We start from the raw sequence: 44,013 nt of genomic DNA, 5'->3' as shown, positions 1-44,013 counted from the left end.
CGCCACCCCCGGCCAAACACATCCACCCACCCGGGCAGTTGCTTGGCCGGGCCGCCGGTTCTCGGGGCGGTCGGCCTGCGTTCAGGACCTCCACCCACTGGGGCAGTTGGCTCGCCGGGCCGGCGGGTTTCGGGGTGGTCGGCCGGTCAAGCACCTCCACCCACCCGGGATTTGCTCGCTGGGCCGGCGGTTTTCGGGGCGGTCGGTTGTTGTTGCTGCGCCGGTAGGGTTTCGGGGGCTGGTGGTTTTGCGGACGGGCCCTGGGGGGTGGCTCAGACCTCGACGCCGGTCCACTCCAGGCAGTGCCAGCCCTCGTCGCGGGCTTCCAGGAGGACGTGGCCGGTGTTGGCCAGCAGGTGGGTGCCCGCCAGTTCCGGGGTGACGTTGTCGGCGAGCCATTCGGCGGCCAGGCGGATGACGCCGCCGTGGCTGACCGCGACGACCAGGCCGTCCTCGTGGCGGTGGCGGGCGGCGATGTCGTCGACGGCGGCCAGGTAGCGCGTTCGGATGAAGGCGCCGGTTTCGCCGCCGGGCATCAGGGTGTCCAGGTCGCCGGCCACCCAGCTCAGGTAGACCTGCCCGAAGGCGAGGATCGCCTCCTGGTCGCCCCGGCCCTCCAGGTCGCCGCACTGGAGTTCGTGCAGGCCCTCGACGACCCGGACGGTGTGGCCGTGCGACTTGGCGACCGGTTCCGCGGTCTCCTGCGCGCGGGTGGCCGTGCTGGCGTAGACGGCGAGCACCGGTTCGTCGGTGAGGCGTTCGGCCAGTGCGGCGGCCTGCTGCCTGCCCAGCTCGGTGAGGCTGGGGCCGGGTGGGCGCGAGTCGAGCAGGTGCAGCACGTTCGACGGCGTCTCGCCGTGCCGGACGAGCATCAGGCGCAGGCTCACGCGTGCTCCCCCTTCCGCAGACCGGCCAGCCAGCCGGTGGATTCCGCGTAGTCGGCGTCGGTGTTGGCGGCGGGGACCGCCGCGGCGGTGGACCGGTCGGCCTTCGGGTAGGAGCCGAGGAACCGCACCAACTGGCTGCGCCGGTGCAGCGCGGCCAGCGCGTCGCCCACCCGCTGCTCGGCGACGTGCCCGTCGAAGTCCAGGTAGAAGCGGTACTCGCCGAACCGGTTGCGCAGCGGCCGGGACTCGATGCGCGACAGGTTGACCCCGCGCAGCGACAGCTCGGACAGCATCGCGGCCAGCTCCCCCGGCCGGTGCGAGACCACCGCGAACACCGACGTGCGGTCGGCGCCGGTCGGCTCGGGCAGCGTCCCGGGGCGGGCCAGCAGCAGGAACCGGGTGACCGCGTCGGGTTCGTCGGCGACGTCCTCGGCCAGCGCGGCCAGCGGGTAGTGGTCGGCGGCCACCGGGGCGGTCACGGCGGCGTCGAAGCGGCCCTCGCCGACCCCGACCGCGGCGGCGGCGGTGGAGGTGGCGGCCACCTGGGTGGCGCCGGGCAGGGTGGCCGCCAGCCAGGCGCGGACCTGGGCCAGCGCGTGCGGGTGGCTGGCCACGGTGCGCACGTCGGCGGCGGTGGTGCCGGGGCGGGTCAGCACGGAGAAGCGGATGGGCAGCACGTGCTCGGCGACCGCGACCACCGGTTCGCCGACGGCCAACGCGTCCATCGTGGCCGACACCGCGCCCTCGACCGAGTTCTCCACCGGCACGCAGGCCAGGTCGGCCCCGCCCGCGCGCAGCGCGTCCACCGCGTCGGGGATCGTGGTGTGGGGGACCAGCTCGGCACGCGCGTCGAAGGTGCGGGCCGCCTGCTCGGTGAACGTCCCCCGGGGCCCGAAGTAGGCGATGATCGGCACGCGGTTCACCCTACGCAGGGTGCCCCCGACCACCGGTGGCCACCACCGGTTGTGGTGCTGGTTACCGAACGGCGGTTACACGGCGGCGGTCGGGAGTGCCATGCTGGGACCCGTGACCGCGGATTCGGAGACCGGGACGGCGTCCCCGCACGGCCACCTCGCCAGCGGACCGCAGCTCGTGCTCTGCGCGGTGCACGCGGACCTCGCCGAGGCGTGGGACTCCGCCGCCGCGGGCAGGCCGGAGATCCGGGTGCACCGCGGTTCCCTGCTGGAGGTCGACGCGGACGCGGTCGTCTCCCCCGCCAACTCCTTCGGGTGGATGCGCGGCGGCATCGACGCGGTCTACACCGCCGCCTTCCCCACGGTCGAGCAGTCGGTGCGCAGCGCGGTGCTGGCCTACCACGGTGGCGAGCTGCCGGTCGGCGAGGCGCTGATCGTGCCCACCGACGCGGTGCGCCCGGCGTGGCTGATCACCGCCCCCACCATGCGCGAACCCGGGGTGCTGCTCCCGCCGGACACCGTGCACCCCTACCTGGCGGCCCGCGCGGTCTTCCGGCTCTGGCGCGACGGCGCGCTCGACGACGGCACCCCGGTCCGCGAGGTCGTCCGCACCATCGCGGTGCCGGGCCTGGGCACCGGGGTCGGCCGGGTGCCGCCCGCCGTGTGCGCCCGCCAGCTCGCCGCGGCGTGGGACGAGGTCTTCGCGGGCGTCTGAGCCCGATCCCCGCAGGTGCGCACGGGTACCCGGGTGATCGCACTCACCGGGATGAGTGAAATCGGCGCCACGTCATGTGCGCCACACCAAACCGTCGCCCGATCGGTGTAATCGGTCACAGCGCAAACACCCGGTGAACACCTACGTTGGCGGCGTACGCACCACCCAACTCGGCGAGGAGTCGGTCATGACCCGGGTGCGCGAGCTGAGCCCGTACGTGGAGCTCCGCCGGGAGCAGTGGCGGCAACTGCGCCGGTCGACGCCCCTCCCGCTGACCCTCGACGAACTGGTCGCCCTGCGCGGCCTGCGCGACCCGGTCGACCTGGAAGAGGTCGTCGACGTCTACCTGCCGCTGTCGCGGCTGATCTCGTTGCAGGTGGCGGCCCGGCAGCGGCTGTACCAGTCGACCAGGGAGTTCCTCGGCGAGGACCCCAAGGTGGGCGACAAGGTGCCGTTCGTCATCGGCATCGCGGGCAGCGTCGCGGTCGGCAAGTCGACAACGGCCCGGCTGCTGCGCACCCTGCTGGCCCGCTGGCCCGACCACCCGCACGTCGACCTGATCACCACCGACGGCTTCCTGTTCCCCAAGGCCGAGCTGCTGCGCCGGGACCTGATGAGCCGCAAGGGCTTCCCGGAGAGCTACGACCGCCGCGCCCTGCTGCGGTTCGTCTCCGAGGTGAAGGCGGGGGCGGCGGAGGTGCGCGCCCCGGTCTACTCGCACCTGGCCTACGACATCGTCCCCGGCGAGGAGCAGGTGGTGCGCCGCCCGGACATCCTCATCGTCGAGGGCCTCAACGTCCTGCAACCGGGCGCCCGGCTCGCCGTGTCCGACCTGTTCGACTTCTCCGTCTACGTCGACGCCCACACCGACGACATCGAGCGCTGGTACATCGACCGGTTCCTGGCCCTGCGCAGCACCGCGTTCGCCGACCCCGCCTCGCACTTCCACCACTACGCCTCCCTGACCGACGAGCAGGCTTCGGCGGAGGCGGCGAAGCTGTGGAAGCAGACCAACGAACCCAACCTGGTCAACAACATCCTCCCCACCCGCCCCCGCGCCACCCTGGTCCTGCGCAAGGGATCGGACCACCGCACCACCAGGGTCCGACTCCGTAAGCTCTGAACCGTGATCCGGGTGCTGCTGGTCGACGACCACGAGGTGGTCCGCCGCGGCCTGCGCGACCTCCTCGACGGCGAACCCGACATCGAGGTCGTCGCCCAGGCGGGCGGGGTGGCCGAGGCCCTGGTGCGCGCCACGGCGTCGACCCCGGACGTGGCGGTGGTGGACGTGCGCCTGCCGGACGGGGACGGGGTGGGGCTGTGCAGGCGGCTCGGCGAACTCGACCCGGCACCGCACTGCCTGGTGCTCACCGCGTTCGACGACGAGCAGGCGCTGGTCGAGGCGATCATGGCGGGGGCCGCGGGGTACCTGTTGAAGCAGGTGCGGGGGCAGGACCTGGTGACGGCGGTGCGCGAGGTGGCCGCCGGGCGGTCGCTGCTGGACCCGGTGACGACGGCCCGGGTGCTGGAGCGGATGCGGCGCAGCGCCGAGGCCGACGAGCTGGCGGGGCTCACCGAGCGGGAGCGGGCGGTGCTGGAGCTGATCGGCGAGGGGATGTCGAACCGGGAGATCGCCGAGCGGCTGTTCCTGGCGGAGAAGACGGTGAAGAACTACGTGACGTCGGTCCTGGCGAAGCTGGGGATGGAGCGGCGGACGCAGGCGGTGGCGTGGATCGCCCGGCGGGAGAAGCGCTGAGGCGGACCTAGTCCACTACTTCACTAGTGAAAGGTGTTACCTTGACGTCGGTCGACGACGGAGAGGGGGACGGCCGTGAACTCGCGAGAAGCGCTTCCGGTCAGTGCCGGAGGACTGGGCAGGGAGTACCGCAGGGGGTGGGCGCTGCGGGAGGTGTCCCTGGAGGTCCCCGAGAACCGGATCGTGGCCCTGGTCGGCCCGAACGGCGCGGGCAAGAGCACGCTGATGGGGCTGATCACCGGTCTGCTGCGCCCGACGACCGGGTCGATCACCGTCTTCGGCGACCGCCCCACGGGCCGGGGGCTGCACCCCGCGGTGTCCTACCTGGCCCAGCAGAAGCCGCTGTACCAGGAGTTCACCGTGGCCGAGACGCTGGCGTTCGGAGCGCGGACCAACCCGACCTGGGACCAGCACCACGCCGAGCACCTGGTCGAGCAGGCGGCGGTGCCGATGGGTGCGGCGGTGGGCACCCTGTCCGGCGGGCAGCGCACCCGCGTCGCCCTGGCCCTAGCGCCCGAGGCTGCTGCTGCTCGACGAGCCGCTGGCCGACCTGGACCCGCTGGCCCGCGAGACCGTGCTGCGCGCGCTGATCACCGAGGCGCGGACCCACGGCATCACCGTGGTGCTGTCCTCGCACGTGCTGGCCGAACTCGAAGGCGTGTGCGACCACCTCGTGCTGCTGCACGGGGGCCGCGTCCTGCTGGCGGGCGACGTCGACCGGCTCGGCGCCGACGGCACCCCGCTCGGCGAACTGGTACTGGACCACATGCGCAGGGCGGCCCGGGGGGAAGCGGCATGATCTGGGTCTCCTGGCGGCGACAACGCCCGCAACTGATCACCCTGCTCGCCGTGCTGGTCGTCGGCGCGGGTGCCGTCGTCCTGCTGCGGTCGAACATGGTCGACACCATCAACTCGTTGCAGCTCAACGGATGCGTGACGCGGGTGGGCCCGGAGTGCCTGGAGGGCAGTCGGGCGGGCGACTTCCGGGGTGCGTGGACCACCGAGCTCAACCTGGGGCAAGCCGCGATCCTCGCCCTGCCCGCCCTGATCGGCGTGTTCATCGGCGCACCCCTGTTCGCCAGGGAACTGGAACAGGGCACGCACGTCCTGGCCTTCACCCAGTCGGTGAGCCGCACCCGGTGGATGTCCAGCAAGCTGGTCGTCGCGCTGGCACCGGCGTTGGTCGTGCTGATCGCGCTGCAATCCCTGGTCTCGTGGTGGCTGTCCGCGGCCGGGCTGCTGGGTCCGCGGAGCAGCGGGTCGTTCCACTTCCTCAACTTCGGGATCGAGCACGCCTCGCCGGTCGCCCACGCGCTGTTCGCCTTCGCGCTCGGCACCTTCGTCGGCGTGGTGTCCCGCCGCACCCTGGTGGCGATGACCGTGACGCTCAGCGCGTTCACCGTCGTGCGCTTCGCCCTGTCCGACGTGGTGGGCCGCCTGGTTCCCACCCAGCGGCTGGAAGTCGCGGCGGGCGAGAGCCTGGCCGAGAGCCGGGGCGGCAACCTGGCGGTCGAGAGCGGCTGGCTCGACGCGGCCGGGCAGCGGGTCTCCACCGACAGGGCTGATGCCCTGGCCCAAGCCTGCAAGACGACGGCGGCCGGGGTGCGCAGGACCCAGGAGGAGTGGCTGGCGTGCCTGCCGCGGTCCGGTCTCGCCAAGCAGTACGCGACCTTCGTCCCGGAGGGCCACGCCTGGCAGGTGCACCTGGTCGACGCCTCGATCTTCGGCGGGCTCGCGGTCCTGCTGCTGGCGGGCACCGCCTGGGTGCTGCGACGGCAGAGCTGAGCGCGGTGGGGACCCGGGAGCACCTATGCTGACCGGTGTGATCGAGTTCCGGATCGACCGGCGCTCCGGGGTCTCCACCTACGTGCAGATCGTCCAGCAGGTCAGGCAGGCCATGCGACTGGGGCTGCTGAACCCCGGCGACCGGCTGCCCTCGGCGCGGGAGGTGGTGGAGGCGACCACCGTCAACCCCAACACCGTGCTCAAGGCGTACCGCGAGCTGGAACGGGAAGGGCTGGTGGAGGCCCGCCGCGGCCTGGGCACCTTCGTCACCACGTCGCTGTCCTCCGAGGCCACCACCGGCGACGACGCGCCGCTGCGGCGGGAACTGGCGGGCTGGATGGGCCGCGCCCGGGAGGGCGGCCTCGTCGTCGAGGACGTCGACGCCCTGTACTCCGCGGTCCGCGACGAGCACTACCCCGCTGAGGAACGACCATGAACCCCCTGTCCGCCACCGCCGTGGGCAAGCGCTACCGCACCCGCTGGGCGCTGCGCGAGTGCAGCTTCGCCGTCCCCGAGGGCAAGGTCGTCGCCCTGGTCGGCCCGAACGGCGCGGGCAAGAGCACCCTGCTGCGCATGGCCGCGGGCCTCGTCCGCCCGACGACCGGCGAGCTGAGGACCTTCGACACCCCCACCGACGGCCGCACCCACCCGGACGTCTCGTTCCTGGCGCAGGACCGACCGCTCTACCGCGACCTCACGGTGCGCGAGCTGACCCGCGCCTGCGCGGCCATGAATGACCGCTGGTCCGCCGACCGGGTCCGCGAGGTGCTCGGGCTGCTGGCGGGTGTGGACCGCGACGCGAAGGTCGACACCCTGTCCGCGGGCGCCCGGACCCAGGTGGCCATCGCGATGGCGCTGGGGCGCCTCCCCCGGCTGCTGCTCCTGGACGAACCGCTGTCCGACCTGGACCCGCTGGCCCGCGACGAGACGCTGCGGATCATCATGACCGAGGTCGCCGACCGCGGGACCACGGTGGTGGTGTCCTCGCACCTGCTCAGCGACCTGCGCGAGGTGTGCGACCACCTCCTGCTGGTCGACGGGGGCCGGGTCCAGGTCGACGGCGACATCGAGGAAGTCCTCGCCGAGCACCGCGTCCTGGTCGGCCCGGTGGCCGACGAGTCCGCCGTGGGGGGAACGCTGATCAGCGCGACCCGCACCGGGCGCCAGTCCACCCTGCTGCTGCGGGGGGCCGGGCGGGCACCCGAGGGGTGGGCGGGCACCGAACCCGACCTGGAGTCGCTGGTCATGGGATACCTGCGCGCCTCACGCGAACGGCGCCTCCGCTGAGGACCAGCGCGGGTGGTGGAGCGGCGCGGTCGCACGGTGATCGGTGGCGGGAAGGGTTGACCTTGCCCCTGCGTCAGGGTCGGAGCATTGCCGGGTGACGAACAGCAGCACTCCCCCGGCCCGGCTCACCCCGCCGGTCGGGGGTTTCCAGGAGATCAGCGGTCGACGGGTCTTCGCGCACCGGTCGGGCGGCGGCGGACCGGCCGTCGTGTTCCTGGCGGGCGCGGGGGCGGTCGGCCTGGACTACTTCGGGGTCCAGCAGGAGGTTTCCCGGTTCACCACCGCGGTGGTGTACGACCGGGGCGGCACCGGCTACAGCGATCCCCTCCCACTGCCACGGACCGCGGGCGCGGTCGCGGTGGAACTGCGCGAACTGTTGCGCGCCATGGACATCGCCGCCCCGTACGTGCTCGTGCCGCACTCCCTCGGCGGCCTGCACGCGCACCGGTTCACGCAGTTGTACCCCCGGGACGTGGCCGGGCTGGTCTGGCTGGACGGCCTGCACCGCGACTGGGACGAGTTCATGCCGCCCGCGGTGCGGCTCGCCGAGACCGAACGGGGAGCGCCCGGCCCGGAGCAACTGGAACGGATGCGCCCGGCCCTGCGCGAGATGCGTGCCGAACTGCTGGCGGACTACCCGGACCACGTGCGGCAACCGCTGATCGACGCCCACGACAGCGACGGGTGGATTCGGGTCGGCAGCGCCGAGCGCGGCGCGCTGGTCGAACTCGCCGCCGAACTGCGGGCCGGTCCAGACCTCCCCGACGTACCGGTGATCGCGCTCAGCGTCCTGGCCCAGGACGAGACGCGGGACGGCCGCAGGAGGATGGACGCGGCCCTGGTGGGCGCGGTCACGCACGGGGAGCAGCGCACCCTGTCCGACACCCTCCACCACCGGCTCTGCTTCGACCGCCCCGACGCCGTGGTCCAGGCGATCCGCGACGTCGTCGACCGGGTGGCCCGCCCCAGGACCCGGCACGACCACGTTCCCCGGACCGAAGGCGGACGGTGCTGACGATCGGTCAACTCGCGGCGACCGCGGGCGTGACCGTGCGCACCGTCCGCCACTACCACCACGTCGGCCTGCTGCCCGAACCCGAGCGCGACGCCTCCGGCTACCGCCGCTACAGCGCGCAGGCGGCGGTGGACCTCATCCGCATCAGGACCCTCGCCGACGCAGGCGTTCCCCTCGCCCGCGTCGACGCGTTGCTGCACGCCCAGCCCACCGAGTTCGCGTCGGCCATCGCCGACATCGACGCCGAGTTGCGGCGCAGGGTCGACCGGATCACCGAGTCCCGCCGCCGGATCGCCGACTTGACCAGCGGCGAACGGCTCGTCCTGCCCCCCGAGGTGGTCGCCACCCTGGACCGGATGCGCGACCTCGGGATCAGCGAACAGCGGGTGCGCCTCGAACGCGACTCGTGGATCTTGATGCGGGCCCTGGACCCGGGCGCCGTACCCCAGCGCCTACGGGACAAGAACGCGGACTTCGACGACCCCGAGACGATGCGCCTGTACCGCGCCTGCGACGAATCGGTCGACTGGGACCCGAGCGACCCGCGCCTGGACCGGCTCATCGACGACCTGGACGCGTGGGAGGTCGCCCACGAACGGGACAGCAGACCGGGCAGCCTGCGGCTGATCTCCTCCCGGATCGCCGAGGCGTCACCGGCCTGGCGACGCATCCTCGAAGCCCTCGCCCACCGCGCCGAGCGGCGCCGAACCGCCGATCACGACCTCAGCGCGGGTCCCGCCGCCGGAACCGACGGTTCATCCACGAGTCGAACGGCCGGCTGAGACCGGCCCAGCCTGGGTGGACCGGGGAATGAGCAGCAGTGCGCCGGGATGGCCGGGGCCACTCACCGGGTTCGCGGCCCGGTCCGGCTGCCGCACCACCTCGGGCACACCTCCCCCATCGCGCCCAGGCCGCCGTGACCGCGCCGCGGGGGTTGGACGTTGCGGTGAGCACGAGCGTTGGGCTGGTGTTCAGGCGAGGGGGACTTCCCAGGTGACGGTGGTGCCGCTGCGGGGGCTGGAGCGGACTTCGCAGTGGCCGCCCGCGCTCTCGGCGCGTTCGCGGATGTTCTGCAACCCGCGCTTGGTGATGCCCCGGGGGATGCCGCAGCCGTCGTCGGCGACGGTGAGGCGGAGGGTGGTGGGGGTGCGGCGGAGGTGGACCGCGACGCGCATGGCGCCCGCGTGGCGGACGACGTTGGAGAGGGCTTCGCGGAGGGCGGCCCTGGCGTTGTCGGCGACCGGCACCGGGACGCCGCGGATGTCGCCGGTCAGGTCGAAGGACGGGGTGAAGCCGAGGAGTTCGCGGGCGGTGTCGACCTCGGCCTGGGCTGATTCGGCCAGGTCGGTGGCGGGTTCGTCGGGTTCGGGGTTGCGCAGGGTGCGGACGACCGCGCGGACGTCGGCGATGGCGGTGTCGAGTTGGTCGACGGCTTCGGCGAGGCGGGTGGCGTCGGCCCGGGGGAGTTTGCGGGTGGGGCGGCGGGCGAGGAGGTCCAGTTGCATGCCCGCGGCGTAGAGGCGCTGGATGATCACGTCGTGCAGGTCGCGGGCGATGCGTTCGCGTTCCTCGTAGAGGTCGACGCGGTTGCGGGCGGTGGCGCCCTCGGCGAGGACGAGGACGAGGCCCGCTTGGGCGGCGAACGCGGTCAACATGTCGACTGTGTCGCGTTGGAACGGTTCGGCGCGGCGCTTGCGGTAGACGGTGAGCGCGCCCAGCCTGCTCTCCCTGGTGCCGAAGGGGGCGGCGGCGAAGGGGCCGTAGACGCTCAACTCCCTGGGGACGTAGGGGGCGGTGCGGGGGTCGGTCGTGACGTCGTCGGCCACGATCGGGACGCCGCCGCGGGCGACTCGGGCCGCCGAGGAGCGGGGGGACAGGACGACGCCGACCGGGTCGGGGTCGCGGGCGCCCGCCGCCGCCTCCACGGTCAGCGAGCCGTCCGGGTTGCCCGCCATGACCAGGCCGAGGTCGGCCTCGGCCAGTTCGGCCGCCGCCCGGACGACGCGGTCCAGCACCGCGGCGGGGTCATCGCCCGCGAGCGCCGCGGTGGCGATCTCGGTTGACGCGGTCAGGGTCCGCGCGGCCAGGGTCGGGTCCATGAGCTTCATCAGGTTAGGCGCTCACCGGGTCCACGACGCGCACCCGACCGTGTGAGACAGCCAGCACCACGTCGGCGGCGGCGGCCTCCTCGGGGTGGTGGGTGATGTGCACGACGGTGCCGGGGTGGGCGGCGACGGCGGCGCGGACGTGCTCGGCGTTCTCCGGGTCCAGGTGGGCGGTGGGCTCGTCGAGCAGCAGCAGGTCCGCCCCGGTGAGCAGGGCGCGGGCCAGGGCGACGCGCTGCGCCTCGCCGCCGGAGAGGGTGGTGGCGGTGGTGTCGAGCGGCAGGTGCAGCCGGACCTTCGCCAGCGCGGCCCGCAGTTGCGCGTCGGTGGCCCCCGGGTCGGCGAGGCGGAGGTTTTCGCGCAGGGTCGTCGAGACCAGCATGGGTTCCTGCGGGCACCACGCCACCGCGTCCGGCCTGCTCACCGTTCCCCGCTCCGCGTCGAGGAACCCGAGCAGCAGCGCCACCAGCGTCGACTTGCCCGCCCCGGACGGTCCGACGACGGCCACCCGCTGCCCCGCGCGTATCGCCAAGTCGACATTTTCCAGCGCGGGTTCGGCCGCTCCCGGCCACCGGGCGGTCACGCCGTCCAAGCGGATGCCGGGGCCGGGGGTCACCGACCGGTCGGCGGGTTCGGGTGTGGGCAGCGCGGTCCGGGCGTGGGCCGCGCGGAGCGGGGCGAGGTTCACCGCCGCCGTGGTCAGCGGGACCAGGGCTTCGGCGAGCGCCAGCGGGATCAGCCCCACGATCGGCACCAGCACCGGGTCGATCCCGGACGTCGCCGCCAGCGCGACCCCGACGACGGTTGCCGCCCCCAGGGCGAGCGTGATCACCGCCTGCCCCGCACCCGCCCCGAACGCCTGGCGCCGGGCGGCGGCGACCAGTGCCCGGTCGGCCACCGCGATCGCGGCCCGCCGCTGCTGCGCCTCGCCGAACGCGAGCAGTTCGGCCGCGGCGGTGAACAGCGTCTGCGTGCCCACCGCGATCCGCCGCTTCCCCGCCGCGAGCGCCCGGCTGGCCCGCCGTTCGGCGAGCACGGCCACCGCGGGTCCGGCGAGCGCGGCCACCGCGACGGCCAGCGCCAGGGCCAGCCCGGCGCCGGGCAGCACCGCCGCCTGCACCGCGACCGCCGCCACCGCGACGCAGGCCGCCACGATCGGCGGCACGAGCACCCGCAGGCCCAGGTCGCGCACGGCGTCGACGTCGTCCACCAGCCGCCGCACCCCTTCGCCGCGGCGCAGGCCGAGCGTGCGGGCGGGGCCGAGCCGCACCAGGTCGGTCCACAGCCGCACCCGCAGGCCGGTGGCGATCCGGAACGCCGCGTCGTGGCTGACCAGGCGTTCCAGGTAGCGCAACCCGGCCCTGGCGAGCCCGAAGAAGCGCACGCCGACGACCGCGACCGACAGCACCAGGATCGGCGGTTGCTGCGACGCCCGCGCGATCAGCCACCCCGACAGCGCCGTCAGCGCCACCCCGCACACCAGCGCCGCCGCCCCCAGCAGCGCCCCGCCGACGAGCCTGCGCGTCACCAGCGACCGCAGCGGCAGCCGGTCCGCCGCCGACTCGACGGCGGGCGCGACCGCCGCCCCCGGCTCCGCGGCGGCCTCCCCGTCCGCCACCCGGTGCGTCGCCAGCAGCACCGCCACCCCACGTTCAGCAGCCCGCCGCACCGCCCCCATCACGTACGCCGCCGCAGCCGCGTCCAGGTGCGCCGTGGGTTCGTCGAGCACCAGCAGCCGCACCCCCGGCCGGGCCAGCGCCCGCGCCACCGCCACCCGTTGACGCTCCCCTGTGGACAGTTCGGCGACCGGCCTGCCCAGGGCGTGCGCGATCCCCACCTCGCGCGCCCACTCCGCGGGCACGTCCACCACGTCCGAGGCGAACACCGGCCGCTGCGGCACCCACCCCACCAGCCGCCGCCACGCCTCGACGTCCAGCTCCCCCAGCGGGACCCCGTCCACCTCGACGGAACCGCCCGTGGGCGCGACGAACCCCAGCAGCACCCCGAACAGCGTCGACTTCCCGCTGCCGCTCGGTGAGTCCAGCCGCACGACCTCTCCCGGCCGCACGGTCAACGTCACCCCGTCCGGCGCGAAGCCCTCCCGCCGCCGCACCCGCAGCCCGGTGACCCGCAGCTCGGCGAAGTCCGCCACGGCGACCCCACCCGCGCGCGGCACCTCGGGCACGGCCGCGATCCGGCGGACCGCCTCCAGCCCGTCCTCGCTGGCGTGGTGCGCCGCGCCCGCCGCCCGCAGCGGCAGGTAGCACTCCGGCACCACGACCAGCACGAACAGCCCCACGGCCAGCGAGAGGTCCCCCGCGACCAGCCGCAGGCCGATCACCACGGCGACCAGCGCGACCGACAGCGTGGCCACCAGTTCCAGGGCGAACGCCGAGGAGAACGCCACCCGCAGCACGCCGAGGCTGCGCTTGCGGTGCGCCTCGGACACCTCCCGCACGGTCCGCGCCTGCGCTTCCGCGCGCCGGAACGCCGCGAGCACCGGCAGTGCCCCGACCAGCTCCACCAGGTACCCCGACAGCCGTTCCAGCGCCGCCGCGGCGGGTCCGACGCGGTCCTCGGTGTAGCGGCCGATGACGATGGCGAACAGCGGGATCAGCGGCACGGTCAGCGCGACCACCACCGCCGAGGGCCAGTCCACGAACAGGATCACCGCGCCGACGCCCAGCGGCGCCGCGACGGCGGTGACCAGGGCGGGCAGGTACACCGCGAAGTAGTCGTCGAGCGCGTCGAGCCCGCGCGTGGCGAGCGCGGTCAGCTCACCCGCGCCCCGCTCGGCGATCCACTCCGGACCCGCGGCCAGCGCCCGGTCGAGCACCAGGGCGCGCAGTTCGGCCTTGGCCCCGGCCGCCGCGCGCACGGCCACGACCTGCGTCGCCCAGGACAGCAGGGCCCGCGCGACCACCGCGCCCGCCAGCACGGGCAGCGCCCACGGCGGGAGCCCGGAACCGGTGACGACCCCGGCCACCGCCGCCGCGAGCGCCCACGCCTGCACGAGCACGGCCACCGCCGCCAGCACGGACAGGGCGCCGCACCCCTGAAGCGCCCGCCGTGCCGACGGCGACAGCCCTGGCAGGGCCCCGAGGGGCCCTCGGCGGGCGGCCGGGGGTGGTCCCGACCGCCCACCTCCCCCGGTGTGCCGACTGGCGGGACGGCCGTCACCGGGGGTGCTCATGGCACGTGCACGGGCGGGATGTGCGCCGTGCTCACGCGCTTGCGGAAGACCCAGTACGTCCAGGCCTGGTAGACCAGCACGGCGGGTGTGCCGAACAGGGCGACCCAGCTAATGACCTGGAGGGTGTAGGGGCTCGACGCGGTGTCGGCGACGGTCAGCGACCAGGCCGGGTCCAGGGTGGAGGGCAGGACGTTCGGGTAGAGCGCGCCGAACAGCGCCACCACCGCGGCGGCGATGACGACCCCCAGCGCGGCGAACGCCTGCCCCTCCCGTCCCCGGCCCAGGCGGTCGAACGCGACCACCCCGGCCGCCGCGGCCACCCCGACCGCGAGCCAGCTCCACCCTGCCCCCGCCTCGAGCTGCGCCAGCACGAGCAGTGCACCCAGCGGCGCCAGCGCCAGCGGCCCGAACCGCAGCGCCAGGTTCCGCGCCCGGTGCCGGATGTCCCCGTCGGTCTTGAGCGACAGGAACACCGCCCCGTGCACCAGGGCGAAGCCGACCAGCGCGACCGCGCCGAGCACCGTCTCCGGCCGCACCGAGGCGAACACCGAGCCCACCCGGTTGCCGTCGGCGTCGAGCGGGAGCCCGAACACGGTCGTCGAGATCAGCAGGCCGACCCCCAGCGCCGGGACCAGCGACCCGGTGAAGATCACCCGGTCCCAGGTGCGCCGCCAGCGGTCGGAGTCGACCTTGCCGCGGTACTCGAACGCCACCCCGCGCCCGATCAGGCCGAGCAGGACCAGCAGCACCGGCAGGTAGGTGGCGCTGAGCAGCGAGGCGTACCAGCCGGGGAAGGCGGCGAAGGTGGCGCCGACGGCCACGATCAGCCACACCTCGTTGCCGTCCCACACCGGTCCGATGGTGTTGACCATGACCCGGCGCTCGGTGTTGTCCTCGGCCAGCACCGGCAGCAGCATCCCGACGCCGAAGTCGAAGCCCTCCAGGAACAGGTAGCCCAGCCAGAGCAGGGCGATGACGCAGAACCAGACGACCGCGAGTTCCATGTCCCCTCCTCAGTAGGCGAACGCGAGCTTGTCGCCCGGCTCGGTGTCGTCGGTGTCCTTCGGCGGCATCACGCCCGCCACGCCCGCCCGGGCGTACCGCCTGATCAGGTAGAACTCCACCCCGGCGAGGACCGCGTAGACGGTGGTCAGCGCGATGAGCGAGGTCAGCACCTCGCCGACGGTCACCCCGGAGACGCCGCGCGCGGTGAACAGCCACACACCGTCCACACCGGACGGGTTGGGCGCGACCACGAACGGCTGCCTGCCCATCTCGGTGAAGATCCAGCCGAAGCTGTTGCCCACGAACGGTGTCGCGATGCCCGCCAGGGCCAGCCGGGGCAGCCACTTCGAGCGCGGGACCCGGCCCTTGCGGGTGAACCACAGCACGGCCGCCCCGGTCAGCGCCGACAGCGCACCGAAGCCGATCATGAACCGGAAGGCCCAGTAGGTGACCGGCAGGTTCGGCACGTAGTCGATCGGCTTGCCCGACAGCTCACCGAGCCGGTCGTCGACCGGGTAGTTGGTGCCGTACGCCTGCCGGTACTCGGCCACGAGCTGGTCGATGCCGCGCACCTCGGTGGTGAAGTCGTTGTGCGCCAGGAAGGACAGCAGCGCGGGCACGGTGATGGACTTGACGCTCTCGCAGTCCGGCCGCGACACGTCGCCCACGGCGAAGATCGAGAAGCTGGCTGGCTGCTCGGTGTGGCACAGCGCCTCGGCGGCGGCCATCTTCATCGGCTGCTGCTCGAACATCAGCTTGCCCTGCGCGTCCCCGCTGACCGCCAGCGCCGCGAACGCGACCAGCCCCACCACCCCGCCGAGCTTCACCGACGCCCGCCACACGGGCTGGTCCTCGGACTCGCGGCGGCACAGGTGCCAGGTGCCGATGCCGACCAGGAACGCCCCGGCCACCGCGAAGCAGCCCGCGATCGCGTGCGGCACGGCGGTCAGCGCGGTGTTGTTGCCCAGCACCGCCCAGATCGAGGTCAGCCGGGGCCGCCCGTCGACCAGTTCCACCCCCACCGGGTGCTGCATCCACGAGTTCGCCGCCAGGATGAAGTACGCCGAGGCGACCGTGGCCAGTGAGAACGCCCACGCGCAGGCCAGGTGCACCCGCTTCGGCAACCGGTCCCAGCCGAAGATCCACAGCCCCAGGAACGTGGACTCGACGAAGAACGCGACCAGCCCCTCCATCGCCAGCGGCGCCCCGAACACGTCGCCGACGAACCGGGAGTACTCGCTCCAGGACATCCCGAACTGGAACTCCTGCACGATGCCGGTGACCACGCCCATGGCGAAGTTGACCAGCATCAACTTGCCCCAGAACTTGGTCATCCGCAGGTACTTCACGTCGCCGGTGCGCACCCACGCCGTCTGCACGCCCGCGACCAGCACCGCCAGACCGATGGTCAGCGGCACCATCAGGAAGTGGTAGACGGTGGTGATGCCGAACTGCCACCGCGCCAGGTCGAGTACGTCCACACCACACAGGGTCCGCCGGTCCCGGCCCCGATCCCAGGTCTGCGGGTCCCCCTCGACCGGGACGTAGGTCCCGTGAGCGGGACCACCTGGTGCGGGCGCCCCGATCGGCTATGCTGGCGCCCGGTAGAAGGGGAGTAGCCCCCAACGACCCGATCGACATACTGACCCGGCTCGCCGGGTCCGGTCGGGCGGCCCCGGGAGATCCGAGGCGGGCGAGACCTTCGATCCAGGCACAGCCATGTGCCGGATCGAGGTCGCGCGCGTCCGAGGTCCGGCCTGAAATCAGGTCAGGGGTAAGCGCACCGATGGACGCGGTCGTCGTCAGCACTCTCGTGTCGTTCTGGGTCATCTTCGTCGCCGAACTCGGCGACAAGTCCCAGTTGATGGCACTGACCTTCGCCACCCGGTACCGGGTGTGGCCGGTCCTCGTCGGCATCACCGCCGCCACCGCCGTCGTGCACCTGGCCTCGGTCGCCATCGGTCACGGCCTGGGCTCGGCGCTGCCCACCGGGTGGATCAACCTGGCCGCCGCGCTGGCCTTCCTCGCCTTCGGCCTGTGGACGCTGCGCGGCGACGAACTGACCGAGGACGAGAAGGCCAAGGCGAGCCGGGTCACCAAGTCGGTGGTGATCGCCGTGGGCACCGCGTTCTTCCTGTCCGAACTGGGCGACAAGACCATGCTCGCCACCATCACCCTGGCCACGGACTACGGCTGGTTCGGCGTGTGGCTGGGCTCCACGGTCGGCATGGTCGCCGCCGACGCGCTGGCGATCGTGATCGGCCGGGCCCTGGGCCGCAACCTCCCGGAGAAGGCCATCCGCTACGGCGCGTCGGCCCTGTTCTTCCTCTTCGGCGCCTGGCTGCTGGTGGAGGCGATCACCGAACTCACCTGAGCCCGAGGATGCGGCGGGTGGTCTCGTCGGTCTCGGCCACCCCGCGCCGGATGCCCTCAAGCTGCTCGGCCAGGTCGGTGACCGGGTTGGCCTCGGGGAACGCGGGCGGCGAGGTCGCCAGCTCCACCGCGCGGGCCACCAGACCCGCCAGGCCGATAGCCCCGGACTCAAGCTGGGCCAGCAGCCGGTCGCGGGCGGCGGTGAGCCTGCCGTGCACCTCCCGCTGGTCGCGCACCGAGGCCAGGGACTTGTCCAGCTCGGCGCGCACGTCGTCGGCGCGGGCGTTGGTCTTGGCCGCCCGCAGCCTGCGGTCGTCGGCGGCGAGGGTGCCCAGGTCGACGCGGGCCAGCGCCCGGTGCGTGGCGGTCACCCGGCCCGCGAGGCGGTGCAGGGTGTCGACAGTGCCGTTGACGGTCGCGGTCATGCCCGCGACCTGCTCGGCCAACGGCCCCGGCGGCAGCGACCCGGCGACGTCGGCGAACTCCCGCTCGGCGTCGACGGCGCGGCGCAACCAGCCCGCCTCGTCGCTGAACTGCGCCACCTCCACCACCGGCCGCTGCCGCTCCTCGGGTTCCCGCTCGCGCTTGGAGCGCCCGAACAGCACGACCTTGAGCAGCAGCACCCCCGCGCCGATCCCGGCGGCTGTGGGCGCGGGCAGGTGGGCGGCCCAGGCGGCGCCGCCCGCGACGGTGGCCGCGAGCAGGCCCCAGGGCTCGACCAGGTGCTTCGCGTACCCCATGTCGGCCCCCCGGGAAGTCGCGGGTCCGGGACCCGCGGTGCGGAACCCGACCGATGGTGCCAGCTCGGAGCACCACCGGGGGCGAGATCAGCGGACGACACGTGCTCCCGGCCGCGGTGGCGGGCAGGACCGGTCCCCGGTGATCGCGCGGTGCCGCGACCACCGCCGATCGGGTTACCGTGGTCGGTGGCCTCCGCTCTGTTGCACCGCGCTCTCACCGACCCCGGCATCCCACCGCTGCGAACGCTGCCCGAACGCGCCGCCGCGCTCCTGGAGGAGCTGGACGCCCCGCCCCGGCTCGCCGCCCACCTGCGCGCGGTCCACGACGTGGCCCACCAGCTCACCGGCTGGGTCCAGCGGAACCACCCCGGCCTGCCGTTCGACCGCGAGGCGACCCTCTTCGGCGCGGCCGTGCACGACATCGGCAAGACCCTGCACCCCGCCGAGCTGTCCGGCCCCGGCTCCGCGCACGAGGAAGCGGGCTACCGGCTCCTCCTGACCCACGGCGTCCCGGCGGACCTGGCCCGCTTCGCCCGCACCCACGCGACGTGGGCACCGGCCGACACCGGCACCGAGGACCTGCTGGTCAGCCTGGCCGACAAGGTCTGGAAGGCCAAGCGCCTCCCCGACCTGGAGCAACTGGTCGTCGACCGGCTGGCCGCCGCGAGCGGCCAGCAGCCGTGGGAGGCCTTCCTGGCCCTCGACGACCACCTCGAAGCCCTCGCCGCGGACGCCGACCACCGCCTGGCGTTCCAGGCGGCCCACCCCATCGCCGCCTGACGAGCGCCCCCTAGTCCCAGTCCGGGCCCCGGCGGGCCCACGACCAGGCGTAGCGGGGGTCCTCGTGGGTGGTCTCCGGGTCGGCCAGGTCGAGGGGGCGGAAGGTGTCGACCATGACCGCGGTCTCGTCGAAGCGCTCGGCGCCCAGGGATGCCTCGGCGGCGCCGGGCTGCGGGCCGTGAGTGAAGCCTGCCGGGTGCAGCGACAGGGAGCCGATGCCGATGCCGGAGCCCTTGCGCGCCTCGTAGTCGCCGCCGACGTAGAACATCAGCTCGTCGGAGTCGACGTTGGCGTGGTTGTAGGGGACCGGGACCGCGTCCGGGTGGTAGTCGACCTTGCGCGGGACGAACGAGCAGACCACGAAGTTCGGTCCCTCGAACGTCTGGTGCACCGGTGGCGGCTGGTGGATGCGGCCGGTGATCGGCTCGAAGTCGCCGATGTGGAACGCCCACGGGTACAGGCAGCCGTCCCAGCCGACCACGTCGAACGGGTGTTGGGCGTAGGTGTAGCGGGTCAGGCCGGAGCGGTGGCGCACCAGCACGTCGACGTCGGTGCCCTCGACCAGCAGGGGCTCGGTGGGGCCGCGCTGGTCGCGCTCGCAGTACGGGGAGTGCTCCAGGAACTGGCCCCGGGTGGACAGGTAGCGCTTGGGCGGGCCGATGTGGCCGGTCGCCTCCACGGTGTAGAGCCGCAGGTCGCCCTCGGGCAGCACGCGGTAGGTGGTGGAGGTGGGGATCACCACGTAGTCGCCGTCGGTGACCGCCAGGGCGCCGTAGATGGTCTCGATGGTGGCGGCGCCGCCTTGGACGTAGAGCAGTTCGTCGCCGACCGCGTTGCGGTAGAGCGGGCTCGGGGCGGCGGCCACGACGAAGGAGATCGTCACGTCCGCGTTGCCCAGCAGGGTGCGCCGCCCGGTGACCGCGTCGGTGCCCTCGGCCCACTGCATCTCCTGGGTGCGCAGGTGCCTCGGCTTGAGGGGGCGGTTGGGCGCCAGCGGGGTCCGGAAGTCGTCGACGGCGACCGCGTCGACGATCGCGGTGGGCGGGTACCGGTGGTACAGCAGCGCGGAATCCGACGAGAAGCCCTCGACGCCCATCAGCTCTTCGGCGTAGAGGGAACCGTCCGGTGAACGGAAGGTTGTGTGCCTCTTGCTGGGGATCTGCCCGACTCGGCGGTAGTAAGGCATGGCTCCTCCGGTGTCCGTTAGTCGGACATCTTTGTTCAGTTGCCGGTACGCCACTAGCGTGTCAGCCGTGTCAAGCGCCGTTCCCCTGCCTCCGCCCGGCCCTCGCGGCATTCCGCCCCTGTTCGCGCGGCTTGTCGACGACGCCGCCCTGTTCCCCCCGGGGAACGCCGCCATGCCCGACGCGGTGCGCCTGCACCTCGCCGGGCGGGCGGGCGAGCGCGCGGGCCTGATGGGCCTGTTCCTGTGCCAGGCGTCCCGCCTGCCCGAGCTGATCACCGAGTTGGTGAAGGCGAAACCGGCGAAACCGGTCGCGCTCTCGCTGGTGATCGACACCGGGCTGGGCGGGGTGCCGAAGGCGCTGTCGATCGTCGAGTCGCGAGCCGAGCTGCTCGCGCTGCGGATGGTCGAGATGCCCGCCCCTGCCGACATCGACGACGTCTGGCTGGAGCGGGTCAACGAGTTCGTCCCCGAGGACGTCATCCGGGTCGTGGAGCCCCGCCGCGGCGGGGTCGAGTGGCTGGAGGGCATCCGCCGGGTCGTCGAGCACGGGAGCTGGCCCAAGATCCGCACCGGCGGGCTGAGCCACGAGGCCTTCCCCAGCGTTGACGAGGTCGCCGACTTCCTGTCGGTGATCAGCGCGGGCGAGGCGTCGTTCAAGGCCACCGCGGGCCTGCACAACGCCGTCCGGCACACCGACGGGACCACCGGCTTCACCCACCACGGGTTCCTCAACCTGCTGGTCGCCACGGCCCGGCTGCTCTCCGGCGGCGACGTCCGCGCGGCGCTGTCGGAGACCGACGGCAAGCTGCTCGCCGAGGAGGCGGGCGGGCTCAGCGACCAGGCCGCGCACGCGGTGCGCGCGGTCTTCGGCTCCTACGGCTCCTGCTCGCTGACCGACCCCGCGACCGACCTGGAAGGGCTGGGCCTGCTGTGACGGCCTGCTGGATCGACGACCCGGCGTTCACCGCTTCCTCCCCGTTCGGACCGCAGACGCTGCCCTACGGGGTCGTGGAGACCCCGGACGGGCCCTCGGTGGCCGTGCGGGTGGGCGACCACGCGCTGCCGCTGCGCCCGATCGCGGCCGAGTTCACCCCCGACCTGCGCGAGCTGGTCACCGCGGCATCGCTCGACCCGCTGCTGGCGGCGGGCAGGCCCGCGTGGTCGGTCCTGCGCGCCCGGCTGCGCGAGCTGGTGACGGCCCCCGCCGCCCCGGCGGGCGCGGTCCTGCTGCCGCTCGCGGAGACGACCACGCGGTTGCCGTTCACCGTGGGCGACTACGTGGACTTCTACTCGTCGCGGGACCACGCGGAGAACGTCGGCCGCATCTTCCGCCCGGACGCGGAGCCGCTGCTGCCGAACTGGACGCACCTGCCGGTCGGCTACCACGGCCGGGCGGGCACGGTCGTGGTGTCGGGCACCGACGTGGTCCGCCCGCACGGGCAGCGCCGGGGGGCGGAGGGCCCGGAGTTCGGCCCGAGCACCCGGCTCGACATCGAGGCCGAGATCGGCTTCGTCTGCGGCGGCCCGGTGGCGGGCCGGGTGTCGACCTCGTCGGCCCCGGACCACGTCTTCGGCGTGGCCGTGGTCAACGACTGGTCCGCCCGCGACATCCAGGCCTGGGAGTACGTGCCGCTGGGCCCGTTCCTCGGCAAGTCCTTCGCCACCTCCATCAGCGCCTGGATCACCCCGCTGGAGGCCTTCGCCGCGGCGCGAGTGAAGGTGCCCGACCCCGGCCACCCCCGGCTGGACTACCTGGTCGAGGACCAGAACTGGGGTCTGGACCTGCACCTGGAGGTGGTCTGGAACGGCACCGTCGTCTCCCGCCCGGACTTCGCGGGCATGGCCTACTCGTGCGCCCAGCAGCTCGCGCACATGACGGTCAACGGCGCCACCGTCCGCCCCGGCGACCTGTTCGCCTCCGGCACCGTCTCCGGCCCGGAGAAGCGCCAGCGCGGCTCGTTCCTGGAGCTGAGCTGGAGCGGCGCGGAGCCGATCACCCTCGAAGACGGCAGCACCCGCACCTTCCTGGAGGACGGCGACACGGTGACGATCACCGCCACCGCCCCCGGCCCGGACGGTTCGGTCGTCGGCCTCGCCGAGGTCACCGGCACCGTGGTGGCAGCACCCTGATGCCCGGCATCCGGTCCACCGGCCCCGCGCCGCGCCCGACCCCGGCGGCGGGGAAGGAGAGCTCGCTGACCCTGGACCGGGGCCTGGCCCTGCTGCAGGCGGTGGCGGACGCGGACACCGAGGCGCCCACCATCAGCGACCTCGCCGTGGCCATCGGCGCCAGCCGGGCCGCGGTCTACCGGCTCCTGGTGCCGTTGCAGGCCCGCGGCCTGGTCCGGCGCGAGGGGTCGAAGGTGCGCCTGGGCCTGGGCCTGCTGCAACTGGCGGCGAAGGTCGCGCCCCAGTTGCGGGTGGCCGCCCTGCCCGCCCTGCGGGAGCTGGCCGAGGCCGTGGGCGCCACCGCGCACCTGACCGTCGCCGACGGGGACGAGGCGCAGGCCGTGGCGGTCGTCGAACCGTCGTGGACGACCTACCACGTGGCCTACCGGGTGGGCACCCGCCACGCGCTGCACCGGGGCGCGGCCGGGCGGGCGATCGGCCTGCGCGCCGAGGAGGCCCCGTGGACGGGGAGCACCGGCGAGCTGCAACCGGGCGCCCACGGCGTCGCGGCCCCGGTGCGCGGCGTCCTGGGCCTGCGGGCCAGCGTGGGCGTGGTCAGCCTCGATCCGATGGACGCCGAGGCGGTCGGCCCCGCCGTGGTGGAGGCGGCCCGGCTCATCGCCGAGGCACTGCGCTGAAGAAATCCGCGCTGAGGAAATCCGCGCTGAGGAATCTGCGCTGAGCGACCCCCCACCGGGCAACAGGTCCGGTCACGACCCGAACCGGGCGAGGTTCAGGTACGGGTACCCGGGCAGCCCGGCGACGGCCTCCGCCCCGGGCGCGGGCACCCCCGCCACCCACAGCTTGCCGGTCCCGGCCACGTTCGCCCGCAGCGCCTGACTGGCCCGCGGCAGCGTCACCGGCACGGTCCGCCCGGCCACGACGGCCTGCGCGGTCACCGTCCGCGGCCCACCGTCGACCGCGGACTCCGCCAGCGTCGCGGGGACCGGGGTCCACCCGCCGACGCCGAGCATCCGGTCCACCTTGGCCCAGTAGCGGACCTTCCGGACCCGCCACGCCAGCAGCCCGGCGAGCAGCAGCGTCGCCAGCAGCACGAGCAATGTCAGCTCCAGCAGTTCCCCGGCGAAGTCCCGCCCGAGCAGGTCCGCGATGACCACCCCGGCGAACACCAGCAGGACGGTCGGGGCGATCAGCTCGGTGCGCGAGCGCCGCCGCGGCCCCGCGATCAGCCGCGACACCACCGCGTCCGCCGCGGCGACCGGTGCCCGCACCGGGGCGGGCTGCGCCACCTCGACCTCGTACCCCAAGGCGACGTCCGCCGCCGTCACCCGAGCCGCGCCCAGCGGCAGCGCCAGCCCCGAGGACCGCAGCGCGACCCAGCCGCCCGCGTCCGGTCCCACCAGCCACACGCGACCCGTGCGGGCGAAGACCTGCCGCACCGCCCAGGGCAGCGCGGCGGCCACCAGCGCGTGCCGCGTGCCGTCCGGTTCGGTCACCAGCAGCGGCGTCCTCCCCCGGGCGGGTCGGAACACGGTGACCGCCGCCCGCCGCCACGGCTGCGCCGCGAGCAGCCGGGCCGCGGGCCGCAACCACGTCCCGTACAGGTGGGCGGTGAGCAGGAAGGCGATCACGAACGCCAGTGCCGCGATGGTCAGCACGGCCACGACCAGCCAGGACGCCCCCGCTGCGGCCAGCCAGGCGGCGGGGGCGCCGAAGACCAGGGCGGTGGCGGGCAGGGCGAACAGCGGCAGCCGCAACGCCCGCAGCGCCCGCCCGGTGACCCCATCGGACAGTGCCGGGACGTCCGTGGGCGGTTCGACCGCGGGCGCCTCCCGTTGCGTCGCGCTCATCAAACCTCCACCCTGGTGCGATGTCTCGGCAGCGTAACCAGTTGGTGGGATGTGCGGACACCGCCTTTCGCGGGGGCACCCCGGCAAGTTAGGGTTACCTAACCCAGGAGGTGTGCCAGTGAGCAGAGCAGACGCCCCGCGGCCCCCGGCACCACAACCCCCCGAGCGCGCCAGGACCATGGCCGCCCTCGGTGGTCGGGCCACCCTCGTCCCCGCGGGGGACCCCACCCGCACCGACCGCTTCACCCCGCTGGTCCACCACGTGCACGCCGACGCCTCGGTCAGCGTCCTGCTGCCCGACGACCACGAGCTGGTCGCCACCGCCTGGCAGGCGCCGCGCGGGGAACTGGCCACCATGGTGGAACTGGCCGACCCGGCGCCGGTCCCGCTGCGCGAGTCCATCCGCGGTCTGCTGTGGATCACCGGCTGGCTGCGCGCCCTGTCCGACGACGAGGCCCGCGCCTTGGCCGTGGAGGTGGCCGCCGACCGGCCGGACCCGCGGCTGCTGGACCTCGGCCACGGCGCCGCCCTGCTCAAGCTCGTCCCGGCCTCCCTGGTCCTGGCCGACGGGGAGGGCACCCACCCGGTGCCGCTCGACGCCTTCGCCGCCGCCGAGCCCGACCCGTTCGCCGCCCAGGAAGCGGGCTGGCTGCGGCACCTGGAGGTCTCCCACACCGACGTGGTGGCCGCCCTGGTGCGGCACCTGCCGGAGGAGCTGCGCGGGGGCCACGTCCGGCCGCTGGGCCTGGACCGCTTCGGCCTGCGGCTGCGGGTGGAGGCGACCGACGCCGACCACGACGTCCGGCTCGCCTTCTCCCGCCCGGTCGGCACCCCCGCCGAGCTGAGCACCGAGCTGCGCAGGCTGGTCGGCTGCCCCTTCCTGGCCGCGCAGCGCACCTGACCCGACCGCCGGGTAGCTTCGCCGGGTGCGAGCCTGGTTCTTCCCCCCGCGCCCAGACCGGTGGCTGGTCGACGACCCGCGAGAACGGCGCCTCATCCGCGTCGAACTGCTGATCGTCTTCGCCATCACCCTGGGTCTCACCGGCCTGAGCAGCCTGCTGTCCCTGGTCGACTCGCTCTTGCAGCCGGTGGCGTTGAGCAGGCAGACCGTGGCGATCAACGTCCCGCAGGCCGACCTGGGTGTGCTGGACCTGCTCAAGCAACTGGTCGGCGTCATCCGGCTGACGGCGTGGGGCGCGCTGGGCGTGTACCTGCTGCACCGGGCGGGCTTCGCGCTCGCGGCAATCGGGTTGGACGCGTCCCGCAAGAAGCGGGACGCCTTGGGCGGCCTGGGCCTCGCCGCCCTCATCGGCATCCCCGGCCTGGGGTTCTACCTGCTCGCCTACGGCCTGGGCATCAACCTCGCCGTGGCGCCCACGACCCTCAACGACGCCTGGTGGCGCCCGGTCGTGCTGATCCTGCTCGCCATCGGCAACGCCTGGGCCGAGGAGGCGCTGGTCGTCGGCTACCTGATCACCCGGCTGCGGCAGCTCGGCCAGAGCGAGAACCGCTCCCTGGTCGTGGCGGCGGTCCTGCGCGGCTCCTACCACCTCTACCAGGGCTTCGGCGGGTTCCTGGGCAACGTGGTGATGGGTCTGGTCTTCGGCCGCGCCTGGCAGCGGACGAACCGCCTCTGGCCCCTGGTGATCGCGCACGCCCTGATCGACGTGGTCGCCTTCGTCGGCTACGCCGCGCTGCGCGACAAGGTCTCCTGGCTCCCCTGATCCAGCGGAACAGCCCCGGTCGAGGTAGTAAGGGCACATGGCAGGCCTCGGCGAGTACCGCAGGAAGCGGAACCCCGGCCGCACCCCGGAGCCCGTCCCCGCCGACGGCCCGCTGCCCGCAGGCAACGACGACACCTTCGTCATCCAGGAACACCACGCGACCCGCCTGCACTGGGACGTCCGCCTGGAACGCGGCGGCGTGCTGGTGAGCTGGGCCGTGCCCAAGGGCCTGCCGGAGGACAAGGGCGACATCCGCCTGGCCGTGCACACCGAAGACCACCCGGTGGAGTACGCCGCCTTCGAGGGCAGCATCCCCAGGGGCGAGTACGGCGGCGGCAGGATGTTCATCTGGGACCGGGGCACCTACGAGACCGTCAAGTGGGACGACCGCGAGGTGGCGGTCGTGTTCAACGGCAGCCGGGTGCGGGGCAAGTACACCTTCTTCAAGGGCCGCTCGGAGAAGGACTGGATGGTCCGCCGCTCCGACCCGCCGCAGCACCCGGACCGGACCCCGCTGCCCGACCTCCTGGAGCCGATGCTGGCCACCCTCGGTGCCCTCCCGCCCGCCGACGAGGACGACCTGTGGGCGTACGAGTTCAAGTGGGACGGCGTCCGCGCCCTGGCCAGGGTCGAGGGCGGGCGGCTGCGGCTGTTCTCCCGCAAGGGCGCCGACATCACCGCCACCTACCCGGAACTGCGCGCGCTCGGCGAGGACCTGGGCAGCACGCGGGTCTGGCTGGACGGCGAGGTGATCGCGTTCACCGGCGGCACACCGTCGTTCGCCGCGCTGCAACAGCGGATGCACGTCGACGACGAGCGGCTGGCCCGCAGGCTCGCGGCCGACTTCCCGGTGACCTACGTGGTGTTCGACCTGCTGCACCTCGACGGCAGCCCCTGCCTGGACCTGCCCCACGAGCGCCGCCGCGCGCTGCTGGAGGACCTGGACCTGCGCGGCCCCCACTGGAACCTCTCCCCCAGCTTCCCCGGCGAGGGCCCGGCGGTCCTCGCCACCGCCCGCGAGCAGCGGTTGGAGGGGGTGATCGCCAAGCGGCTGGAATCGCGCTACCTGCCGGGGCGGCGCTCGGCGGACTGGGTGAAGATCACCGATCTGCGCACGGCGGAGGTGGTCATCGGCGGGTGGCGGCCGGGTGAGGGCAGGCGCCGGGGCGTGTTCGGCTCGCTCATGCTCGGCGTGCCGACGGACGCGGGTCTGCACTACGTCGGCCAGGTCGGCACCGGGTTCACCGACGAGGTGCTGCACGACCTGATGGGCCGGTTGCGCCCGCTGGAGCGCAAGACCCCGCCGTTCCACAACGAGGTGCCGCGCGCGCGGGCGCGGGGCGGGCACTGGGTGCGGCCGACCCTGGTCGGGGAGGTCGTGTTCCGGAACTGGACGACCGACGGGCGGCTGCGCGCGCCGTCCTGGCGGGGGTTGCGGCCGGACAAGGGGCCGGAGGACGTCAACGGCGCGGAGGGGTGGCCCGGTGGCCGGTGAGGTGCTCGTCGACGTGGCCGGTCAGCGGCTCCAACTGTCCAACTTGGACAAAGTGCTTTACCCGGGGGACGGCTTCACCAAGGGCGACGTGATCGACTACTACAGCCGGGTCGCCCCGGTGCTGACCCCGCACCTGCTCGACCGCCCGGTCACCTTCCGCCGCTTCCCGGACGGCGTGGCGAAACCGGGGTTCTTCGAGAAGAACGCCGCCGGGCGTGCACCGGACTGGCTGCGCACGGTCACCATCGAGACCCCCGGGTCCACCACCGGCGCGGAGAGCCTGGACTTCGCGCTGCTGTGCGACCTCCCGGCACTGGTGTGGGCGGCGAACCGGGCCGGGATCGAACTGCACGTTCCACAGTGGACCGTAGGCCCGCGCGGCGGTCGGCGGGCACCGGACCGGCTGGTGTTCGACCTCGACCCGGGGGAACCCGCGACGGTCGTGGAGTGCTGCGAGGTCGCGCTGGCGCTGCGCTCGGCGCTGGAGGCGGACGGGCTGACCGCGGTGGCGAAGACCAGCGGCTCCAAGGGGATGCAGCTCTACGCCCCGGTCACGACCACCTCCCCGGACCGCACCTCGAACTACGCCAGGGCATTGGCCGAGCGGCTGGAGGCGGAACTGCCGGGGCTCGTGGTCTCCCGGATGGCGAAGAAGCTGCGCCCGGGCAAGGTCCTCATCGACTGGAGCCAGAACAACCCGCACAAGACCACGGTCGCCCCGTACTCGCTGCGCGCCCGCCCCCTGCCCACCGCCTCCACCCCGCTGACCTGGGACGAGGTCACCGCCTGCCGCACCCCCGACGACCTGGTGTTCACCGCCGACGACGTCCTGGACCGGGTCGCCGAGCACGGCGACCTGTTCGCGCCGCTGCTGGAGAAGGGCCCCCGGCTGCCGCGCTAGAGCGCGAGCGGGGCGGAGCCGAAGGCGACGTTGAACCGGTCGCACCAGATGACGACGCTGCGCAGGCCCCCGAGGTCGGCGTCGGCGGGGACGGCGTAGTTGTGGTTGCCGTCGGTGGCCTTGATCTTCCCCAGCTTGACCACGCGGCCGTCGTCGTACTTGTGCCAGTCGCCGCCCGCGGTGGCCGTGCTCAGCCAGACGTGCACGTCCGGGCCGTCGGAGGTGGAGAAGCCCTCCAGGCGCAGCACCCGGGCACCGCCCTGTTCGAGGAGGCGGGCGGCACCGGAGGTGGGGTGCTCCTGGCTGACGAACCGGCCCTCGGCCAGGACCGCGGGACCGGTCGGCGTGGGCGCGGTCGTGGTGGTCGCTTCGGGGGCCGGTGCGGGTGTGGCGGTGGTCGTCCCGGGGGTCGCCGGGGTGGTGCTGACCACGGGGGCCTCGAAGGCCAGCGGCTCGTCCACGCGGCTGTGCGTGAAGAGTTTCCACGGCTGGAACGCCCAGAGTGCGATGATCACAACGGCGAGCACCGCGGTACCCGCACCCCACCACACCCTGCGGCGCAACGATCCGCGCATCGACCTCGCCCTCCGCTTAACGACCGGTGTGCCACAGGCCCGATCTGTGGCTTTCTCCGCCATTCTGCCCGCTCTGGAGCGGCGTTTTCCTTACCGAGTGGTTACGCTCGAATCCGTGACCGCTCCCTCCCCGGACATCCCCGAAGTCGAGCAGCCGCCGCCCGCACCCCGGGTGGACAGCGAGGTCGGCCCCCTGCGCACGGTCCTGCTGCACCGGCCGGGCACCGAGCTCAAGCGCCTCACCCCGCGCAACAACGACCAGTTGCTGTTCGACAGCATCCCCTGGGTCGACCGGGCCCAGGACGAGCACGACCGCTTCGCCGAGGTCCTGACCGGTCGCGGCGTGGAGGTGGTACTGCTGGCCGATGCCCTGGTCGCCGCCCTGGCCGACGAGCGGGCGCACGCCGCGGCCGCCACCACCGCCGTCGACCGCCGCAGGCTCGGCAACGAACTGGGCGACGCCCTGGCCGCCCACCTGTCCACTGTGGACGCCAAGGGCCTGGCGGACGTGCTGATGGGCGGCATGACCTTCGAGGAGCTGCCGCACGCCGAGGGCGCCTCCCTGGTCCGCCGGATGCACCACCCGCACGACTTCGTCGTCGACCCGCTGCCGAACCTGCTGTTCACCCGCGACTCCTCGGTCTGGATCGGCGACCGGGTGGCCATCGCATCCCTGGCCATGCCCGCCCGCGCCCGCGAGACGGCGCTGCTCGACCTCATCTACGCCTACCACCCCCGCTTCCGCGCCGCGGGCCGCGCCTACGGCGCCCACTACGCCCCGGTCGAGGGCGGCGACGTCCTCCTGCTGGCCCCCGGCGTCCTGGCCATCGGCGTCGGCGAGCGCACCACCCCCGCGGGCGCGGAGTCCCTGGCCCGCTCCGCCTTCCGCGACGGCCTCGCGCACACGGTCCTCGCCGTCCCCATCGCCCAGGACCGCGCCACCATGCACCTGGACACGGTCTGCACCATGGTCGACCGCGACGCCGTGGTCATGTACCCGGCCATCCGCGACACCCTCCAGGCCTACACCCTGCGCCCCGAGTCGGACGGCGTGGTCGTCGACGGTCCCGCCCCCTTCCTGGAGGCAGCGGCCGCGGCCATGTCCATCGACCGCCTCCGCGTCATCCACACCGGCCTCGACCCGGTCACCGCCGAACGCGAGCAGTGGGACGACGGCAACAACACCCTCGCCGTGGCCCCCGGCGTGGTCGTCGCCTACGAGCGCAACGTGGAGACGAACGCCAGGCTGGAGGACGCGGGCATCGAGGTCCTGCGCATCAGCGGCTCCGAACTCGGCACCGGCCGGGGCGGCCCCCGCTGCATGTCCTGCCCCATCACCCGCGACCCCCTGTAACCCGTTCGAGCGGGACAAGGCCGACCACGCGCGGGGGGTGGGGTGAACCTGCCCCGAACAGCGCGAAACCCGGGCTCTCGCCGTCCGACGAGCCTGCCCGGGTTCACTTCCAAGACCGAGTGTTCTTGGCTGACGCCGAATCTAGCCCATTCGGCGTTCGCCGGGCAGTCGCCCGATCGGGACCGCCCGTTCGAGCGAACATTTGCGCGCCCCCAGTGGTTCACCCCCTGATACAGCCGATGCCCAGCGGGTGAAATCGCCCCACCTGTTCATCGACGAGTCGATCCGGGGACGCACCTACCTGCTGGGTGTCGCCGTCGTCCCGGTCAACCGACTGGCCGCCGCTCGCACCCTGCTGCGCGCGCTCTGCCTCCCGGGCGAGCGACGGGTGCACTTCCAAGCCGAGAGCAACACCAGAAGGCGCGCGCTGATCTCCGAACTGGTGGCCGGGGGGATCTCGGCGGACCTCTACCTGGCCCAGGGCCCGGCGGGACAAGCGCGGGCGGCGTGCGTGCGCGCCATGACCATTGACGCCTGCAAGCGGGGCGCGCACCGCGTCGCCATCGAGTCGCGAGGGGAGACGGGTGACCGCGCCGACCGGTTGACCATCTCCTCGACGCTGCGCGCGATCGGCGTGGGGACGTTCGACGGGCCGTTCTACGAGCACGTCCAATCCCACGAGGACCCACTGCTCGGCATCGCCGACGCCACGGCGTGGGCCTACGGCGCGGGCGGTGACTGGCGGCGACGAATCCAGGGGGTCATCAACCAGGTGATCCAGGTCGAGAATTGACCCCGGACAGCGCGAAACCCGGGCTCCCGTCGTCCGGCGGGTCCTGCCCGGGTCCACTTCTGCGGCCTAGTGGCCTCAGCAACGATGACTCTACCCCATTCGACACCCGCCGCGTAGTCGCTCGATCGGGGCTTACCTGGACAGGCGTAGTCAGTCACATTTTGTGACATCAGGCCAAAAGATAGGAATGCCTAACCTGAATTGCCACTCGATAGGCTTGCCTAACTGTGCAATAGCCTTGCCTAACGTGACGAGAATAGCGCATCAAAAACCTGCATAATCGCTATTCGGGACGTATCGTCGGTGCCATGACCACGAAGTTCCACCAGTTGCTCCAGTCCCAGATCCGCAACGAGTTCAGCGCCTCCCAGCAGTACGTCGCGCTCGCCGTCTGGTTCGACGGGCAAGACCTCCCGCAGTTGGCGAAGCACTTCTACCGCCAGTCGCTGGAGGAGCGGAACCACGGGATGATGATCGTGCAGTACCTGCTGGACAACGACATCTCGCCCGCGGTGACGGGGGTGGACGAGCCGCGCAACGACTTCGCGGACCCGGTCGAGTTGATCGCGTTGGCGTTGCAGCAGGAGCGGACCGTCACCGACGAGGTGGTGGCGCTGGCGAAGACCGCGCGGGACGAGGACGACTACACCGGCGAGCAGTTCATGCAGTGGTTCCTCAAGGAGCAGGTCGAAGAGGTGGCCTCGATGACGACGCTGCTCAACGTCGTCAAGCGGGCGGGCGGGAACCTGTTCGACGTGGAGACCTACCTGGCCCGCGAGACCGTGGGCGACACCGGTTCCGACCCGACGGCGCCGCGCGTCGCGGGTGGCGCCATCTGATCCGACGCACGAGTGGGGTGGTTCCGGGCGACCGGGACCACCCCACTGCGCTGTCAGCGGTGGGCCAGCGACGCGGGCAGTTCGAACTCCCCGTCCGGGCCGGGTGGGAACTCGTGCACGCCCACCACGGCCGAGGCCGGGATGGGGCCGTAGACGTGCGGGAACCACGGTCCGCCGGGCTCCGGGGGCGACCCGACCTCCCAGCGGACCGGGGCGCCGATGAGCGCCGGGTCGATCTCCAGCAGCAGCAGGTCGTCCCGACCCGCGAACAGCCTGCGGGCCGGGACCAGCACCGAGCCGGGGTCCGAGCAGTGCACGAAGCCCACGGCCGGGTCGGGCTCGATCTCCGCCGCGGGCCAGTCCGCGCGGGCGGTGATGTAGACGATCACCGGATGGTGATCTGGCGGCCCAGCAGGCCGTCGCGGGCGCGGCGCTCGGCCGGGGTGAGCGGGGTGGACTCCACCGACGCCAGCGCGGCGTCGAGGCGCTCGCCGAGGGCGGTGGCGCCGTCGGTCCACTCGCGGGCGTGGAGTTCGCGGTCGAGGTCCCACACCGGCACCAGCAGGCCGTGCGCGCGGAACGAACCGGCGTAGCGGGAGCCCTCGCCCAGCGCCAGCTCACCGGCGGCGTGCAGCCGGGACAGGGCGGCGAGGAGCTGCTCCTCCGGTTCCGGGCGGACCCAGCGCAGGTGCGCCTTCTCCCCCGCGTCGACCCAGTACGCGGCCGGGCCGATGCGCTCGGTGGGCAGGATGGCGCCGTTGGCCCGCTCCAGCGACAGGGCGACCTCGCCGGTGGGCTCGCTGCCCTCGGGCATCCACCAGGTGAAGTCGGCGTGCACGACCGGCTCCAGCGGCGCGGTGGCGTCGATGAGGTCCTGCAACCGCTCCGGGTTCTCCCCCGCGTCGGTGTCCGGGCCGACGACGGCGAGCACGTCGCCCGGTTCGGCGTCGCGCGCCCACAGCACGGCGCGGGCCAGGTCGCGGCTGATGTCGTTGGACCGGGTCTGCACCTGCAGGCCGACGAACTTGACCCCGTCGGCGCGAACCAGTCCGGCGGCGGCCATCGGCAGCACGGTGGCGAGGGTGATCTCGTCCGCGCCCGCCCCGGGCAGCACGGCGGTGCCGGAGGGGACGAACTCGCGCAGCGCGATCAGCTCGCACTCACCGGCCAGCCCCTCGAACGGCCTGGCCACGGGGACGTCGACGACGCCACCGGCCGAGCCGTGGCAGGCCTTGTAGCGCTTGCCGGAGCCGCAGGGGCACGGCTGGCGCGGGTTCACTCCCGAGGAGTCCTGGGGGGTCGCCTTGCGCGCGTTCTTCACGGCGGATCGCCTGGACATCTACGACTCCTCGTCGAGACCGAGACCGGGATTGATGCGTGGGACGCTACCCAATCCGGCCGCGCCGGGGTCGGTGCGGGTGGGTCGGCGGCGCGCGGACCACGGTCGCGCCGCAGGCGGGGTTACCGTGGCCGGGTGAGCTTCGACCCCGCTGACCCGGCCTTCCTCGCCGACCCGTACCCGGTCTTCGCCGCGCTGCGCGCCGAGGCCGAGGTGCACGACCACCCGGGCCTGGGGCTGGCGGTGGCCGTCTCGCACGCCGCCTCCAGCGCGGTGCTGCGGGAGCGGTCGCTCGGTCGACTGTGGACGGACGCGGCACCGGTGGCCGCCTTCGCCGAGTTCAACCTGCTGCACCGCAACTCGCTGCTGGAGAGCGAACCTCCGACGCACACCCGGCTGCGGCGGCTGGTCGCGGCGGCGTTCGGCCGCGGCCACACCGAGCGGCTGCGGCCCCGGGTGGAGGCGCTGGCGGCGGGCCTGGTCGAGGAGCTGGCCGAGCGGGTCGACGCCGACGGGTCGGCCGACCTGCTGGCGGTGCTGGCCGCGCCGCTGCCGATCCAGGTGATCGGTGAGCTGCTGGGCGTGCCGGAGTCCGAGCGCGGGCTGCTGCAACCGTGGTCGAACGCGATCGTGAAGATGTACGAGTACGACCTCGCCCCCGACCTGGCCGCCGCGGCGGAGCGGGCGGCGGGCGAGTTCGCGGCCTACCTGCGCACCCTGGTCGCGCACCGCCGCGCGCACCCGGGCGACGACCTGGTCTCCGACCTGGTGGCGGTCCGCGACGGCACCGACCGGCTGTCGGAGGACGAGCTGGTCGCCACCGCCGTGCTGCTGCTGATGGCGGGCCACGAGGCCACGGTCAACGTCGTCGGCAACGGCGTGCACGCCCTGCTGACCTACCGCGACCAGTGGGAGCTGCTGCTCGCCGACCCGGCGCTGCTGCCGTCGGCGGTCGAGGAGCTGATCCGCTTCGACGCCCCGCTGCAGCTCTTCGAGCGCACCGCCACGGCCCCGGTGACCATCGCGGGCCACCGGGTCGAGCCCGGTGCCAAGGTCGCCGCCCTGCTCGGCGCCGCCGCCCGCGACCCGGCGGTGTTCACCGACCCGGACCGCCTCGACATCACCCGCTCCCCCAACCCGCACCTGGGCTTCGGCGCGGGCATCCACTACTGCGTCGGCGCCCCGCTGGCCAGGGTGGAGGTCTCGGCGGCGCTCAAGGCCCTCACCGCGCGCCTGCCCGGCCTGGTCGGCGCGGGTGCGCCGGAGCGCAGGCCGGAGTTCGTGATCCGGGGGTTGGAGGAACTGCCGGTGGGCGTCTAGCGCCGGGAGGTGGCCGGGCGGGGGCGCAGGCCCAGTTCCGGGGCGCCGTTGACCCGGACCACCCGGACCCGGCGCACCTCGTTCGCGTCGACCGGGGCGAGCAGGGCGGAGAAGCGGGCGACGACCACCTCGGTGGCGATCGCGAGCGCGGCGGCGGCCAGGTCGGTCAGCACGTTCAGCAGCACCCCGTCGGCTTCGGCCTGCACGCCGGAGCGGAAGCGCCAGACCACCGTGACGGTGAACAGGACCACGCTCGCCGCCCAAGCCGCCCACCACCAGCGCACCAGCGGCGACGGCCGGGGCCGTTCGGCCTCCGGGCGGCGCAGCACCGCGTGCTCCAGCTCGGCCAGGAGCGAACCCGGCACGACCAGGTTGACCAGCGGGACGACCAGGGCGGGCAGCACCTGCCAGTCCGGTCGCGGCGGGTCGTAGCCCGCGACGTCGGCGGCGACCCGGCGGGCGGTGAACAGCCACCAGACCGCGCCGAGCAGCGCGAGCAGCCCGGCCACCAGCGCCAGCACGGCACCGGTCACGACCAGGCTGTCCGACACCTCGACCACCCCGCGCGACAGCGCGCCATCGCGGCTGAGCAGCAGGAGCACGTAGCGCCAGGCCTCGGCACCGGCGGCCAGCAGCGCCACCGCGGCGAGCATCCACAGCGCCGAGGACGCCAGCCTGCCCCGGCGGCGCAGCCGGTCGACCGGGGCGGGTTCGTCGGCGTCGAGGCCGGAGACCGCGGTGGGCCAGCGCCAGGCCAGCGCGGGGAAGCCCCAGCGCGGCGGGGTGCGGTAGGCGGGGGGACCGGTGTACGGGCCGCGGCGCGGGCGGGCCGGGGGCGCGCCCGCCCCGGGCGGCGGGGTCGCCACCCAGTCGAACCGGGGCCGGTGCGGCTGCACGGTCAGATGACCCTCGGGGTCGGGTCGGTGTCGCTGACGACCGGCCTGCCCTGGGCCTCCCAGACCTGCATGCCGCCATCGACGTTCGCCGCCTCCCAGCCGTTGGCGTTGAGGTAGGCGGTGACCCGGGCGGAGCGGCCACCGGAGCGGCAGATCACCAGGTAGGTGGTGTCGGTGAGGTCGCCGAGGCGCCCGGCCAGCTCGCTCATCGGGATGTGCGCGGCGCCCGGCGCGTGCCCGGCGTCCCACTCGTCCCGCTCGCGCACGTCGAGCAGGGTGGTGCCCTCGGGCAGCTCGGCCGGGATGTCGGCCACGGTGGTGGTGGGCACGTCGGGGGTCGTCACGGGGTCAATGCTGCCACGCGCGGTCGTTGCCTGCGGGTGAGCTACCGCCGGTGGCGGCCGTTGGCGAGTCGGCTGCGCTCCTCCGCGGTGCCCCAGCGGGCGGTGTCGCGGTCGCGGATGAAGCCGAGCCGGTCGGGGGCGTGCATGCGCATCCGGATGCGGTTGGTCTCCGGTGGGACCTTGCTCGCGGTGGCCTTGCTCAGCAGGAACACGCAGAGGAACGCCACCGGCACGGTGACCAGCGCCGGTTGCTGGAAGAACGCGGGCGCCCAGCCGCCGGTGAACCCGCTGACGGTGGTGATGGCCAGCGACAGCAGCACCAGCCCGCCGCCGACGCACATGCCCGCCGCGGCGCCGACCCAGGTGATCCGGGGCCACCAGATGCCCAGCAGCAGGACCGGGCAGAAGGTGGAGGCGGCCAGCGCGAACGACAGGCCCACGCTGATCGAGACGTCCCCGTGGGGCAGCACCAGCGCGATCCCCAGCGGCACCGACCCGGCGATCACCGACGCCCAGCGGAAGTCGCGCACCCGGCCGCGCCCGCCGTTCGACGTCGACAGCACCCCGGCGACGCTGACCACCAGCCCGGACGACGTCGACAGGAACGCCGCGAACGCGCCCGCCGCCGTCACCGCGCCCAGGACCTGCCCGAGCGTGCCCGGCACGACCTTCAGCGGCAGGATCAGCACCGCCGCGTCCGTGCCGCCGGTGACCAGCAGCTCCGGTGTGTAGATCCGCGCCAGCGCGCCCAGCACGATCGGGAACAGGTAGAACAGGCTCAGCAGCATCATCACGTGCAGCGTCGTGCGGCGCGCGGCCCGTCCGTCGGGGTTGGTGTAGAACCGGGTGAGCACGTGCGGCAGGCCCATGGTGCCCAGGAACGTGGCGAAGACCAGCGAGTACGTGGTGAACAGGTCGCCGACGCCCGACCCCGGCCGCAACCAGGTGGCGTTGTCCACGGGTGCGCCCTCGACCACCGGCACCGCGGTGTCCGCGGCGAAGCGCAGCCGGGTGCCCGCGAGCACGGTGTGCTCGCCGGGGCCCCAGTAGACCACCCCGGTGGTGCGCCCGCCGTCGACCGCGCCGTCGGCCCACAGCAGCACCGCCTCGCGGACCTGGAGCACCACGTCGGTGCTGACGTCGATCTCGGCGGCGCTGGTGAACCGGGGCGGCAGCGGCGCGGCGAGCCCGGTGCCGCCCACCCCGCCCGCCCCGCCGTCGCGCAGGAACAGCACGCACAGCACGAACGTCGGCGCGGCGAGGGCGAACAGCTTGAGCCAGTACTGGAACGCCTGGACGACGGTGATGGCGCGCATCCCGCCGCCCAGCACGTTGACCATCACCAGCACGGCCACCACCACCGCGCCCGCCCACAGCGGCACCCCGGGCACGATCTGGCTCAGCGTCAGCCCGGCCCCCTGCAACTGCGGGACCAGGTAGAGCATGCCGATGAAGACCACGAACACGGTGGAGAGCCCGCGCAGTTGCCGCGACCCCAGCCGCGCCTCGGCGAAGTCGGGCAGCGAGTAGGCCCCGGACCGGCGCAGCGGCGCGGCGACGAACAGCATCAGCGCCAGGTAGCCCGCGGTGAAGCCGATCGGGTACCACAGCGCGTCGGCGCCGTCCTTGAGCACGAGCCCGGCGACGCCGAGGAACGACGCGGCCGACAGGTACTCCCCGGACACCGCCGCCGCGTTGCGCCGCGACCGCACGGTGCGCCGGGCGACGAGGAAGTCCTGGGTGGTGCTCGCCTGCCGGGCGCTGCGGAAGCCGATGGTGAAGGTGGCGAGCCCGACTGCGACGATGCCCGCCACCGCCCACAGGTTCAGTTCCAAGGCTCCCGAATCCCCGTGTCCCTCGATCTGGGCACTACTTCTCGACCATGTCCACGAAGTCGCGCTCGTGCCGTTCGGCCAGCACGTTGTACCAATACGCCAGGCCGAACAACAGGGGGAAGGGCACGATCCCGAGCAGTATCCACGGCAGCGGGACGCCCACCACGGTCACCCCGGACAAACCGGGCGCCAGGAAGAACACCAGCGGCAGCGCCCCGAGCGTGCCGATGACCAGCAGCGCCAGCTTCACCGCCGTCCAGAACTGGGTGCGGATGAAGCCGCGCACGACCTCCTCGGCCCAGCTCGTCTGCTCCTCGAGTTCCAGCACGGTCCGCAGCACGGTGACCGGGGCGCGGGAGTCGGCGAGCACGACCCGCTTGCGCCGCGGCGGGCGCGGCGGCTTGGGCTGGGTGGTCCCGTCGGTCACGGGCCCGCGCCGCGGACCAGGCGGTCCTTGAGTTCGCGGGTGTGCCTGCGGCTGACCGGCAGGACCTTCTCCTCGTGGCCGATGACCACCGAGTAGCCGGAGCCGCCCATCCGCAGTTCGGTGATCAGCGACAGCGGCACCAGGTAGGAGCGGTGGATGCGCACGAACCCGGCCTTCTCCCAGCGCTCCTCGAGCTGGGCGAGCGGGATGCGCACCAGGTGCGAGCCGTCGGAGGTGTAGAGGCGGGCGTAGTCGCCCTGGGCCTCGACCCAGCGCACGGCCGCCCGGGAGACCAGCTTGGTGGTGCCCGCCAGCTCGACCGGGATGACCTCGTCGTCGCGCTGCTCGGGGACCGCGGTCGAACCGCCGCCGCCATCGGAGTTGATTTTGGTCAGCACCCGCTCCATGGCCTTGTCCATCCGCGGCTGCTTGGCGGGCTTGAGGATGTAGTCGACCGCGCCCAGCTCGAACGCGGCGACGGCCTCGTGGCTGTGCGCGGTGACGAAGACCAGCACCGGGGCGGGCTTGAACCCGGCCACCACCTTGGCCAGCTCCATCCCGGTCAGCCCGGGCATGTCGAGGTCGGCGAAGACGACGTCGACGACCGGCATCCCGGCCGCCTTGCGGGCGGCCAGTTCCTCGTCGTCGCCGGAGAGCAGGCGCAGTGCCTCGGTGGCGTCGAAGGCCTTCAGGACGCGCCGAACCTGTCGGTTCCCGTTCAGGAGGATGACGAGCTCGTCCATGCCTGCTTGCTCGTCGTCGACGGCGAGAACGACGAGACCCGGGGTTTTGGTGGCGGTACTCACGGTGAGCGCAATCTTGCCCAGTACCCCCATGGCCTGTCCATGACCAATCCCAGTGTCACCCGTCCGAAGTAGCGAACCGAGACGATTGTGACTCAATGTCGAGATTGGACTGCCTTCACAGGCCGAAGCGCGACCACGTCACCCGGTTCTCGATCGCGTCGAGCGCGGCCAGTACACGGTCGGCCGCGGAGGCCCCCGGCACGCCGAGCCGCGCCAGCAGCGCCCGGCGGGGTTCGGCCACCACCAGCTCCGCGTCCGGGAACCGCTCGGCGAGCACCGAGCGCACGCTGCCCAGCCCGTCCACCAGCCCCAGCTCGGCCGCCTTCACCCCGGTCCACACCTCACCGGAGAAGAGCTGCTCGGGGGTGCCGGTGAGCTTGTCGCCGCGCCGCTGCAACACCCACTCGACGAACTGGTCGTGCAGCTCGCGCTGCAACCCCTTGAGCCACTCGACGTCCTCCTGGTCCTCGGGCAGGAACGGGTCGAGGCGCACCTTGCGCGCGCCCGCCGTGTGCACCCGCCGCTCCACGCCGAACCGCTCCAGCAGCCCGTTGAGCCCGAAGGTCGCCGAGACCACGCCGATCGACCCGACCTGCGAGGTGGGGTGCGCGTAGATCTCGTCGCCCGCGCAGGCCAGCCAGTAGCCCCCGGAGGCGGCGACGTCCTCGCAGAACGCCAGCACCGGGACGCCCCTCTTCGCCGCCAGCTCCCGCACCCGCTCCGCGACCAGGGCGGACTGCGTCGGCGCACCCCCGGGGGAGTTGACGACCAGCGCCACCGCCACCAGCCGCTCCCGGTCGAACGCCCGGCTCAGCGCGGACTCCACGGACGACACGTTGATCGCCCCGCGGGCCAGCGGCGTCGCCGACGGGCTGATCACCCCGTGCAGGCGCACCACGGCCACCACGGACGACTTCTCCCCGCGGTCCCCGACACCGGGCAACCGCGCCACGAGCTTCTCGGCCACACTCATGCCCCCGACCCTACGGCGCGCGGCCCGGGCGCACCGGGTGCCGCGGCCGGGTCAGCCCACCGGGCGGGCGACGGCGGTGTCGGGGTCCTGGTCCTCGGAGAAGTCCGGCAGGTCGGGGCGCACGCCGGGGAAGAACTTGGGCACCCGCAGCGTGATCTTCATCCCGGCGCCGGGGGCGGTCTCGACCATCAGCGCGTACTCGTCGCCGAAGACCTGGCGCATCCGCTGGTTGATGTTGCCGACGCCGACGTGCGAGCCGGTCTTGTGCGCGTCGCGCAGGTCCTCGAAGAGGCGGTCGGCGTCCATGCCGACGCCGTCGTCCTCGATCACGATCAGCGCCTCGGAGCCGTTGTCGTGGGCGAAGACGCTGACCGTGCCGCCGCCCGGCTTCTTGGCGATGCCGTGCCGGACCGCGTTCTCCACCAGCGGTTGCAGCACCAGGAACGGCACCACGACCGACTGGACCTCCGGGGCGATGCGCAGCCGCACGTTGAGCCGCTCGCGGTACCGGGCGCACTCGATGGTCAGGTAGCGGTCGATGTTGCCCAGCTCGTCGGCGAGGGTGGCGAACAGGCCCGAGGAGCGGAACGAGTAGCGGGTGAAGTCGGCGAAGTCCTGCAGCAGCTCGCGCGACTGCTCCGGGTCGGTGCGGATCAGCGAGGAGATGGTGTTGAGCGTGTTGTAGATGAAGTGCGGGGAGATCTGCGCCCGCAGCGCCCGGATCTCCGCCCTGGCCAGGGCCTGCTTGGACTCGTCGAGCTTGGCCAGCTCCAACTGGATCACCAGGAAGCCCGCCAGCTCGTCGGCCGCGCGGATCAGCCGCTTGCTGTCCACCCCGCCGACCAGGACCAGGGTGCCCTCGATCTGCCCGTCGATGATCAGGGGGACGATCACCGCCGTGCGCATCGGGCAGCTACCGCGGCGGCCGCACTGCAGGTTCTCGTGCTGGATGTGCTCGCGGTGGCCCCGGCGGACGACCTCCACGATGGGCACTTCCAGGTCCACGTAGTGCTCGTTGGCGTCACCGGCCCAGGACAGCAGCCTGCCCTCGCCGTCGGAGATGCCCACCGCGACGCACTTGAGCAGCTCGACCAGTTCCTTGGTGGCCTGGTCGGCCGCCTTCTCGGTCAGCCCGCCGCGCAGCTCCGGTGCCGCCCGCGACAGCCGCTGGACCGCGTCGAGCACGGCGTCGTCGACCGACCCGGCCTTGCGCGGGCGGCACAGCGCCACGAACAGACCCAGCACCAGCAGCGTGGCGATGACACCCACCACCGCGCGCTCGGTCAGCAGTTGGCCCACCAGGGAAGCTCCCGCCTGTCACAGGGTCGGCTGACAACGGTAGTACCTACTTGAGCAGCCTGGACAGCCGCCGGTCGGCGAGCGGTTTGCCGCCGGTCTGGCAGGTCGGGCAGTACTGGAAGGCCTTGTCGGCGAACGACACCTCCCGGACCGCGTCCCCGCAGACCGGGCAGGGCAGCCCGGTGCGCGCGTGCACCCGCAGCCCGGAGCGCTTCTCGCCCTTGAGCCGGGCCGCGGACTGCCCCACCGAGCGGTCGACCGCGCCGAGCAGCACCTCCCGCATCGCCGCGTACAGCCGGTCCAGGGCGTCGTCGTCCAGGCGGCCCGCGGTGGCGTACGGGGAGAGCTTCGCCACGTGCATGATCTCGTCGGAGTAGGCGTTGCCGATGCCCGCGATGACCCGCTGCCCGGTCAGGGCGGTCTTGAGCCGCTCACCGCGCCCGGCGAGCAGTTCGCCGAACTCGTCGCGGGTCAGCGCCAGCGCGTCCGGCCCCAGGGTTGCCACCTGCTCGATCGACGTCGGGTCCTCCACGACCCACACCGCGAGGCCCTTCTTGGTGCCCGCCTCGGTGAGGTCGAACCCGGGCCCCTCCCCCGGCGGGCCCAGGTGCACCCGCAGCGCCAGCGGCCCCTTGCCCGGCTTCGGCGGCGCGGCCGACATGGTGTCCGCCCAGCGCAGCCACCCGGCCCTGGCCAGGTGGGTGACCAGGTGCAGGCCGTCGCAGTCCAGGTCGAGGTACTTGCCGAAGCGGCCCGCGCCGGTCACCTCCCGGCCGTGCAGCGCCGTCCACGGCGGGCTGGCCGTCTTCAACGCGCTCATGGAAGCGACGTCGACGCGCGCGACGGTGCGGCCGACGGCGTGTTCGCGCAGGTGGTGGGCCAGGGCTTCGACCTCGGGCAGTTCCGGCACCGGACCAGTCTCACCCGGAACCGCCCACCTGTCATGCCCTAGTTGATCGGTTTGAGGATGCCCTCGTAGCTGGGTTGGGCGTCCATGCTGAGGCTCTTGGCGATCCGGGCGATCTCCCCGCGCGCGGCGAAGTAGCCGCGGACCTTGCCGACCCAGCGCTCGGTGGGCTCGCCGTCGCCGTCGTCACCGGTCTCGGCGATCAGCGTCCACGGCCTGCGCATCGCCCAGCGGACCGGGAAGAACAGGGCAAGCAGGACCAGCAGCACGACGAGCCAGCTCGGCACGTACACGTCGGCGGGGGTCCAGTAGACCAGCACCACGGCCAGCAGCACGACCACCGACAGCATCACCACGCCGGGCACGTACCCGGCGGCGACGTCGTGCTCGAAGTCGTCCTCGGTGGCCGGGGTGCGCCACTCGAGCGTGCCGTGCACGGTCCACAGGCGGCCGTTCACGTCGCGTACCTGGCGCGTCATCTCTCAGCCCTCTCGGTGTGGCGCTGCTGATCGGGAGTCACGCTGATCAGAGTCGGCAGTGCGTAGGACACCGAGAGACAACGGTACCGCCTCAGCTCTCCGCCCAATGGGTGAAATGCGCTCATCGTGGCCGATTGTCGCACCGGCCGGGAACTTGATCAACCGGATGGCGTGCGCGTCACCGTGGGCGCCTCGGGGGCTTCGCGGCCCGCGCCGCCCGACATCGGGGTGGGCGCGGTGGTGCCACCGGGGGCGCGGTAGCGGGTGTACTCGCTGGTGCTGGTCGACACCGTGGTCTGGTCGGCGGCGTTGACCAGCGTCGTGGTGCTGACCTCGGAGATGACGTCGTACTGGTCGTAGACCCACCACTTGCGCTGCTGGGACACCTGCCGCGACACCACCGGCAGCGTGTCGTCGTAGTCGTCGACCGGGGCGTCGAGCACCGTGGGCCCCTCGTCGCGGCCCTCGGGGGTGCGCGTCGTCGTGCTGGTCGGCGCCGGGTCGGTCACCGGCGGCACCGGCGGCGCGGGGGTCCGCTCGCGCTCGGGCTCCCGCCCGACCCCGGGGGGCGGCTGTCCGGCGGACGGGTCGTGCCCGGCCTCGATCCTGATCGCGCTGGAGGCGGCCGTCGGCGGGTCCGTGGCGCCGGTGGTGCCCACCGGAGCGGGGCTGCCGGAGGTGACCACCAGCGTCGGCGCGGTGCCGTCGAGGTCGGCGAAGGCGTCCGGCTGCCCGTCGACGTGCCCCAGCGGCAGCAGCGTGAACGCCCCGACCGCGGCGGCCGACGCGGCGGCGGCGGCCACCTGGAACTTGACGCCGGTCAGCACCGCCTTGGCCCCGGCCAGCAACCCGGCGGGCGCGGCGGCCTGCTGCGCCAGCGCGAGCCCGGCGACCGGGACGGTGAGGAACGCGGCGTGCGCGCGCAGCCCGGCGCAGACGTCCTGCAACTCGGCCTGCATGTCGGTGCACGACGGGCAGACCTGCAGGTGCGCCCGGACCTTGCGCCGCTCGGTGCCCTTGATGCTGCCCGCGGTGTAGGCGCCCAGCTTCTCCAGCGCGGCCCGGCACCCCACGGAACCGCGCTCGGTGGCCAGGTGCGCCTGCAGGTACGCCGCCCGCAGCCCCTGCCGGGCGCGGCGGGCCAGCGCGGCGGTGGCGTTGGGGCTCAACCCGAACTTGCCCGCGACCACGGCGGGCCGCTCCCCCTCGACCTCGACCTTCCACAGCACGCTGCGCCAGCGCTCGGGCAGGCTGGTGAACGCACGGGTGATCAGGGACCGCTCGGTGGACCGCCCCGGGTCGTCCAGCTCGGGACCGGCCCGGTAGTCCAGCTCCTCGTCGGTCACCGGCACGTCCCGCCTGCGCCCGGCCCACTCCCAGGCCACCCGGCGGACGACGATCAGCAGGTACCCGCGCACGTTGTCGACGGGCCCGGAACCGCGGCGGATGGCCTGCAACACGCGGAAGAAGGCTTCGGCGGTCAGGTCCTCGGCTTCGGCACGGTCGGTGACCATGCCGCGCGCCAACCTGCGCACGGCGTCGCAGTGGCGGGAGAACAGCTCACCGAAGGCGGCGTCCTCACCGGCCCGCAGGCGGCGGAGCAGAGCACGGTCTTCGCAGGTGGCGGCGGACGGCTCGGCCTCGTCGTGCGCACCGTCGCGGCACCCGCCCGCGGCAGGCCGGTCGTCCCCGGTCATCCGGCCCGGTACCTCCTCCTGGCCGTCGTGACAATAGTGAACAGATTGCCACATGCGCTGGTCTTCCGGTTGATATCCGTGAATAACGTTAAGCGGAGCCCTACGGATGTCCTAGTCCGTCCGAGTTCCACATCACGCACAGTCACGACCATCCCCCGACGGGGAAGGCACCCCCCGGGTTGCGACCCGGTGAACGGCATCGGGTACAGTTCACGCCGCACCGGGAAACCGGGGCACGCGGATGTAGCGCAGCTGGTAGCGCATCACCTTGCCAAGGTGAGGGTCGCGA

The 44,013-nt window shown here is 73.4% G+C and carries 44 protein-coding genes and 2 pseudogenes; 24 read left to right on the top strand and 22 right to left on the bottom strand.

What is annotated here, in order from left to right; all coding sequences use genetic code 11:
• Window positions 1-272: 272 nt before the first annotated feature.
• A complete protein-coding gene (locus UO65_RS08950; RefSeq protein ID WP_324608960.1) occupies window positions 273-887 on the bottom strand; it encodes a histidine phosphatase family protein in 615 nt (204 codons plus the stop codon).
• Window positions 884-1,801, bottom strand: a complete 918-nt coding sequence (gene pheA, locus UO65_RS08945) for a prephenate dehydratase (RefSeq protein WP_035280575.1) — start codon at window positions 1,799-1,801, stop codon at window positions 884-886. Before pheA ends, UO65_RS08950 begins: the two co-directional genes overlap by 4 nt.
• Before the next feature lie 112 nt (window positions 1,802-1,913).
• On the opposite strand from pheA, the gene UO65_RS08940 reads away from it, so the two are divergent.
• From UO65_RS08940 to UO65_RS08900, 11 genes and pseudogenes are all read left to right on the top strand, one after another.
• Complete coding sequence (locus tag UO65_RS08940; protein ID WP_035280573.1) at window positions 1,914-2,516, top strand: macro domain-containing protein; 603 nt, start codon at window positions 1,914-1,916, stop codon at window positions 2,514-2,516.
• A gap of 187 nt (window positions 2,517-2,703) precedes the next feature.
• Window positions 2,704-3,639, top strand: coding sequence for a type I pantothenate kinase (coaA, locus tag UO65_RS08935; RefSeq protein WP_035280550.1), 936 nt, complete (start codon window positions 2,704-2,706; stop codon window positions 3,637-3,639).
• Between the two features lie 6 nt (window positions 3,640-3,645).
• Complete coding sequence (locus tag UO65_RS08930; RefSeq protein WP_035280571.1) at window positions 3,646-4,272, top strand: response regulator; 627 nt, start codon at window positions 3,646-3,648, stop codon at window positions 4,270-4,272.
• Window positions 4,273-4,347: 75 nt separating this feature from the next.
• Window positions 4,348-4,725: pseudogene (locus tag UO65_RS37970) on the top strand (ATP-binding cassette domain-containing protein); the annotation flags it as partial.
• A 9-nt stretch (window positions 4,726-4,734) separates the two neighbouring features.
• Window positions 4,735-4,838: pseudogene (locus tag UO65_RS38935) on the top strand (ABC transporter ATP-binding protein); the annotation flags it as partial.
• A gap of 8 nt (window positions 4,839-4,846) precedes the next feature.
• On the top strand, window positions 4,847-5,071 hold the full coding sequence (locus UO65_RS37965; RefSeq protein WP_052020933.1) for an ATP-binding cassette domain-containing protein: 225 nt from the start codon (window positions 4,847-4,849) through the stop codon (window positions 5,069-5,071).
• Window positions 5,068-6,057: an ABC transporter permease gene (locus UO65_RS08920; protein ID WP_035280548.1), complete on the top strand. Its 990-nt coding sequence runs from the start codon at window positions 5,068-5,070 to the stop codon at window positions 6,055-6,057. The genes UO65_RS37965 and UO65_RS08920 overlap by 4 nt, the downstream gene beginning before the upstream one ends.
• Window positions 6,058-6,094: 37 nt before the next feature.
• Window positions 6,095-6,493: a GntR family transcriptional regulator gene (locus UO65_RS08915; RefSeq protein ID WP_200873343.1), complete on the top strand. Its 399-nt coding sequence runs from the start codon at window positions 6,095-6,097 to the stop codon at window positions 6,491-6,493.
• Window positions 6,490-7,344, top strand: coding sequence for an ATP-binding cassette domain-containing protein (locus UO65_RS08910; RefSeq protein WP_035280544.1), 855 nt, complete (start codon window positions 6,490-6,492; stop codon window positions 7,342-7,344). Before UO65_RS08915 ends, UO65_RS08910 begins: the two co-directional genes overlap by 4 nt.
• A 94-nt stretch (window positions 7,345-7,438) precedes the next feature.
• Window positions 7,439-8,359, top strand: coding sequence for an alpha/beta fold hydrolase (locus UO65_RS08905; RefSeq protein ID WP_052020932.1), 921 nt, complete (start codon window positions 7,439-7,441; stop codon window positions 8,357-8,359).
• The gene (locus UO65_RS08900; RefSeq protein ID WP_052020931.1) at window positions 8,353-9,141 is read left to right on the top strand and encodes a MerR family transcriptional regulator; all 789 of its coding nucleotides are present in this window, start codon (window positions 8,353-8,355) and stop codon (window positions 9,139-9,141) included. The genes UO65_RS08905 and UO65_RS08900 overlap by 7 nt, the downstream gene beginning before the upstream one ends.
• A 189-nt stretch (window positions 9,142-9,330) precedes the next feature.
• On the opposite strand, the gene UO65_RS08895 is transcribed toward UO65_RS08900, so the two are convergent.
• Genes UO65_RS08895 through UO65_RS08880 form a run of 4 tightly spaced genes read right to left on the bottom strand, consistent with a single transcriptional unit; the run spans window position 9,331 to window position 16,143 of the window.
• A complete protein-coding gene (locus UO65_RS08895) occupies window positions 9,331-10,458 on the bottom strand; it encodes a GAF domain-containing sensor histidine kinase (RefSeq protein ID WP_035280565.1) in 1,128 nt (375 codons plus the stop codon).
• Between the two features lie 13 nt (window positions 10,459-10,471).
• Window positions 10,472-13,657: a thiol reductant ABC exporter subunit CydC gene (gene cydC, locus UO65_RS08890; RefSeq protein WP_084175405.1), complete on the bottom strand. Its 3,186-nt coding sequence runs from the start codon at window positions 13,655-13,657 to the stop codon at window positions 10,472-10,474.
• Window positions 13,654-14,661 (bottom strand): cytochrome d ubiquinol oxidase subunit II, encoded by a 1,008-nt coding sequence (gene cydB, locus UO65_RS08885; protein WP_035280542.1) that lies wholly within the window; start codon window positions 14,659-14,661, stop codon window positions 13,654-13,656. Before cydB ends, cydC begins: the two co-directional genes overlap by 4 nt.
• A gap of 9 nt (window positions 14,662-14,670) precedes the next feature.
• Window positions 14,671-16,143 carry a cytochrome ubiquinol oxidase subunit I gene (locus UO65_RS08880; protein WP_035280540.1) on the bottom strand — a complete coding sequence of 491 codons (1,473 nt, stop codon included), beginning with the start codon at window positions 16,141-16,143 and terminating at the stop codon, window positions 14,671-14,673.
• A 305-nt stretch (window positions 16,144-16,448) separates the two neighbouring features.
• Here UO65_RS08880 and UO65_RS08875 point away from each other — a divergent pair, with 305 nt between their 5' ends.
• On the top strand, window positions 16,449-17,036 hold the full coding sequence (locus tag UO65_RS08875) for a TMEM165/GDT1 family protein (protein WP_035280538.1): 588 nt from the start codon (window positions 16,449-16,451) through the stop codon (window positions 17,034-17,036).
• Here UO65_RS08875 and UO65_RS08870 read toward each other — a convergent pair.
• A complete protein-coding gene (locus tag UO65_RS08870; RefSeq protein WP_035280536.1) occupies window positions 17,029-17,775 on the bottom strand; it encodes a hypothetical protein in 747 nt (248 codons plus the stop codon). The two genes, UO65_RS08875 and UO65_RS08870, sit on opposite strands and share 8 nt — an antisense overlap.
• A 186-nt stretch (window positions 17,776-17,961) precedes the next feature.
• On the opposite strand from UO65_RS08870, the gene UO65_RS08865 reads away from it, so the two are divergent.
• Entirely contained in the window at window positions 17,962-18,555 is a 594-nt protein-coding gene (locus tag UO65_RS08865) for an HD domain-containing protein (RefSeq protein ID WP_052020930.1), read from the top strand.
• Between the two features lie 10 nt (window positions 18,556-18,565).
• Here UO65_RS08865 and UO65_RS08860 read toward each other — a convergent pair whose 3' ends face one another.
• Window positions 18,566-19,741: a homogentisate 1,2-dioxygenase gene (locus tag UO65_RS08860; RefSeq protein ID WP_035280534.1), complete on the bottom strand. Its 1,176-nt coding sequence runs from the start codon at window positions 19,739-19,741 to the stop codon at window positions 18,566-18,568.
• Between the two features lie 67 nt (window positions 19,742-19,808).
• Between UO65_RS08860 and UO65_RS08855 the strand changes: the two genes are divergently transcribed.
• From UO65_RS08855 to UO65_RS08845, 3 genes are read left to right on the top strand one after another with little or no spacing between them, the layout of a single operon-like run.
• Window positions 19,809-20,675, top strand: a complete 867-nt coding sequence (locus UO65_RS08855; RefSeq protein ID WP_411431348.1) for a hypothetical protein — start codon at window positions 19,809-19,811, stop codon at window positions 20,673-20,675.
• Window positions 20,672-21,871 carry a fumarylacetoacetase gene (gene fahA, locus UO65_RS08850; protein ID WP_052020929.1) on the top strand — a complete coding sequence of 400 codons (1,200 nt, stop codon included), beginning with the start codon at window positions 20,672-20,674 and terminating at the stop codon, window positions 21,869-21,871. Before UO65_RS08855 ends, fahA begins: the two co-directional genes overlap by 4 nt.
• Window positions 21,871-22,548, top strand: a complete 678-nt coding sequence (locus UO65_RS08845; protein WP_052020928.1) for an IclR family transcriptional regulator — start codon at window positions 21,871-21,873, stop codon at window positions 22,546-22,548. Before fahA ends, UO65_RS08845 begins: the two co-directional genes overlap by 1 nt.
• 72 nt (window positions 22,549-22,620) lie before the next feature.
• Here the strand turns inward: UO65_RS08845 and UO65_RS08840 are convergent, their stop codons facing one another.
• Window positions 22,621-23,721, bottom strand: a complete 1,101-nt coding sequence (locus tag UO65_RS08840; protein WP_035280530.1) for a hypothetical protein — start codon at window positions 23,719-23,721, stop codon at window positions 22,621-22,623.
• A gap of 118 nt (window positions 23,722-23,839) precedes the next feature.
• On the opposite strand from UO65_RS08840, the gene UO65_RS08835 reads away from it, so the two are divergent.
• The 4 genes from UO65_RS08835 to ligD (UO65_RS08820) are packed head-to-tail and all read left to right on the top strand — an operon-like array spanning window position 23,840 to window position 27,841.
• Window positions 23,840-24,622 (top strand): DUF2470 domain-containing protein, encoded by a 783-nt coding sequence (locus UO65_RS08835; RefSeq protein WP_035280528.1) that lies wholly within the window; start codon window positions 23,840-23,842, stop codon window positions 24,620-24,622.
• Between the two features lie 25 nt (window positions 24,623-24,647).
• Window positions 24,648-25,445, top strand: a complete 798-nt coding sequence (locus UO65_RS08830) for a CPBP family intramembrane glutamic endopeptidase (RefSeq protein WP_035280525.1) — start codon at window positions 24,648-24,650, stop codon at window positions 25,443-25,445.
• Window positions 25,446-25,482: 37 nt separating this feature from the next.
• Window positions 25,483-26,940 carry a non-homologous end-joining DNA ligase gene (gene ligD, locus UO65_RS08825; protein ID WP_035280523.1) on the top strand — a complete coding sequence of 486 codons (1,458 nt, stop codon included), beginning with the start codon at window positions 25,483-25,485 and terminating at the stop codon, window positions 26,938-26,940.
• Window positions 26,930-27,841: a non-homologous end-joining DNA ligase gene (ligD, locus tag UO65_RS08820; RefSeq protein WP_035280521.1), complete on the top strand. Its 912-nt coding sequence runs from the start codon at window positions 26,930-26,932 to the stop codon at window positions 27,839-27,841. The genes ligD (UO65_RS08825) and ligD (UO65_RS08820) overlap by 11 nt, the downstream gene beginning before the upstream one ends.
• Here the strand turns inward: ligD (UO65_RS08820) and UO65_RS08815 are convergent.
• Window positions 27,838-28,368, bottom strand: coding sequence for a DM13 domain-containing protein (locus UO65_RS08815; protein ID WP_233427493.1), 531 nt, complete (start codon window positions 28,366-28,368; stop codon window positions 27,838-27,840). The genes ligD (UO65_RS08820) and UO65_RS08815 overlap by 4 nt on opposite strands.
• Before the next feature lie 220 nt (window positions 28,369-28,588).
• On the opposite strand from UO65_RS08815, the gene UO65_RS08810 reads away from it, so the two are divergent.
• The 3 genes from UO65_RS08810 (at window position 28,589) to UO65_RS08800 (ending at window position 31,402) form a co-directional block, all read left to right on the top strand.
• Window positions 28,589-29,770, top strand: a complete 1,182-nt coding sequence (locus tag UO65_RS08810; RefSeq protein WP_035280517.1) for an arginine deiminase — start codon at window positions 28,589-28,591, stop codon at window positions 29,768-29,770.
• A gap of 250 nt (window positions 29,771-30,020) precedes the next feature.
• Complete coding sequence (locus UO65_RS08805; protein ID WP_035280516.1) at window positions 30,021-30,563, top strand: hypothetical protein; 543 nt, start codon at window positions 30,021-30,023, stop codon at window positions 30,561-30,563.
• 308 nt (window positions 30,564-30,871) lie between these two features.
• Window positions 30,872-31,402, top strand: coding sequence for a ferritin (locus tag UO65_RS08800; RefSeq protein WP_035280514.1), 531 nt, complete (start codon window positions 30,872-30,874; stop codon window positions 31,400-31,402).
• 53 nt (window positions 31,403-31,455) lie between these two features.
• Here UO65_RS08800 and UO65_RS08795 read toward each other — a convergent pair whose 3' ends face one another.
• Both UO65_RS08795 and UO65_RS08790 read right to left on the bottom strand, forming a co-directional pair.
• Complete coding sequence (locus tag UO65_RS08795) at window positions 31,456-31,791, bottom strand: DUF952 domain-containing protein (protein ID WP_035280512.1); 336 nt, start codon at window positions 31,789-31,791, stop codon at window positions 31,456-31,458.
• The gene (locus UO65_RS08790) at window positions 31,788-32,741 is read right to left on the bottom strand and encodes a DUF5926 family protein (protein WP_035280510.1); all 954 of its coding nucleotides are present in this window, start codon (window positions 32,739-32,741) and stop codon (window positions 31,788-31,790) included. The genes UO65_RS08795 and UO65_RS08790 overlap by 4 nt, the downstream gene beginning before the upstream one ends.
• A 135-nt stretch (window positions 32,742-32,876) precedes the next feature.
• Here UO65_RS08790 and UO65_RS08785 point away from each other — a divergent pair, with 135 nt between their 5' ends.
• On the top strand, window positions 32,877-34,061 hold the full coding sequence (locus UO65_RS08785; RefSeq protein WP_035280508.1) for a cytochrome P450: 1,185 nt from the start codon (window positions 32,877-32,879) through the stop codon (window positions 34,059-34,061).
• Here UO65_RS08785 and UO65_RS08780 read toward each other — a convergent pair.
• From UO65_RS08780 to UO65_RS35680, 10 genes are all read right to left on the bottom strand, one after another.
• Window positions 34,058-34,957, bottom strand: coding sequence for a DUF4328 domain-containing protein (locus UO65_RS08780; protein WP_035280506.1), 900 nt, complete (start codon window positions 34,955-34,957; stop codon window positions 34,058-34,060). The genes UO65_RS08785 and UO65_RS08780 overlap by 4 nt on opposite strands.
• 2 nt (window positions 34,958-34,959) lie before the next feature.
• On the bottom strand, window positions 34,960-35,301 hold the full coding sequence (locus UO65_RS08775; protein ID WP_035280504.1) for a rhodanese-like domain-containing protein: 342 nt from the start codon (window positions 35,299-35,301) through the stop codon (window positions 34,960-34,962).
• 41 nt (window positions 35,302-35,342) lie between these two features.
• Window positions 35,343-37,136, bottom strand: a complete 1,794-nt coding sequence (locus tag UO65_RS08770; protein WP_035280502.1) for a sodium/solute symporter — start codon at window positions 37,134-37,136, stop codon at window positions 35,343-35,345.
• Window positions 37,137-37,170: 34 nt separating this feature from the next.
• The gene (locus UO65_RS08765) at window positions 37,171-37,563 is read right to left on the bottom strand and encodes a hypothetical protein (protein ID WP_052020926.1); all 393 of its coding nucleotides are present in this window, start codon (window positions 37,561-37,563) and stop codon (window positions 37,171-37,173) included.
• Window positions 37,560-38,399, bottom strand: coding sequence for a LytR/AlgR family response regulator transcription factor (locus tag UO65_RS08760; RefSeq protein WP_035280500.1), 840 nt, complete (start codon window positions 38,397-38,399; stop codon window positions 37,560-37,562). Before UO65_RS08760 ends, UO65_RS08765 begins: the two co-directional genes overlap by 4 nt.
• An 85-nt stretch (window positions 38,400-38,484) precedes the next feature.
• Complete coding sequence (locus UO65_RS08755; RefSeq protein ID WP_035280498.1) at window positions 38,485-39,342, bottom strand: S49 family peptidase; 858 nt, start codon at window positions 39,340-39,342, stop codon at window positions 38,485-38,487.
• Window positions 39,343-39,393: 51 nt separating this feature from the next.
• On the bottom strand, window positions 39,394-40,641 hold the full coding sequence (locus UO65_RS08750) for a GAF domain-containing sensor histidine kinase (RefSeq protein WP_052020925.1): 1,248 nt from the start codon (window positions 40,639-40,641) through the stop codon (window positions 39,394-39,396).
• Window positions 40,642-40,687: 46 nt separating this feature from the next.
• Window positions 40,688-41,551, bottom strand: coding sequence for a DNA-formamidopyrimidine glycosylase family protein (locus UO65_RS08745; RefSeq protein ID WP_035280496.1), 864 nt, complete (start codon window positions 41,549-41,551; stop codon window positions 40,688-40,690).
• Between the two features lie 38 nt (window positions 41,552-41,589).
• Window positions 41,590-42,027: a hypothetical protein gene (locus UO65_RS08740; RefSeq protein ID WP_035280494.1), complete on the bottom strand. Its 438-nt coding sequence runs from the start codon at window positions 42,025-42,027 to the stop codon at window positions 41,590-41,592.
• 158 nt (window positions 42,028-42,185) lie between these two features.
• On the bottom strand, window positions 42,186-43,724 hold the full coding sequence (locus UO65_RS35680; protein WP_052020924.1) for a sigma-70 family RNA polymerase sigma factor: 1,539 nt from the start codon (window positions 43,722-43,724) through the stop codon (window positions 42,186-42,188).
• Window positions 43,725-44,013: the final 289 nt, after the last annotated feature.

Origin of the sequence: Actinokineospora spheciospongiae (assembly GCF_000564855.1) — a bacterium.
GTDB lineage: Bacteria > Actinomycetota > Actinomycetes > Mycobacteriales > Pseudonocardiaceae > Actinokineospora > Actinokineospora spheciospongiae.
This window is presented reverse-complemented; position numbering and strand designations above follow the sequence as displayed.

Excerpts from the sequence above, each read along its gene's own strand:
- coaA (WP_035280550.1), top strand. The coding sequence starts at position 2,704 with ATGACCCGGGTGCGCGAGCTGAGCCCGTACGTGGAGCTCCGCCGGGAG.
- UO65_RS08920 (WP_035280548.1), top strand. The coding sequence starts at position 5,068 with ATGATCTGGGTCTCCTGGCGGCGACAACGCCCGCAACTGATCACCCTG.
- UO65_RS08910 (WP_035280544.1), top strand. The coding sequence starts at position 6,490 with ATGAACCCCCTGTCCGCCACCGCCGTGGGCAAGCGCTACCGCACCCGC.
- UO65_RS08895 (WP_035280565.1), bottom strand. The coding sequence starts at position 10,458 with ATGGACCCGACCCTGGCCGCGCGGACCCTGACCGCGTCAACCGAGATC.
- cydC (WP_084175405.1), bottom strand. The coding sequence starts at position 13,657 with ATGAGCACCCCCGGTGACGGCCGTCCCGCCAGTCGGCACACCGGGGGA.
- cydB (WP_035280542.1), bottom strand. The coding sequence starts at position 14,661 with ATGGAACTCGCGGTCGTCTGGTTCTGCGTCATCGCCCTGCTCTGGCTG.
- UO65_RS08875 (WP_035280538.1), top strand. The coding sequence starts at position 16,449 with ATGGACGCGGTCGTCGTCAGCACTCTCGTGTCGTTCTGGGTCATCTTC.
- UO65_RS08870 (WP_035280536.1), bottom strand. The coding sequence starts at position 17,775 with ATGGGGTACGCGAAGCACCTGGTCGAGCCCTGGGGCCTGCTCGCGGCC.
- UO65_RS08860 (WP_035280534.1), bottom strand. The coding sequence starts at position 19,741 with ATGCCTTACTACCGCCGAGTCGGGCAGATCCCCAGCAAGAGGCACACA.
- UO65_RS08845 (WP_052020928.1), top strand. The coding sequence starts at position 21,871 with ATGCCCGGCATCCGGTCCACCGGCCCCGCGCCGCGCCCGACCCCGGCG.
- UO65_RS08840 (WP_035280530.1), bottom strand. The coding sequence starts at position 23,721 with ATGAGCGCGACGCAACGGGAGGCGCCCGCGGTCGAACCGCCCACGGAC.
- ligD (WP_035280523.1), top strand. The coding sequence starts at position 25,483 with ATGGCAGGCCTCGGCGAGTACCGCAGGAAGCGGAACCCCGGCCGCACC.
- UO65_RS08800 (WP_035280514.1), top strand. The coding sequence starts at position 30,872 with ATGACCACGAAGTTCCACCAGTTGCTCCAGTCCCAGATCCGCAACGAG.
- UO65_RS08790 (WP_035280510.1), bottom strand. The coding sequence starts at position 32,741 with ATGTCCAGGCGATCCGCCGTGAAGAACGCGCGCAAGGCGACCCCCCAG.
- UO65_RS08760 (WP_035280500.1), bottom strand. The coding sequence starts at position 38,399 with ATGGGGGTACTGGGCAAGATTGCGCTCACCGTGAGTACCGCCACCAAA.
- UO65_RS08755 (WP_035280498.1), bottom strand. The coding sequence starts at position 39,342 with ATGAGTGTGGCCGAGAAGCTCGTGGCGCGGTTGCCCGGTGTCGGGGAC.
- UO65_RS08740 (WP_035280494.1), bottom strand. The coding sequence starts at position 42,027 with ATGACGCGCCAGGTACGCGACGTGAACGGCCGCCTGTGGACCGTGCAC.
- UO65_RS35680 (WP_052020924.1), bottom strand. The coding sequence starts at position 43,724 with ATGACCGGGGACGACCGGCCTGCCGCGGGCGGGTGCCGCGACGGTGCG.